This is a genomic window from Streptomyces canus 299MFChir4.1, from assembly GCF_000383615.1.
In the GTDB taxonomy this organism is placed as follows: Bacteria; Actinomycetota; Actinomycetes; order Streptomycetales; family Streptomycetaceae; genus Streptomyces; species Streptomyces canus_C.
In genome coordinates, this window is the sequence record NZ_KB911592.1 from 114,692 (window position 1) to 171,236 (window position 56,545).

The 56,545-nt window shown below is 71.0% G+C and carries 53 protein-coding genes and 1 pseudogene (1 of these 54 only partly in view); 18 read left to right on the forward strand and 36 right to left on the reverse strand.

From position 1 onward, the window contains the following. Positions 1-41: 41 nt before the first annotated feature. Entirely contained in the window at positions 42-605 is a 564-nt protein-coding gene (locus tag H293_RS0124105; RefSeq protein WP_020120407.1) for a cysteine hydrolase family protein, read from the forward strand. 64 nt (positions 606-669) lie between these two features. Here the strand turns inward: H293_RS0124105 and H293_RS0124110 are convergent, their stop codons facing one another. After that, positions 670-1,434, reverse strand: coding sequence for a TetR/AcrR family transcriptional regulator (locus tag H293_RS0124110; RefSeq protein WP_020120408.1), 765 nt, complete (start codon positions 1,432-1,434; stop codon positions 670-672). A gap of 93 nt (positions 1,435-1,527) precedes the next feature. Between H293_RS0124110 and H293_RS0124115 the strand changes: the two genes are divergently transcribed. From H293_RS0124115 to H293_RS0124140, 4 genes are all read left to right on the forward strand, one after another. Further along, positions 1,528-3,228, forward strand: coding sequence for a carboxylesterase/lipase family protein (locus H293_RS0124115; protein ID WP_078612656.1), 1,701 nt, complete (start codon positions 1,528-1,530; stop codon positions 3,226-3,228). 355 nt (positions 3,229-3,583) lie between these two features. Next, the gene (locus H293_RS0124120) at positions 3,584-4,552 is read left to right on the forward strand and encodes a ferritin-like domain-containing protein (RefSeq protein WP_259294522.1); all 969 of its coding nucleotides are present in this window, start codon (positions 3,584-3,586) and stop codon (positions 4,550-4,552) included. Between the two features lie 714 nt (positions 4,553-5,266). Beyond that, on the forward strand, positions 5,267-6,049 hold the full coding sequence (locus tag H293_RS0124135; protein WP_020120413.1) for an MEDS domain-containing protein: 783 nt from the start codon (positions 5,267-5,269) through the stop codon (positions 6,047-6,049). Further along, positions 5,995-7,005: a sensor histidine kinase gene (locus H293_RS0124140; protein ID WP_028808141.1), complete on the forward strand. Its 1,011-nt coding sequence runs from the start codon at positions 5,995-5,997 to the stop codon at positions 7,003-7,005. The genes H293_RS0124135 and H293_RS0124140 overlap by 55 nt, the downstream gene beginning before the upstream one ends. 11 nt (positions 7,006-7,016) lie before the next feature. Here H293_RS0124140 and H293_RS57385 read toward each other — a convergent pair whose 3' ends face one another. Further along, positions 7,017-7,214 (reverse strand): Rossmann-fold NAD(P)-binding domain-containing protein, encoded by a 198-nt coding sequence (locus H293_RS57385; protein WP_259294523.1) that lies wholly within the window; start codon positions 7,212-7,214, stop codon positions 7,017-7,019. 215 nt (positions 7,215-7,429) lie between these two features. Between H293_RS57385 and ligA the strand changes: the two genes are divergently transcribed. Then, positions 7,430-9,529 carry an NAD-dependent DNA ligase LigA gene (ligA, locus tag H293_RS0124150; protein ID WP_020120416.1) on the forward strand — a complete coding sequence of 700 codons (2,100 nt, stop codon included), beginning with the start codon at positions 7,430-7,432 and terminating at the stop codon, positions 9,527-9,529. Positions 9,530-10,108: 579 nt separating this feature from the next. Here ligA and H293_RS0124155 read toward each other — a convergent pair. Genes H293_RS0124155 through H293_RS0124170 form a run of 4 tightly spaced genes read right to left on the reverse strand, consistent with a single transcriptional unit; the run spans position 10,109 to position 14,829 of the window. Continuing rightward, on the reverse strand, positions 10,109-11,497 hold the full coding sequence (locus H293_RS0124155) for an acyl-CoA reductase (RefSeq protein WP_020120417.1): 1,389 nt from the start codon (positions 11,495-11,497) through the stop codon (positions 10,109-10,111). Continuing rightward, positions 11,497-12,837, reverse strand: a complete 1,341-nt coding sequence (locus H293_RS0124160) for a phenylacetate--CoA ligase family protein (RefSeq protein WP_020120418.1) — start codon at positions 12,835-12,837, stop codon at positions 11,497-11,499. Before H293_RS0124160 ends, H293_RS0124155 begins: the two co-directional genes overlap by 1 nt. A gap of 10 nt (positions 12,838-12,847) precedes the next feature. Continuing rightward, on the reverse strand, positions 12,848-13,573 hold the full coding sequence (locus H293_RS0124165) for an ABC transporter ATP-binding protein (RefSeq protein ID WP_020120419.1): 726 nt from the start codon (positions 13,571-13,573) through the stop codon (positions 12,848-12,850). Between the two features lie 11 nt (positions 13,574-13,584). Then, positions 13,585-14,829: an ABC transporter substrate-binding protein gene (locus H293_RS0124170; RefSeq protein ID WP_020120420.1), complete on the reverse strand. Its 1,245-nt coding sequence runs from the start codon at positions 14,827-14,829 to the stop codon at positions 13,585-13,587. 129 nt (positions 14,830-14,958) lie between these two features. Between H293_RS0124170 and H293_RS0124175 the strand changes: the two genes are divergently transcribed. Then, positions 14,959-17,655: an ABC transporter permease subunit gene (locus H293_RS0124175; protein WP_020120421.1), complete on the forward strand. Its 2,697-nt coding sequence runs from the start codon at positions 14,959-14,961 to the stop codon at positions 17,653-17,655. Between the two features lie 75 nt (positions 17,656-17,730). Here the strand turns inward: H293_RS0124175 and H293_RS0124180 are convergent, their stop codons facing one another. Genes H293_RS0124180 through fabG form a run of 5 tightly spaced genes read right to left on the reverse strand, consistent with a single transcriptional unit; the run spans position 17,731 to position 23,207 of the window. Next, positions 17,731-18,525: an SDR family NAD(P)-dependent oxidoreductase gene (locus H293_RS0124180; protein WP_020120422.1), complete on the reverse strand. Its 795-nt coding sequence runs from the start codon at positions 18,523-18,525 to the stop codon at positions 17,731-17,733. A gap of 15 nt (positions 18,526-18,540) precedes the next feature. Further along, complete coding sequence (locus tag H293_RS0124185) at positions 18,541-19,749, reverse strand: acetyl-CoA acetyltransferase (RefSeq protein ID WP_020120423.1); 1,209 nt, start codon at positions 19,747-19,749, stop codon at positions 18,541-18,543. Continuing rightward, the gene (locus H293_RS0124190; RefSeq protein ID WP_020120424.1) at positions 19,749-21,185 is read right to left on the reverse strand and encodes an OB-fold domain-containing protein; all 1,437 of its coding nucleotides are present in this window, start codon (positions 21,183-21,185) and stop codon (positions 19,749-19,751) included. The genes H293_RS0124185 and H293_RS0124190 overlap by 1 nt, the downstream gene beginning before the upstream one ends. A 1-nt stretch (position 21,186) precedes the next feature. Beyond that, positions 21,187-22,437, reverse strand: a complete 1,251-nt coding sequence (locus H293_RS0124195; RefSeq protein ID WP_020120425.1) for an acetyl-CoA C-acetyltransferase — start codon at positions 22,435-22,437, stop codon at positions 21,187-21,189. Between the two features lie 23 nt (positions 22,438-22,460). Continuing rightward, positions 22,461-23,207: a 3-oxoacyl-ACP reductase FabG gene (gene fabG / locus H293_RS0124200; protein ID WP_020120426.1), complete on the reverse strand. Its 747-nt coding sequence runs from the start codon at positions 23,205-23,207 to the stop codon at positions 22,461-22,463. Positions 23,208-23,328: 121 nt separating this feature from the next. Between fabG and H293_RS0124205 the strand changes: the two genes are divergently transcribed. The 3 genes from H293_RS0124205 (at position 23,329) to H293_RS0124215 (ending at position 26,987) form a co-directional block, all read left to right on the forward strand. After that, a complete protein-coding gene (locus tag H293_RS0124205; protein ID WP_028808142.1) occupies positions 23,329-24,555 on the forward strand; it encodes an acyl-CoA dehydrogenase family protein in 1,227 nt (408 codons plus the stop codon). A gap of 986 nt (positions 24,556-25,541) precedes the next feature. Then, the gene (locus H293_RS0124210) at positions 25,542-25,790 is read left to right on the forward strand and encodes a hypothetical protein (RefSeq protein ID WP_007386946.1); all 249 of its coding nucleotides are present in this window, start codon (positions 25,542-25,544) and stop codon (positions 25,788-25,790) included. Between the two features lie 9 nt (positions 25,791-25,799). Then, positions 25,800-26,987 (forward strand): SPFH domain-containing protein, encoded by a 1,188-nt coding sequence (locus tag H293_RS0124215; protein WP_020120428.1) that lies wholly within the window; start codon positions 25,800-25,802, stop codon positions 26,985-26,987. A gap of 98 nt (positions 26,988-27,085) precedes the next feature. Here H293_RS0124215 and H293_RS0124220 read toward each other — a convergent pair whose 3' ends face one another. Continuing rightward, on the reverse strand, positions 27,086-27,676 hold the full coding sequence (locus H293_RS0124220) for a DUF2889 domain-containing protein (RefSeq protein WP_020120429.1): 591 nt from the start codon (positions 27,674-27,676) through the stop codon (positions 27,086-27,088). Continuing rightward, the gene (locus H293_RS0124225) at positions 27,673-28,512 is read right to left on the reverse strand and encodes an enoyl-CoA hydratase-related protein (protein ID WP_020120430.1); all 840 of its coding nucleotides are present in this window, start codon (positions 28,510-28,512) and stop codon (positions 27,673-27,675) included. Before H293_RS0124225 ends, H293_RS0124220 begins: the two co-directional genes overlap by 4 nt. A gap of 189 nt (positions 28,513-28,701) precedes the next feature. On the opposite strand from H293_RS0124225, the gene H293_RS0124230 reads away from it, so the two are divergent. Next, the gene (locus H293_RS0124230; RefSeq protein ID WP_020120431.1) at positions 28,702-29,505 is read left to right on the forward strand and encodes a FadR/GntR family transcriptional regulator; all 804 of its coding nucleotides are present in this window, start codon (positions 28,702-28,704) and stop codon (positions 29,503-29,505) included. A gap of 111 nt (positions 29,506-29,616) precedes the next feature. After that, on the forward strand, positions 29,617-30,798 hold the full coding sequence (locus H293_RS0124235) for an amidohydrolase family protein (protein WP_020120432.1): 1,182 nt from the start codon (positions 29,617-29,619) through the stop codon (positions 30,796-30,798). 219 nt (positions 30,799-31,017) lie between these two features. On the opposite strand, the gene H293_RS0124240 is transcribed toward H293_RS0124235, so the two are convergent. From H293_RS0124240 to H293_RS0124265, 6 genes are read right to left on the reverse strand one after another with little or no spacing between them, the layout of a single operon-like run. Further along, positions 31,018-32,148 (reverse strand): serine hydrolase domain-containing protein, encoded by a 1,131-nt coding sequence (locus H293_RS0124240; RefSeq protein ID WP_020120433.1) that lies wholly within the window; start codon positions 32,146-32,148, stop codon positions 31,018-31,020. Continuing rightward, positions 32,138-33,631 (reverse strand): class I adenylate-forming enzyme family protein, encoded by a 1,494-nt coding sequence (locus H293_RS0124245; protein ID WP_020120434.1) that lies wholly within the window; start codon positions 33,629-33,631, stop codon positions 32,138-32,140. Before H293_RS0124245 ends, H293_RS0124240 begins: the two co-directional genes overlap by 11 nt. A gap of 4 nt (positions 33,632-33,635) precedes the next feature. Beyond that, a complete protein-coding gene (locus tag H293_RS0124250; protein ID WP_020120435.1) occupies positions 33,636-34,058 on the reverse strand; it encodes a MaoC family dehydratase in 423 nt (140 codons plus the stop codon). Beyond that, positions 34,055-34,507, reverse strand: a complete 453-nt coding sequence (locus H293_RS0124255; RefSeq protein ID WP_020120436.1) for an FAS1-like dehydratase domain-containing protein — start codon at positions 34,505-34,507, stop codon at positions 34,055-34,057. Before H293_RS0124255 ends, H293_RS0124250 begins: the two co-directional genes overlap by 4 nt. Before the next feature lie 23 nt (positions 34,508-34,530). Continuing rightward, on the reverse strand, positions 34,531-35,391 hold the full coding sequence (locus H293_RS0124260) for an enoyl-CoA hydratase-related protein (RefSeq protein ID WP_020120437.1): 861 nt from the start codon (positions 35,389-35,391) through the stop codon (positions 34,531-34,533). 4 nt (positions 35,392-35,395) lie between these two features. Beyond that, the gene (locus tag H293_RS0124265; protein ID WP_020120438.1) at positions 35,396-35,887 is read right to left on the reverse strand and encodes a PaaI family thioesterase; all 492 of its coding nucleotides are present in this window, start codon (positions 35,885-35,887) and stop codon (positions 35,396-35,398) included. Between the two features lie 145 nt (positions 35,888-36,032). Here H293_RS0124265 and H293_RS0124270 point away from each other — a divergent pair, with 145 nt between their 5' ends. Continuing rightward, entirely contained in the window at positions 36,033-37,244 is a 1,212-nt protein-coding gene (locus H293_RS0124270) for a CaiB/BaiF CoA transferase family protein (RefSeq protein ID WP_020120439.1), read from the forward strand. A gap of 5 nt (positions 37,245-37,249) precedes the next feature. On the opposite strand, the gene H293_RS0124275 is transcribed toward H293_RS0124270, so the two are convergent. The 4 genes from H293_RS0124275 to H293_RS0124290 are packed head-to-tail and all read right to left on the reverse strand — an operon-like array spanning position 37,250 to position 40,873. Continuing rightward, on the reverse strand, positions 37,250-38,005 hold the full coding sequence (locus tag H293_RS0124275; protein ID WP_020120440.1) for an SDR family NAD(P)-dependent oxidoreductase: 756 nt from the start codon (positions 38,003-38,005) through the stop codon (positions 37,250-37,252). Beyond that, positions 38,005-38,514, reverse strand: coding sequence for a nuclear transport factor 2 family protein (locus H293_RS0124280; protein WP_020120441.1), 510 nt, complete (start codon positions 38,512-38,514; stop codon positions 38,005-38,007). The genes H293_RS0124275 and H293_RS0124280 overlap by 1 nt, the downstream gene beginning before the upstream one ends. Then, positions 38,514-39,728: an acyl-CoA dehydrogenase family protein gene (locus H293_RS0124285; protein WP_020120442.1), complete on the reverse strand. Its 1,215-nt coding sequence runs from the start codon at positions 39,726-39,728 to the stop codon at positions 38,514-38,516. The genes H293_RS0124280 and H293_RS0124285 overlap by 1 nt, the downstream gene beginning before the upstream one ends. 20 nt (positions 39,729-39,748) lie before the next feature. Beyond that, positions 39,749-40,873: an acyl-CoA dehydrogenase family protein gene (locus H293_RS0124290; RefSeq protein WP_020120443.1), complete on the reverse strand. Its 1,125-nt coding sequence runs from the start codon at positions 40,871-40,873 to the stop codon at positions 39,749-39,751. A 109-nt stretch (positions 40,874-40,982) separates the two neighbouring features. On the opposite strand from H293_RS0124290, the gene H293_RS0124295 reads away from it, so the two are divergent. Both H293_RS0124295 and H293_RS0124300 read left to right on the forward strand, forming a co-directional pair. Beyond that, on the forward strand, positions 40,983-41,804 hold the full coding sequence (locus H293_RS0124295; protein ID WP_020120444.1) for an enoyl-CoA hydratase/isomerase family protein: 822 nt from the start codon (positions 40,983-40,985) through the stop codon (positions 41,802-41,804). A 27-nt stretch (positions 41,805-41,831) separates the two neighbouring features. Then, positions 41,832-42,332, forward strand: a complete 501-nt coding sequence (locus H293_RS0124300) for a MaoC/PaaZ C-terminal domain-containing protein (protein ID WP_020120445.1) — start codon at positions 41,832-41,834, stop codon at positions 42,330-42,332. A 139-nt stretch (positions 42,333-42,471) separates the two neighbouring features. On the opposite strand, the gene H293_RS0124305 is transcribed toward H293_RS0124300, so the two are convergent. From H293_RS0124305 to H293_RS0124315, 3 genes are all read right to left on the reverse strand, one after another. Beyond that, positions 42,472-43,887 (reverse strand): family 1 glycosylhydrolase, encoded by a 1,416-nt coding sequence (locus tag H293_RS0124305; protein ID WP_020120446.1) that lies wholly within the window; start codon positions 43,885-43,887, stop codon positions 42,472-42,474. Positions 43,888-44,001: 114 nt separating this feature from the next. Continuing rightward, entirely contained in the window at positions 44,002-45,603 is a 1,602-nt protein-coding gene (locus H293_RS0124310; protein ID WP_020120447.1) for a GMC family oxidoreductase, read from the reverse strand. Further along, a complete protein-coding gene (locus H293_RS0124315; protein ID WP_020120448.1) occupies positions 45,600-46,493 on the reverse strand; it encodes a crotonase/enoyl-CoA hydratase family protein in 894 nt (297 codons plus the stop codon). Before H293_RS0124315 ends, H293_RS0124310 begins: the two co-directional genes overlap by 4 nt. A gap of 100 nt (positions 46,494-46,593) precedes the next feature. Here H293_RS0124315 and H293_RS0124320 point away from each other — a divergent pair, with 100 nt between their 5' ends. Genes H293_RS0124320 through H293_RS0124330 form a run of 3 tightly spaced genes read left to right on the forward strand, consistent with a single transcriptional unit; the run spans position 46,594 to position 49,561 of the window. Further along, complete coding sequence (locus tag H293_RS0124320; protein WP_259294524.1) at positions 46,594-47,379, forward strand: enoyl-CoA hydratase/isomerase family protein; 786 nt, start codon at positions 46,594-46,596, stop codon at positions 47,377-47,379. Between the two features lie 20 nt (positions 47,380-47,399). Continuing rightward, a complete protein-coding gene (locus tag H293_RS0124325; RefSeq protein WP_020120450.1) occupies positions 47,400-48,542 on the forward strand; it encodes an acyl-CoA dehydrogenase family protein in 1,143 nt (380 codons plus the stop codon). Further along, positions 48,539-49,561: a TIGR03617 family F420-dependent LLM class oxidoreductase gene (locus H293_RS0124330; RefSeq protein ID WP_020120451.1), complete on the forward strand. Its 1,023-nt coding sequence runs from the start codon at positions 48,539-48,541 to the stop codon at positions 49,559-49,561. The genes H293_RS0124325 and H293_RS0124330 overlap by 4 nt, the downstream gene beginning before the upstream one ends. A gap of 7 nt (positions 49,562-49,568) precedes the next feature. Here the strand turns inward: H293_RS0124330 and H293_RS0124335 are convergent, their stop codons facing one another. The 10 genes and pseudogenes from H293_RS0124335 to H293_RS0124365 form a co-directional block, all read right to left on the reverse strand. After that, a complete protein-coding gene (locus H293_RS0124335; protein ID WP_199790192.1) occupies positions 49,569-50,360 on the reverse strand; it encodes a FadR/GntR family transcriptional regulator in 792 nt (263 codons plus the stop codon). 91 nt (positions 50,361-50,451) lie between these two features. Further along, positions 50,452-51,042: a GTP-binding protein gene (locus tag H293_RS0124340; protein ID WP_020120453.1), complete on the reverse strand. Its 591-nt coding sequence runs from the start codon at positions 51,040-51,042 to the stop codon at positions 50,452-50,454. Beyond that, the gene (locus H293_RS61690) at positions 51,023-51,163 is read right to left on the reverse strand and encodes a DUF742 domain-containing protein (protein WP_397895350.1); all 141 of its coding nucleotides are present in this window, start codon (positions 51,161-51,163) and stop codon (positions 51,023-51,025) included. The genes H293_RS0124340 and H293_RS61690 overlap by 20 nt, the downstream gene beginning before the upstream one ends. 76 nt (positions 51,164-51,239) lie before the next feature. Further along, positions 51,240-51,362: pseudogene (locus H293_RS61695) on the reverse strand (DUF742 domain-containing protein); the annotation flags it as partial. A gap of 8 nt (positions 51,363-51,370) precedes the next feature. Continuing rightward, a complete protein-coding gene (locus H293_RS0124345) occupies positions 51,371-51,799 on the reverse strand; it encodes a roadblock/LC7 domain-containing protein (RefSeq protein WP_020120454.1) in 429 nt (142 codons plus the stop codon). 8 nt (positions 51,800-51,807) lie between these two features. Next, the gene (locus H293_RS52850) at positions 51,808-53,727 is read right to left on the reverse strand and encodes a HAMP domain-containing sensor histidine kinase (protein ID WP_051138149.1); all 1,920 of its coding nucleotides are present in this window, start codon (positions 53,725-53,727) and stop codon (positions 51,808-51,810) included. 5 nt (positions 53,728-53,732) lie between these two features. Next, positions 53,733-54,161: a nitrate- and nitrite sensing domain-containing protein gene (locus H293_RS55130; protein WP_158694436.1), complete on the reverse strand. Its 429-nt coding sequence runs from the start codon at positions 54,159-54,161 to the stop codon at positions 53,733-53,735. 248 nt (positions 54,162-54,409) lie between these two features. Further along, complete coding sequence (locus H293_RS0124355; protein WP_020120455.1) at positions 54,410-54,805, reverse strand: Zn-ribbon domain-containing OB-fold protein; 396 nt, start codon at positions 54,803-54,805, stop codon at positions 54,410-54,412. Next, positions 54,802-55,953 carry a thiolase family protein gene (locus H293_RS0124360; RefSeq protein ID WP_020120456.1) on the reverse strand — a complete coding sequence of 384 codons (1,152 nt, stop codon included), beginning with the start codon at positions 55,951-55,953 and terminating at the stop codon, positions 54,802-54,804. Before H293_RS0124360 ends, H293_RS0124355 begins: the two co-directional genes overlap by 4 nt. A gap of 4 nt (positions 55,954-55,957) precedes the next feature. Then, positions 55,958-56,545: the 3' portion of an AMP-binding protein gene (locus H293_RS0124365; protein WP_259294525.1), read on the reverse strand. 1,017 nt of this gene lie beyond the right edge of the window; 588 of the gene's 1,605 nt are visible here — the last part of the coding sequence; its start codon lies off the right edge, out of view; it ends in the stop codon at positions 55,958-55,960.

Genomic DNA, 56,545 nt, shown 5'->3' on the forward strand with positions numbered 1-56,545 from the left:
CAGACTTGCTCCTGTTTCCCCACGGAGAAGGGACAGCAGGCATGGCGAACAGCGCACTTCTGGTGATGGACGTCCAACGGGACGTCGTGGCCATCGCCGATGACGGTTCCGGATATCTGCCGCGCTTGCGCCGGGCGATCGACGGCGCGCGGGCCGCAGGTATCACCGTGATCTACGTGGTGCTCGGGTTACGGCCGGGCGATCCAGAAGTCAGCCCCCGAAACAAGGTGATGACAAACGCCGTTCGGGCCGGCCTGTTCACCGAGGGTGCCCCTGGTACCGAGATCCATGACGATGTCGCTCCCCGGCAGGGCGACGTCGTGGTCACCAAGAGGCGGGGCAGCGCGTTCTCGGGCAGCGACCTCGACCTGGTGCTCAGAGCTCGCAATATCGACAGCCTTGTTCTCACCGGCATCGCCACCAGCGCTGTGGTGCTGTCCACCCTGTGGCACGCCATCGACCTGGACTTCGGCCTCACCGTCCTGGCGGATGCCTGCCTCGACACCGACCCCGAGGTGCACCGGATGCTCACCGAGAAGCTGTTCCCGCAGTGGGCGGATGTGGTCGACGTCGAGGGCTGGATCAAAGCCATCGCATCGCGATAGAGGCCGGCCCGTCCCTCGCCCGCGTCGCCAGCGCCAGCGCCAGCGGCCCGATGGTGCGGTGCGCTCACTCGTCCGTGTGCCGTGGCTGCCGCCCTTGTGTTCGTCGAGCGATCAGTACCTCGATACCGTCCAGGATCCGGGTCAGGCCGAAGTCCACGTCGTCGTCGCCGATGTCGTCGTCGTATTCGTTGTTCGTCATCATGGACGCCAGAATGGGATATCCGTGCTCGTGCAGAAGCGGTTGAAGGAACCGTGCCACGGCGGCGGACTGAACCGGCGCCGCACTGCTGTTGCGCACGTCGCGGCGGGCACTGGCGATGCGCCGCGCGTAGCCGTCGAGCAGGAGCGCACACCCTAGCGATTCGGCAGTGCTCAGCCCGGCGCCGGTGAGCGCTTCCAGCAGGACCTCTGTCCAGCGCAGCAGGTTCGGGGTCGCGGGCGCCCCGCGGATGGGCAGGTCGGGCAGCCATGGATGAGCTTCGCATCGCTCGATCATTGCCCTGGTCCAGGTGGCGGCCGCGGCTCGCCACTGGTCCGTACCGGTTTCCAGGTCCGGCGCCGGGCCCCACGCGGTCTCCGCGACGAGCACCAGCAGTTCGTCCCGCGAGCTGACGTACCGGTAGATCGCGTTGGCGGTGAGCCCCACCCGCTTGGCGATGTTCGGCATGGACAGAGCCGCGAAGCCGTCCGCGTCAGCCAGTGCGACTGCCGCTTCGACGATTCCCTCAACGCTCTGCGAGGGCTTCCGGCCCAGTCGCCCCGTCTTGACGGGCAGTCCCCATGCCAGGGCGAGGCCGGGCGGGAGCTGCTCATCGTCACTTGTCGGCATCGGTCATCTCCATGTCAGCCCAGGGGCATTGACTTCGTGCGCCCCTCACACTTTATATTAGTGTGACCCACACACGAACTACTGAGGATGCGAATGTCTGTGAATCCACTGGGCCAGGAACCCTCACCCACGACACGCAGGTCGCAGATCACGGTGCGGCCGCGCTTACGGACCCTGCTGACCGCTCTGCTCTGCGGCGCCATGATCAGCGGCGCAGCCGGATCGTCGGACGCGGCGCATCGCACCGACGGCGGCCAAGGCCGTCCTGCCACCGTGGTCAGGACGGACGCCGGCCTGGTCGAAGGCGGCCTCGGCACGGGCACCCGGATGTTCCAGGGCATCCCTTACGCCGCTCCGCCGGTCGGGCACCTGCGCTGGGCGTCGCCCCAGCCGGCCGCGTCCTGGGCAGGCGTACGGTCCGCCACCGAACCCGGCAACCGGTGTGCACAGGCAGCAGGGCTCATCGACCAGGCGAGCAGCACCGAGGACTGCCTCTACCTGAACGTCACCACGCCTGTGCGCAGCAGTGCCCGCGATCTGCCGGTGATGGTGTGGATCCACGGCAACGGCTTCATCAACGGCGCCGGGAGCCTCTACGACGCACAACGCCTGGCCCGTACGGGCAACGTGATCGTGGTCAGCTTCAACTACCGGCTCGGCGTCTTCGGATTCCTCGGCCATCCCGCGCTCGACCACGGTCCGGCCAAGCACCTGTCGGGCAACTTCGGCCTGGAGGACCAGCAGGCCGCGTTGCGGTGGGTGCAGCGCAACGCGGCGGCATTCGGCGGCGACCCGGCGAACGTCACGCTCTTCGGCGAGTCGGCCGGCGGTACCAGCGTCTGCGCACATCTCGTGGCGCCGGGGTCAGCGGGCCTCTTCCACAAGGCGATCCTGCAAAGCGCCCAGTGCACGGGACGCACATGGTCACCGGGTCCGGCGACCTGGTTCCCGCTGCCGCGCGCGGAGCGCGAGCGGCACGGGCTTGACGTGGCGGCCAAGGTCGGCTGCTCCGACCGTCGGACAGCAGCGGCCTGTCTGCGCGCCGAACCCGTGGAGGAACTCGTCAAATGGTCCGACTACGGACTCGGGTCCGGACCGACGGTCGGCGGTGGCGGTGGCGGTGGCGGTGGCGGCGTACTGCCCGTGAGTCCGGAACGGGCGTTCGCCACCGGTCACTTCCGCCGGGTCCCCATCATCCAGGGAACGACCCGGGACGAACATCGCCTGTTCACCGCGGCCGTCGAAGCCGTGACCGGCGAGACGACGACCGACGCCGGCTACCGGCAGGAGATCCAGACACTTTTCGCGCCCGCCGACGCGGCCCGCGTCCTGGCCCGCTACCCCGCCGACCGCTTCCGATCCCCGGGTGAGGCGCTGTCCACCGTCGTCACCGACTGGGCCTGGGGTTGCACGGTCCTCGACCGGGACCGGACCCTGGACCGACACGTGCCGACCTACGCCTACGAGTTCGACGACGACGAAGCTCCCTGGTTCAGCACCCTCAAGAAACCCAATTTCCCCACGGGGGCGTTCCACGGCAGCGAACTGCAGTACCTCTTCGACGACGAGCAGCTCCCCGGCCCGGCCACACCCGCTCAGCACCGACTCGCGGAGACGATGGTGCGTTACTGGGCCCGGTTCGCGTACACGGGCGACCCGAACGGCCACGGCGCGGCGCCCTGGCCCCGATTCGGAACCGGCCGGCACGTCCAGTCGCTGCAACCGGGCAAGACGGAACCGGCTGATCTCGCCCAGGAACACGACTGCGGTTTTTGGAAGACCATCGGCAGCTGACGGCCGCTACGGCGGCTGTCCTCGGTGGGCGGCGGATGGGTTTGCGACAGCTCCCTCTCAGCGAACTTGAAGTCGTCCTCGCACGTCATGGCTCTCATCTGGGGTGATGCCTGCTAGCTTCGCGAGCTGATCCGAGGACCCGTATGCCTTCGGCATGGCGGGGCCGTGACTGCGAGGCGAGGGTGATGGCGTGAGGGAAGACGTGGAGAGGCCGGCCGGGGCTGCGCTCAAGCGCCGGAGTTTCCTGGCCACTACAGCCGTGGCCGCCGGTGCGCCGGTTATCGCGGCGGCCGCACCGGCGTCGGCCACTGCGGGCCCCCACAGCGGACCACCTGAGCCGCCGCCGCTCGGTTGCGTGGCGCGACTGATGGCCGTCCCCGAGACCGGTCGCGGCGTCGACTGGCTCCGGTCGGCGCTTCAGGTCGCTGTGGAGCTGGAACTGTCCACCATCCCGCCGTACCTGTGCGGCTGGTGGTCCATCAAGGACCGCGGCTCGCAGGCCGCGCGACTGATCCGGCGCATCATCGACGACGAGATGTACCACCTGGGCGTGGTGTGCAACCTGCTCGTGGCCGTGGGCGGGCAGCCCCGGATCAGGGCGGCGGCGCCCAACTATCCCGGCCCGCTGCCCGGCGGCGTACGCGACGGCGTGACCGTGTACCTGTCGGGTCTCACCAAGTCCCTGGTGCACATGATGATGTCCATCGAGGCACCCGAGGAACCGCTCGCCCTCAGCGACAGTGCCACACATTCCGTCGGCGACTTCTACGGCGCCATGCTCGACGGTTTTCGGACCGTGGCCCCGCAGTTGTCGGCCCGCGGACAGCTGACCGCGCGCATCGGCTCCGACGATCTGCACCCGGTCGAGACCCTCCTCGACGTAGAGCGCTCCATCGACATCATCAGGGAGCAGGGCGAGGGCACGAGCAGTTCCCCGGCCGACTCCTTCACCAACGACCACCCGGCCCACTACTACGCCTTCGCCGAGATCTACCACGGACGGGAACTGCGCCAGACCGCCGATGGCTGGACGTTCACCGGAGCGCCCGTTCCCTTCCCGCACGCACGGCCCATGGCCCGGGTCCCGGCCGGCGGCTGGCCCCGGCCGTCGGCGCCGGTGCAGCGGCTCCTGGACAGGTTCGACAACACCTACACCACCGTGCTGAACTCCCTCGACGCGGCCTGGGCCGACGGCGGCCCCCGCGCCCTGGGCGCGGCCATCCACGCCATGCGTGCCCTGGAGGAGCCCGCGGTGCGGCTCATGGAGACCAAGATCCCCGGGACCCGGAGCACGTACGGCCCCCAGTTCCACCCGCGGTCCTAACAGTGCTTCGTTAGGTGTAGGCGTTTGTTCTCACTACGGCGGCGGACCACGTGGTCCGTCTACAAGCCCCGCTACGCGGCGTTCGAGTACATGCTCGACCAGCTCGGCGCCTCCCCCGAGGACTGGCCTGGGTGAACATCACCCCGGCCATCCGCGAGGCCTGGCCCGATGATCCGCACAGGGCGCCCCGCTGGGTCCACGCGTCCTCCGTGGGCGTGGACGTCCGCGGGGTCTACCCTCGATCGAACGAGTCTCGCCGGGTGTGGCCTCCCAGACACCCGTTTTGATCGTTTCCCCGCGAGCGGTGTCCTGGTCCCAGGTCTTGTCTTCAGGAGCGACATGCTCTGCCTTTCGTGGATGTGACAACGACGGATCAGGAGCGGACGTACCAGGGGCCACCGGTCCAATCGAAGTCGTTGGTGTGCTGACCGTCCTCCGTTGCCATGGGCGTCGTGACGACATGCCGATCACCGAAGGCGACCTGATCGGCAGCCTCGGCAAGCCCCGGATTCCGCTCCACCCCGCGCAGAGACACATGTGATCTGTCCGTTGAGAGCACGACCCCAAGGCCCCTCTTCAGGCTGGACCTGTCCCACTCGCACGCACTCTTGGGCCTGCGGTGCAGATGCGCGCGCGTCCCGTGCCGAGGCTGCCCGCCCCGACACTGAGAGGGGTAAGTCAGTAGGGTGAGCGCACCAAAGCGAGGGAGGATCGGTGAGAGCGGCGCGCACCCTGGCCACACTCGACGAGGCCGGCACCGGTGATCACGTCTGTCAGCTGATGGGGCCGGCGGACGACCTCATGGACCGCAGCCGGGCCTTCGTGGCGGACGGGGCCCTGTTCGGCGACAAGGTGATGATCGTCGGCCCGGCCATGGAGACGGCCGGCCAGTTCGCCCAGACCGTGCTCGACCCGGCCCGGCTCGACGGCCCCCTGATCACCGCGGTGCGCCGCGAAGCGGAGGCCGCCGGAAGGGAGGGGTACCGGTCGTTGCGCGTGCTGCACCACGTGACCCCCGGCGTCTGGCCCGAGGGCCCTGAGGAGCTGCTGCGCAGTGAGCTGGACCTGGAGGAGTTCGCCGCCGACAGCGGCGCCCTGGTGGTCTGCGCCTACCGCGGTGCCGAGTGGGGCGCTTCTGCACTGGAGGAAATCAGGTGTGTGCACCCCCACCACCTGGGCAGCCGTCCGGCATCGCCCGCATTCCAGGTGTACCGGACAGGAAAGGAAGGCTGGACGGTGAACGGGGTCATCGACGCCGAAGGCGCCGACGCTTTCGGTGCGGTCCTGTGCACGCTGCTCGCACAGAGCGCGACCGTGCGCCTGCTCTGCCACGCCCTGGAATTCTTCGACGCGGCCGCGATGGGCACTCTGGCCGACGCCTCCCGGCACCTTCCCGATCGCAAAGTCGTCCTGGAAGGCACGAACGACACGGTCCGGCTGGCATGGGAACTGTCCGGCTTCGCCGTCCCCTCGATTCCGGTGGTGATGGCGTCGTGACCCTCCCTTCGCATTCCGACACTCCCACGTCGGCACAGGCCGGGTACCGGCACGAGCTGTACCCGTACGCGGGCCGCGACGAGTTCCTGCAGGGCACCGTCGGCTTCATCCAGGAAGCCCTTGACGACGGTGAGGCGGTCGTGGTGGCCGTCCCCGAGGACAAGGCGTCCCTGCTGCGCTCCGAGGTGCCCGAAGACGGCACCGTCCGCTACGTCGACACCAGCGCCGTGGCGCACCACCCGGGCCGGCTCATCGGAGCCTGGCAGGACTGGATCAAGGAGCATGCCGCAGGGGGCCGGCCCGTGCGCGGAATCGGCGAGTCCCCCTGGGACGAGGTACGCAGCCCGGCGCAGGCGGAACAGCTGCGCTATCACGAGTGGCTGCTGAACAAGGCCTTCGCCGACGGCCCCGCCTGGTGGCTGCTGTGCCCCTACGACACCGCCGGTGACAACGCCGGCCTGGAGCAGCTGAGCCGCTGCCACCCCCAGATCCGCTCGGGCGGGCGCAGCACACCGTGCAAGGACTACGACCCGCAGGCTCCGTTCGACTTCGTTCAGCTGAGCCACCCGTGCGACCCCTACGAGGAATTCATCTACGCCAGCGGCGACCTGCCCGCCCTGCGGGAGAAGATCTCGGCCTGCGCCGAACAGCTCGGGCTCGCCGACCGCCGGCTGCGCGAGCTGCACCTGGCCGCCACCGAGATCGCCACCAACAGCATCCGCCACGGTGGCGGACACGGCACGCTGCGCACCTGGAGCGAGGACCAGCGGCTCGTGTGCGAGTTCCGCGACGCCGGCTACATCGCAAACCCCCTGGCGGGACGGCACAGGCCGACCAGCACCCAGGCCGGCGGCCGGGGCCTGTGGCTCGCCCACCAACTCTGCGACCTCGTCGAAATCCGCTCCACCCCCGACACCGGCACCACGATCCGCCTCCACACCAGCCTCACCGGCTGACCAGGGCAGGTTCACCAAGGCAGGTTCCCGGATCGGTCGATGAACTGTCCCGTCGGCCCGTCCGGGCCGATCGTCGCCAGGGTCACGACGGACTCGGCGCCGTCGGCGACGCTGTGTCCGAGGCCGCCGGTGAAGTCGGTCGCGGTCTGCCCGGGGTCCACGGCCCAGCGCGGGCATCCCGTGCACGGGCGCGCATCGACCTCACCCACGTCCTCAACTTCCGCGCGACGGCGTACGCCGCGATCGCGTACTGCCCGAGGGCGGCCGGGACGGAGTCCTGATCGGATCAAACTGCGGCGTAGCCCCCAAGGTCGGGGGGCAGGTCCTGGGCGGCGCCCATGGTCGGCCACACCACCCAGGTCCGGCTGCTCCCCCAGAGGCGTCGACGGGAGGCATTGTCAGTGGTGCCCGTCAGGATGGCGGCATGACGACACCCGTTGCGCAGATCGTGGATGCCGCTGCCTACGCCCAGGCGGTCGAGGACGCGGTCCAGGCCGCCACCGCCTACTACGAGGGCGGCACCTCTCCCCTGGATGACGACGCCTACGACCGGCTGGTGCGCGGCCTCGCCGTATGGGAGGCCGCACATCCGGACCAGGTGCTGCCGCACTCCCCCACGGGCAAGGTCGCCGGCGGCGCGGTCGAGGGCGATGTGCCGCACACGGTGGCGATGCTGAGTCTGGACAACGTGTTCTCGCCGGAGGAGTTCACGGCCTGGACCGACTCGCTGGCCCGCAGGGTGGGCCACGACCTCGCCCGGTTCAGTGTCGAGCCGAAGCTCGACGGGCTCGCCGTCGCGGCCCGATACACCCGCGGCCGGCTGACGCGGCTGATCACCCGCGGCGACGGACTCGCCGGGGAGGACGTCTCGCACGCGATCGGCACCCTCGAAGGGCTGCCGGAGAAGCTGGACCAGCCGGTCACCGTGGAGGTGCGCGGCGAAGTCCTCATGACGACGGCCCAGTTCGAGCACGCCAACGAGGTGCGCACCGCGCACGGCGGGCAGCCCTTCGCCAATCCGCGCGGCGCGTCCGCGGGCACGCTGCGGGCCAAGGACCGCGCGTACACGGTGGCGATGACGTTCTTCGGCTATGGCCTGCTGCCCCTGGCCGACACCGGCGCCGAGCTCGCCGAGCGGCTGCACGGACTCGCGCACAGCGAGCTGATGGTCCTGGCCGCACGACTGGGGGTGCACACTCCTGCCGCCACCGCGGTCCCCGGGATCGTCGCCACGTCCGTGGAGGAGGTCTTGGAAAGGGTGCGGGAGATCGCCGCGCTACGCGCCGAGCTGCCCTTCGGGATCGACGGCATCGTCATCAAGGCCGACCTGGCCGCCGACCAGCAGGCCGCGGGATCCGGATCGCGTGCGCCCCGCTGGGCGATCGCCTACAAGCTTCCCGCCGTGGAGAAGATCACCCGCCTGGTCGAGGTGGAGTGGAACGTGGGGCGCACCGGGATCATCGCGCCTCGCGGCGTCCTGGAGCCGGTGGAGATCGGGGGCGCCACCATCACCTACGCCACCTTGCACAACCCGGCCGACATCACCCGCCGCGACCTGCGCCTGGGCGACCATGTCATGGTCCATCGCGCCGGCGACGTCATCCCGCGCATCGAGGCACCGGTCGCCCACCTGCGCACCGGCGACGAGCAGCCGATCGTGTTCCCCGAGGTGTGCCCCCGGTGCGGCTCCGCCATCGACACCAGCCAGGAGCGCTGGCGGTGCGAGCAGGGCCGTAACTGCCATCTGGTCGCCTCCCTGTCCTACGCCGCCGGCCGCGACCAGCTCGACATCGAGGGCCTGGGCGCCACCCGCATCGTGCAGCTCGTCGAGGCCGGCCTGGTGGCCGATCTCGCCGACCTTTTCACCCTCACCCGCGACCAACTCCTGGCGCTGGAGCGGATGGGCGCGACCAGCACCGACAATCTGCTCGCAGCGATCACCGCGGCCAAGGACCGTCCGCTGTCGCGGGTGCTGTGCGCGCTCGGGGTCCGCGGCACCGGCCGTTCCATGTCCCGCCGCATCGCCCGCCATTTCGCCACCATGGACAACGTCCGCTCCGCCGACGCCGAAACGATGCAGCAGGTCGAGGGCATCGGCCCCGAGAAGGCCCCTTCGATCGTCGCCGAACTCACCGAACTCGCCCCGCTCATCGACAAACTCACGGCGGCAGGGGTGAACATGACCGAACCCGGCGCGACCCCGCCGCCGCCCGCGGCGGGCGACACCGACGCCGCTGCCGCTGCCGCTGCCGGCGGCACGGATGCGGCGGCCGGGCCGCTGGCCGGGATGACGGTTGTGGTCACCGGCGCGATGACCGGCGCACTGGAGAAACTCAGCCGCAACCAGATGAACGAACTGATCGAACGCGCCGGCGGCCGCTCCTCCTCCAGCGTCTCCAAGAAGACCACCCTGGTCGTGGCCGGGGAGGGCGCGGGATCCAAGCGGGCCAAGGCCGAAGACCTCGGCATCCGCCTGGCCACCCCGGAGGAATTCGCCGCCCTGGTCGCCGACTTCACGAACTGACCAGTACGACGGGTGTGCCGCAGCTCACCGCGACGAAGACAGTGAGCGGGAACACCGCACCACGGTGGACCGTTCATGTGTATGTGGCTGGTGGAGGGGACAGTGTCCCCGGGCCTCACCTTCCGCCCATGGGGACGATCGTTCGGCTGAAGCCCCATGGAGCACCCCGCCGAGAGGCGACCGCCCTCCGCACGCCACCGCCCTACGGCCCCGGCTGGTCTCCCCCGTCCAGCCGGGGCCTTCACGCGCCGGCCGCCGGCGTGGGCGGCCGGCTGTCATCCCTGGTGCTGCGAGACCGACTTGACGGGACGGCGGCCGCAGGGTGCGACGGGCGGCAGTGGCCGATTCACAGACCCGGGGCACGACTCGCGCTGCGCCCGCACCTCGGGACGGCCCCGACGAAGCTTCTTCTCACCGAGTCCAGCGCCTTTCGCTACCCAGCATCGAGACGGCGCGCTGGGGCTCCTGGGTCAGGAGACGATGCCCTCCCGGTCCGCGCCGGTGTCCGCGGTCCTCCGGGTGGCCGGTCACTCCGTCCGGGCGCAACACGGGGAGACGAGCCCGCCGCAGGCGGAGCCGTCACTCGTCGTTCACCCACCGCATGAGCCGTTGCAGCGGGTAGAAGCCGTCGTGGGAGAGGCCCGGTGGCATGCCGCCCGCCCTGCCGAGGGAGACCACGCGTTGTACGCCGGCGCAGGCGAGGACGTCGCGCAGTTCCGCCGTGCGGGTGTCGGGGTACACGCCGACCGTCTGGGTGGCGACCCCGGCATGGGTGACGGCGTCGGACAGGGCGGCGACCGGGACGACGTCCACGATCTTCCCGTCGGGGTGGAAGTCCACGGGTTCCGGTGAGCGGATGACCAGGCCCTGGCCGTCGTAGCCGCCCCACACCCGGTACTCGGGTTCCATGGACCGCAGGACGTCGATCTCCTCGCGCAGTTCCGCGACGACCCGTGGGCCGCCGGCCGAGCTGAACTCCCGCGCCACGCCCAGGCGTTCGCACAGCAGGGCGGCATAGCGGTCGGCGTCGTCCCAGGAGCCCTCGACGAACTGGAAGCGGCTGGCCACGCAGGCCTGCTGGTTGAAGAAGGTGGCGTCGGCGGCGCCCGCGTCCGCCGCCCGGGCAAGGCTCTCCTCGGACGCGAAGGCCTCGCGGCCGATCATCGAGATGGAGGTCTTGGGGTCGAAGGAGACGAGCTCGAAGCCCGGGCCGACGTACTTCAGCGCGCTGCGGATGGTGGACTCGCCGCCCCAGGCGACCAGCTTGTCGAAGAACTGCGGGCGGAACAGCACGCTCTCCACCGCCTCGTCGCCGCCGCGCCAGTACACCGCGGAGAACGACCGCACCACCGGGTGCCCGGGGGCGACCGCGGCCATGGTGCGCAGGATCGCGGTCGCGGTGAACAGGTCGTTCGAGGGCAGTTTCAGGAGGTTGACGCCCTTGGTGAGCGCGCCGCGCACGACGGACATCGCCGCGACTCCGGGTGCGTTGCCCGCGATGATGTGCACCAGGCGGGGCGGGAACGCGCGGGTGGCCGCGATCCGGTCGTCGGGCAGGCGTACCTCGCGCCAGCCGTCGAGGACGTCCGCACCGCCGAGTTCGTGGTCGATCTGGGCGTACAGGCCGGGGCGTTGGAAGCTGCGCCACAGCACGGCGTAGGCGCGCTCCAGCACCTCCGCGGGCAGTGGGCTGACCGGGACCATCCGCTCCAGGGCCTCGGCGAGCAGGCCTGCGCGGTCCGCCTTGAGCGCCTCGCCGGTCTCCACCAGCAGGTCGACGATCTCCGCCACGGGCACGTCGAAAGCGGGGCCGGGTTCGGTGCGCGGCCACACGAGGCGGTCCAGGTCGAGGGCCGGCGCGGTGAACCGGACGAGGTCGACGGGGGTGCTCCGGTCGGCCTCGCCCCGGACCAGGTGGACGACGGTCACGGGGGCGGCCGCGGTGCCGTCGAGTGTCGTACCGCTCATCAGTGGATCATCCCCCGCACATAGGAGTCGAGTGTCGCGGCGCAGGTGATCTTGTCGTCGCCGCCGAGGTCGCCGTAGCGCCGGATGTCGGGCAGGACCGCCGGTCCCGGGCGGCCGCAGGCGCACGGCGAGAAGTCCACGAAGACCCGGTCGCCGCTGATCAGTCCGCCCCAGCGGCCTTCGAGGGAGATGTCGAGGAAGGCGAACCGTCCCTCGACTACGCCGTGTTCGGGATTGAGCAGCTTTTCGCCGGGCTCGTCGAGCACCAAGGGGGTCACCCAGGGCGGCACGTGGTAGTTGCCCTGCTCACAGGCGAGGCAGGAGCCCTGGAGCTCGGTCATGCCGTAGCTGCGGACGCGGCGGACACCGTCGTAGAAGGCGGTGAGTTGCTGCTGGTAGTCGTCGGGCAGGGCGCGGCCCTTGTTGCCGCCGCCGCTGAGCACCAGCGTGTCCGGGTGCAGGCTGCCGTCGGGCACGCCGCGGGCGCGCAGGGCCTGGATGAGGGTGAACTGCTGGTTGTTCATGCCGGCGATCAGCAGGGGTTCGTCGCGGTGGGCGGCGATGTCGTCGACGATCTGGGCCATGGCCGCGCCGAGTTCCCCCTCGCGGGACTCGGAGACGGTCTCGAAGGAGCTGATCTCCTGTGGAGTGGCGGCACCCTCGGCGATCCGGCGGCGCAGCAGGGCGCTGCTCATCAGTTCGGACACCCGCATCGGGTCCTCGGTGAGCAGCCGGGTCTCACCGGGCTGCGCGAAGACCTCGGCGTGCCAGCGGAAGCCGTCGATGGAGCGCATCGGGCCGCTCGCCGGTGCGAGCAGATAGCCGCGGCGGGTGGGTTTGGCCGGCAGGGGGTCGGGCCAGCAGGTGAGGTGCTCCAGGATGTCGTGCAGGAAACTCAGGTCACTGGCGTCGCAGTTGAGGAAGGAGACCTTCCCGGAGGTGCCGCTGGTGATGTACGGGCGGTGGCCGACGGCGGTGATGCGGTCGGTCCACTCGTCGATGTCACGGACGCCGTCCATGTCGACGTCGCCGGGTTCGACCGCGGACACGGTGGTGTACCAGCGCAGGAGCCGGTCCCAGCGGCCCGCGGTGATGAGGGAGACGGGGTAGGACTTGTAGCTGGTGTGCGAGAAGAGCAGCGGCACCAGGTCGTCGAGGCCGGTGACCTCGTCGACGCCGGTCTCCGCCGCCCGGGTGCGTAGCAGTGGAACCCGCTCGCGGTGGGCGGTGAAGGTCTCCCGGGCGGCCTCCAGCTGCAACTCCCTCAGTTCGTCGGCCGGTTGGTCGAAGGTGTCGCCGGAAAGGACGCGGGATCGGATCTGCTCGCGTGCGCCTGGCACAGCGTTCACCTCAATCGGTTGCGTACGTGGTCTTTTCCGCTGTGGCTTGCGCGAGGTACGACGACTCGATCGCGTCGAGGTTGCCGCGCAGTTCTGCCGGGGTGCCGGTCATGGTGACGCGGCCGCGGTGCAGGACGTACACGCGGTCGGCGACGTCCAGGACCTTGCGCACGTGCTGTTCGACCAGCAGTGCGCCGAGGCCGCGGTCGGCCGCCTCGCGCACCGCGCGCAGGAGGCGGTCGACCACCAACGGGGCGAGGCCGAGGGAGAGTTCGTCCGCGAGGAGCAGCTTGGGCGCGCGGCACAGGGCGCGGGCCAGCGACAGCATCTGCTGCTCGCCGCCGGACAGCATGCCCGCGCCGGTGCCGAGGCGCTTTTCGAGCTCCGGGAAGAGTTCCAGCGCCTGTTGGGACCTCACCCGGCCGACCCGCAGGTTGTCCGCGGTGTCGAGCCGGGTGAAGACTGCCCGCTCACCGACGTACGCCAGGCCCTGGCGGGCGCGGCGGTGCGGCGGTGTCCGGCCGGGTTCGCCCAGCCAGCGCACCTCGCCGCCCATCGGAGCGAGGCTGCCGGAGAGCGCCCGGAGGATCGTGGTCTTGCCCGCGCCGTTGGGGCCGAGCAGGGCGACGACCTCGCCGGGCCCGACCTCCAGGTCGAGGTCGCGGACGACGGGCCGGCTGCCGTATCCGGCGGACAGGGAGCGTGCTTCGATCAAGGGTGCGTCGGTGTCCGGCACGGGCCTGCTCCTCAGCTGGACGGCAGGGCCGTCAGGACCTTGCGGACGTCGACGAAGGTCGATCCGGGCTTGGCCCACTCGATCTTCGCGTCGCGGATGGTCAGTTCGGTGGCGGTGGTGTTGTGGATGCGGTCGAGGCCCTTGATCGGCAGGGCCGTGGACGCCTTCCAGCTGAGCGGCGGGGTCAGTCCGCCGGTGTCGATGCCCGGGCTGGTGTCGAGCTCCTGCACGAGGGCCTTCGCGGTGATCGTCGGGAGCTTCTTGGCGGCCTCGGTGAAGACCTTGAAGGCCACCCAGGTCGTCTCGTTGGCGCCGTTGCTGGTGTCGATGTCCTTGTCGCCCTTGGTGGCCGCGAGGAAGTCCTTCCAGGCTGCGTCGGAGGTCGGCGGGAAGTAGCCGGTGATCGCGGCGCCCTCCAGCGGGCCGCCGGCTCCGCCGGTGCTCTCGGCGAGCTGCGGGGTCAGGTTGCCGACGACGCTGCCGAGCTTCGTCTTTGCGCCCGACTGCACGTAGGACTTCACGAACAGGCCCGAGGCTGTGCCCATGATGACGCTCACGCAGTCGCTTCCCTTGGTCGCGGCGGCGACCTGCGGGGCGAGGTCGGTGGCGGTGAGCGGCACCTTGATGTCCTTGGGCGCCGCGCCTCCGGCGGAGAGCGCTCCGACGGTGAGGAACTGCGAGACGACGGCGGCGGCGGCCACGTCGTAGCGCACGCCGGAGATCTTCTTGCAGCCGTTCTGCACCAGTTGCCGGCCGTGGGCCGCGAAGACCACCGGGGTGCCGCCGTTGACCGGGAACGACAGCGGGTTGGAGAACTCGGCCGCCGAGACTCCGGTGCCGCCGAGGTACGGGATGCCGGCCTTCTGCAGGATGGGCATGTAGCGATCACCGGCGAGGCTGTAGGAGCCCACCACCGCGACCACCTTCTCGGCGACCGCCTGCTGGGCGCACTTCTCGGCCTCGTCGGGGTTGTTCTTCTCGTTGCAGGTGAGCACCTTCAGCGGGGCGCCCTTGATCCCGCCGTTGGCGTTGATCCACTTCTCGTAGGCCTGGGCGGTGAGCCGGACTCCGGGCTGGGCGCTGCCCTGGGTTTCCTCCGGCGTCCAGACCATCACCTTGACCGGTGTGCCCTTCAGGGCGGAGGTCTCCTCCTTGGAACTGCCGGCCGCCTCTCCCCCGCAGCCGGCGGCGAGCAGGGCTCCGGTCACCGCGAGGGCGCTCGCTGCGGCGGTTCTGCGTCGGCGTGAGTGGTACATGGTTCCTCCGCTGTGCTCGTCGTCGAGATGCCGAACAGCATGGGGTGCGTTTTGTGGTTAGTGAAGTACTCTCGGCACAATTATTTAAATGAATGTGCTGTCTCGCTCCTGCCCTCGGGAGGTTCCTCGATGGACGACGTCCTGCGTTTCGCCCTGCTCGGCCTCGGTCTCGGCGCCCTCTACGCGCTCACCGCGCACGGCATCGTGCTGGTCTACCGGGGCTCCGGCGTCCTGAACTTCGCGCACGGCGCGATCGGAATGGCCGGGGCCTATGTCCAGTGGGAGCTCGCGACCCAGCATGGCGTGCCGTACTGGCCCGCCACCGCGTGCGGCGTGCTCACCTCGGCGGTCCTTGGCGTGCTCACCCACCTGCTGGTGCTCCGCCCGCTGCGCAAAGCGTCCTCGCTGGCCCGCCTGGTCGGCACCCTGGCGGTCTTCATCGTGGTCACCGCGATCGCCGTCAAGCGCTACGGCGACAGCCTGGAGCTGGTGCCGGGCAAGCTGCCCACCAAGCTGCTGACGATCGCCGGGGCGACGGTCTCCGAGGACCGCGTCTGGCTGATCGGCATCGCGGTCGCCGTGACCGTGCTCCTCCATCTCCTCTACAAGCGCACCCTGTTCGGCCTGGGCACCAGCGCGGTCGCGGAGAACGAGGGCGCGGCCGCCTCGCTCGGCTGGTCCCCGGACCTGATCGCCACCGGCAACTGGGCGCTGGGGTCGGCGCTCGCGGGGCTGACGGGCATCCTGATCGTCCCGGTCATCGGTCTGTCCGTGACCGGGCTGACCACCCTCCTGCTCAGCGCCCTGGCCGCCGCCCTGGTCGGCAGGTTCTCCTCGTTCCCCGTCACACTGGCCGGTGGCCTGGTCATCGGCGTCGTGCAGTCCGAACTGACCCGCTTCGGCTCCGACGTCACCGGGCTCGCCGCCTCGGTCCCCTTCCTCTTCATCGCGCTGGTGCTGGTCGCACGCGGCCGTGCGCTGCCACTGCGCGGCACGGTCCTGGACCGGCTGCCCGGTCTGGGCACCGGGAGGGTGCGCCCCCTGCCCTTGGCGCTCGCCGTCGTGGCCGGGCTGGCGCTGGTCAGCCTGGCGACACCGCTGTGGGCCGACGCGATCACCACCACTCTGGTGCTGTCGCTGATCATCCTGTCGATCGTCGTGGTCACCGGATACGCGGGACAGGTCTCCCTCGCGGCCTACGCACTGGCCGGGACCGGCGCCTTCCTCGCCGGGCACGCGGCGGCCGACTGGGGTTGGCCGTTCGAACTCGCCCTGCTGGCCGGGGTGTTGGGTACCGTGCCGATCGGCTTGCTCTTCGCACTCCCGGCCGTCCGCACCCGCGGCGTCAATCTCGCGATCATCACCCTCGGCCTCGGCACCACCCTGGAGGCGATGGTCTTCCAGAACACCGACCTGTCGACGACCCCGGGCAGCGACGGCATCGCGGTCGGCAAGCAGACACTCTTCGGGATCAGCATCTCCGGCGTCGACCATCCGCAGCGGTACGCCGCCGTGGTGCTCGTGCTGTTCGTCGCCGCCACGCTCGTGGTCGCCAACGTGCGGCGCGGCCGGACCGGCCGCCGGCTGATCGCCGTACGGGCGAACGAGCGGGCCGCCGCCGCCCTCGGCATCGACGTCCGCGCCGCCAAGCTCTACGCCTTCGGCCTGTCCGCGGCCATCGCCGCGCTCGCCGGAGTGCTCACCGGCTTCCGCTCGACCTCGGTCGTCCTGTCCGACTTCGCGAGCTTCGGCTCCATCACCGCGCTCGGCCTCGCGGTCATCGGCGGGGTCGGCTTCCTCGCCGGTCCGCTGTTCGGCGCGACCTTCGCCGCGGGCACGGTGGGCGCCCGGTTCGGGGACCTCGTGCTGCCCGGGCTCAGCGCGTGGATGCCGCTGATCGGCGGGATCATCCTGGTGCTGACGCTGGTGGGCAACCAGGACGGCATCGGCAAGGGCCTCGGCACACGGGCGGCGGGGAGCCGACTCAAGCTGCCTTCGAAGCGCCCTGCGACCGTCCCCAAGGACGAGCCGCCGGCCTCCCCGACCGTGACCCGTGCCGCCCCGCTCCACCTCCAGGTACGGGACCTCACCGTCCGCTACGGCGGTGTCGTCGCCGTCGACGGGCTCTCCCTGGACGTCGGACCGGGCCAGGTCGTGGGGCTCATCGGTCCCAACGGCGCCGGCAAGACCTCCGCCATCGACGCGGTCACCGGCTTCACCCGGGCCGCGTCGGGCAGTGTGCGCCTCGGCGACCGGGACGCGACCCGGCTGCCGGTCCACCGGCGGGCCGCCGCCGGTCTGAGCCGGTCCTTCCAGTCCCTGGAACTGTTCGAGGACATGACCGTCCTGGACAACCTGTACGCGGCCTGCGACCGGCCCGGCCGCTGGGCGTACCTCACGGACCTGATCCGTCCCGGCAGCCGCCCGCTGCCCGCCCATGTGCTCGTCGCGGTACGGGAGTTCGGGCTCCAGGACAGTCTGGACCAGCCGGTGGACGACCTGTCGTACGGAGAGCGCCGACTGCTGGCCATCGCTCGCGCGGTGGCGGCCTCGCCGTCCGTACTGCTCCTCGACGAACCGGCGGCGGGCCTCTCGGACGACGAGACCAGGGAACTGGCCCACCTGGTACGGCGGCTCGCCGAGGACTGGGGCATGGGCGTGCTGCTCGTCGAGCACGACGTCGACATGGTGATGAGCGTCTGCGACCAGGTCGTGGTCCTGGACTTCGGCCGCCGGATCTGCGCGGGTACGCCGGAGGAGGTACGGCGCGATCCGGCGGTGCGGGCGGCCTACCTGGGCGACCTGGAGCCGGAGACGCTGGTCTGAGCGCCCCGTCCCGGGCGACGCCGAGAACCGGAGGCGCTGATCTCAGCGCCTCCGGTGGCAGCAGCAGGGGCCGTGTCAGGCGTCGCGCAGATCCGCGACGTACGGCTGATGGGACAGCAGGCCGCCGTCCACGCGAAGAGTGTGCCCGGTGATGAAGACCGACTCGTCGGAGGCGAGGAAGACGACCGCCGACGCGACGTCCTCCGGGCGTCCCAGGCGCGGCGTGAGGTGATGGCGCAGCATCGCCTCGCGGATCGCCCCGTGCGCCGAACCGGAGCTGGCCGGCGTGACGATGAAGCCGGGCGCGATGGCGTTGCAGCGCACGCCCTGCTTGCCGTACTGGGTGGCGACGTACTGCGTGAGGTTGATGAGGGCGGCCTTGGAGGCGCCGTACGCCGGGTTGCGCAGGTCGCCCGAAAGCCCGGCCCCTGACGAGGTGTTGATGATGGAGCCGCCGCCGCGCGCGATCATGTGCGGGACGGCGGCCTGGACGGCGACCATGGTCCCGCGCAGGTTGATGCGCATCGTGTCGTCCCAGACCGCCGGGTCGGCCTCCGCGACGGCGAGGTCCTGACGTGCGGCCAGGTGGGTGGCCGCCGCGTTGTTGTGCAGGACGTCGAGACCGCCGTACGTCTCGACCGCGGCGGCCACCATGGCCCGTGCGCTCTCGATGTCGCCGAGATCGACCGGGACGGCCGTCGCGGAGCCGCCGGCGGCGCGGATCTCCTCCGTCACCGCCTTGGCGCCGTCGAGGTTCAGGTCGGCGACCACCGTGTGCGCGCCCTCGGCAGCCAGGCGGCGAGCAGTGGCCGCGCCGATGCCGGACGCGGCCCCGGTGACTACGGCGATCTTGTCCTGGAGTCGCGTCATCGCGAACCGCCCGTTCTACTCGGTGAGTTGACTGCCGACGACCGACACGAACGAGACGCACTCGCCGGGTCCGCCGCCGAGGTTGTGGGTCAGGGCGAGCGAGCGCCCTTCGGCCACGGACTTCACCGTCCGCTCGGCCGGTGCCTCGCCGCGCAGCTGGAGCCAGGCCTCGAACATCATGCGCAGTCCTGAGGCGCCGATGGGGTGGCCGAAGGCCTTCAGGCCGCCGTCCGGGTTGACCGGCAGCGAGCCGTCCAGGTCGAACGCCCCGCTGGCCACGTCCTTCCACCCCTGACCGCGCGCGGAGAAGCCCAGGTCCTCCATCAGCACCAACTCCGTGGGCGTGAAGCAGTCGTGGACCTCGGCGAGCGCGAGCTCGGAGCGCGGGTCGGTGATGCCCGCCTGCCGGTAGGCCTCCTGTGCGGAGGCGACGACCTCGGGGAAGGTGGTGAAGTCGTACTCCGGGTCGAGGAGCCCGTCCGCCGGACCGGCGACGAAGGACAGCGCCTTCACGAAGATCGGCTTGTCGGTGTACTTGTAGGCGTCCTCGGCGCGCACCACGATCGCCGCCGCCGAACCGTCCGAGACGCCCGAGCAGTCGAACACGCCCAGCATGCCCGCGACGATCGGGGCCGACCGGATGCGCTCCAGCGGCACCTCCTTGCGGAACTGCGCGCGCGGGTTGCGGGCCCCGTTGACGTGGTTCTTCCAGGCGATGCGGGTGATGACGTCCTTCATCTCCTCCCCTGCCAGGCCGTACTTGGCGGCGTAGGCGGGGGCCAGGAGGGAGAAGTTGGCCGGGGCGGTGATCTCCCCGCGGCTGTCGTCGCCCGCGCCCGGGATGGCCGTACCGGACAGTCCGGACATGCCCGAGTCCTTGAGCTTCTCCACGCCGACGGCCATCGCCACGTCGTACGCCCCCGAAGCGACGGCGTAGCAGGCGTTGCGCAGGGCCTCGGAGCCGGTCGCGCACATGTTCTCGACGCGGGTGACCGGCTTGTGGGGCAGGTGGAGCGCCCGGCTCAGGGTCAGCCCGGACACGCCGGACGCCTGGGTGCCGAACCAGTAGGCGTCGATGTCGTCGAGGGTGATACCGGCCGAGGTGACGGCCTCGCCGACGGCGTCGATCAGCAGGTCGTCCGCCGAGCGGGTCCAGTGCTCGCCGAAGGGCGTGCAGCCCATGCCGACGATCGCGACCCGGTCCCGTATTCCGTGCGAGCCCATCAGTGTGTCCCCTCGGTCTCGCCCGTGCGCACCGGCCGGGCCTTCCAGAAGTAGTTGTGGACGCCGGACGCCGTGACGGTGCGCCGGAACGTCATCTCGATCCTGGCCCCGATGGCGGCGTCGGCCTCGGTGGCGTCGGTCAGCTGGCAGCGGAACCGGCCGCCGCCGTCGTAGTCGACGACCACGACGAGCATCGGCGGACTCGGCGTGGCCGCCAGGCGGTCGACGGTGAACGTGGCGACCGTGCCGCGCACGTCCGCCATCGGCTCGTCGGTCATGGCGTCGACGCTCCGGCAGGAGGTGCACACCCGGTCCGGTGGCAGATGCCGGGTGGCGCACTTCTCGCAACGGGACGCCACGAAGCCGTACTTCCAGCCGGTACGGCGGTGTGCGGGCGGCGCGTACGGCGGCTCGGGGTCCGGCCGGCGGGGCGGTTCGCGGTCGAGCAGGCCGCGCCAGGACAGGTAGGTGGCGTACGGCATCGGTGCGCTGCCTGCGGCGATCTGGGCGGCGACCGGGCGGGCCGCGCGGTGGGCGGGGAGCGCGTCGGTGGTGCGCAGCAGGAGGACTCCGGCGCCGTCGCCGAGCACGGCGAGGGCGATGGTCTCGCCGGGCCGGGCCCGGTCCAGGACGTCGGCGAGGAGCAGTCCGGGCTGCGCGGTGCCGGCGTTGCCGATCGCCCCGGTGAGGTCCGGGGTCACCGCCTCGGGACGGACACCGGCTGTGCGCCGGACCGCCGCGCACGCACGCGCGTGCAGACCGGCGACCACGAAGTGGTCGATCGCGCCGATGTCGAGCGCCGCGTGGTCGAGGGCCGCGGTGAGCGCCTTGTCCGCGAGGGACACGTAGATCTCCTCGGCGAAGCGCTCCTCCCAGACCCGGGAGACGGGCGCGCCGGGCAGCCGCCAGCGGTCGAGGAGTTCGTCGCTGACCGTGTCGTGGGCGAGCAACTCCGCGATGACGGGGGCCCCGTTGCGGTGTCCGCCGAAGACGAACGCCGCCGCGCCGTCGCCGCCCGCGACCTCGTCGGTGCCGCCGGGCAAACCGGTACGCAGGTCCGACAGGACCGTCACGGTCGGCACCGGGGACCGGGCGGCGGTGACCAGGGCGCCGAGGCCGGAGCGCACGGAGCCGGCCATGTCGGCGGCGAGCACGTGCGGGTCGAGGCCGAGTGCGGCGTGCACGGCGGCCGCGTTGGTCTTGTCGAGGTAGGCGGGCGCGGCGGTGGCGAGGAAGAGCTGGCTGACGCGGGCACGCAGGCCGTCACGGGCCAGGGCACCGCGGGCCGCTTCGACGGCCATGGACGTGGTGTCCTCGTCGTAGCCCGCGACCGCACGGGTTCCCTTGCCTCCCTTGCCGCCCAGGGCGGCTGCGACATCCGTCCTCGCGAGGCGGTGGTACGGCACGTAGGCGCCGTACGCGATCAGTCCGGCCATGTCAGCGTCCTCCATGAGCGTGGGTTGCGTGGGTCGGCCGTTCGAAGACCGCGGCCAGGCCCTGGCCCCCGCCGAGGCACATGGTCTCCAGGCCGTAGCGGGCCTGGCGGCGGTCGAGTTCGCGCAGCAGGGTGGCGAGGATGCGGCCGCCGGTGGCGCCGACGGGGTGGCCCAGCGAGATGCCGGAGCCGTTGACGTTGAACCGCTCGAAGTCGGTCTCGGTCAGGCCCCATTCACGCGTGCAGGCCAGTACCTGGGCGGCGAAGGCCTCGTTGAGTTCGATCAGGTCGATGTCGGCGAGCTTCAGTCCGGCTCGCTCCAGGGCCCGCGCGGTGGCGGGTACCGGGCCGATGCCCATCGTCTCGGGTGGCACGCCGACGACGGCCCAGGAGACCAGACGGCCGAGCGGGCGCAGTCCGAGTTCGGCGGCGCGCTCGGGGTGGGTCACGACGCACAGCGCGGCGCCATCGTTCTGGCCGCTGGCGTTGCCCGCGGTGACGGTGGCCTCCGGGTCCTGGCGGCCGAGCACGGGACGCAGCGTCGCGAGCTTCTCCAACGAGGAGTCGGGGCGCGGGTGTTCGTCGGTGTCGACGACCGTCACACCCTTCCGGGACCGTACGGCGACGGGCACGATCTCGTCGGCGAACCGGCCCTCCCGCTGGGCCGCGACGGCCTTCTCGTGGGAGCGCAGGGCCAGTTGGTCCTGTTCCTCGCGAGGGATGGCGTACTCGCGGCGAAGGTTCTCGGCGGTCTCCAACATGCCCCCGGGGACGGGGTGGTTGACCCCTCCTGACGTGACGCGCCCACGCGCCAGCCGGTCGTGCAGGGTGGTGCCGGCCCCGCGCACACCCCAGCGCACACCGGTCGTGTAGAACTCGGCCTGGCTCATGGACTCGACGCCCCCGGCCAGCACGAGGTCGCTCGCACCGGTCTGCACCTGCATCGCCGCGGTGATGATCGCCTGCAGTCCGGAGCCGCAGCGGCGGTCGATCTGCAGTCCCGGCACCTCCACGGGCAGACCGGCGTCCAGGGCGGCCACGCGGCCGATGGCCGGGGCCTCGCCGTTGGGGTAGCACTGCCCGAGCAGGACGTCGTCCACGGCCGCGGGCCGTATGGCGGTGCGTTCCAGTACGGCGCGTACGACCGTGGCGGCGAGCTCGGCCGCCGTCACGTCGCGGAGAGCGCCGCCGTAGCCGCCGACGGGGGTACGCACGGGTTCGCAGATCACCGCGTCACGCAGGAGGGCGGGCATCAGCTCTTGCCTTTCATGAGGGGTCACATGTACCGGCCGCCGGTGACCTCGACCACGGCTCCGGTGACGTAGCTCGCCAGGTCGGAGGCGAGGAACAGGACGACCTGGGCCACCTCGGCGGGCTCTCCGGCACGTCCCATGGGGATCTCGGCGAGCTTCGCGTCCCAGGCGGCCTCGGGCATCGCCTCGGTCATGGCGGTACGGATCAGGCCCGGCTGGACGGCGTTGACGCGGATGCCCGCTTTCGCGAGTTCCTTGGCGGAGGCCTTGGTGAGGCCGACGAGTCCCGCCTTGGCCGCGCTGTAGTTGGTCTGGCCGAAGTTGCCGACCTTGCCGGCAATGGAGGAGATGTTGACGATGCTGCCGCCCCGGCCGTGCGCGCGCATCGCCTCCGCGGCGTACCGGGTGCCGTTCCAGGCACCGGTCAGATGCACGTCGACCACGGCGCGGAAGTCGGCGAGAGCCATCTTGCGCAGGGTCGCGTCCCGGGTGATCCCGGCGTTGTTGACCATCACGCCGACCGGTCCGAAACTGTCGGCGCAGTGGGCGACGAGGGCGGCGACCTCGTCCTCGTCGGTGACGTCACAGCGCAGCGAGGTGGCTGCCACACCGTTCTTGGCCAGGCGTTCGGCGGCCTCCGCCGCCGCGTCCTCGTTGATGTCCCCCAGGACGACGGACGCCCCCTCTGCACCGAGGACCCCGGCGATCTCGAACCCGATGCCCTGTGCGCCGCCGGTGATCACCGCGTTCCGGCCGTCCAGCAGTCCCATGTCAGCCCGCCCTGGCTCGACGCTATTCCTCTTAAATAGATAACCTATTATGCTGAAACAATCAATACAGCGACGGAGCGACGGAGCTGTGCGCCCGGGACCGGACGAGGAGAGTACGCAGGTGGACATCAGCTATCCCCCCGAGACCGAGGCGTTCCGCACCGAGGTCAGGGCGTTCCTCGCCGAGACTCTGCCGCCGGGCTGGAACGGGATCGGCGCCCTCGACGAGGAGGCGGCCTGGGCCTTCGCCCGGGACTGGCGCCGGCTGCTCGCGGAGCGCCGCTACCTCTCGCTGACCTGGCCCGAACAGTGCGACGGCCGGGGCCTGACCAAGCTCCACCAGGTGGTGCTGATGGAGGAACTCGCGCTGGCCGGTGTGCCGTTCGGGCTGCCGCAGGACACCTTCGGCGTGAAGATGCTGGCCAACACGCTGCTGCGCTGGGGCACGGACGAGCAGAAGGCCCACTTCCTCCCTCGCATCCTCAGCGGCGAGGACACCTGGTGCCAGGGGTACTCGGAGCCGGACGCGGGCTCGGACCTCGCCTCCCTGCGGACACGCGCGGTGCGCGACGGCGAGGAACGGGTGATCGACGGCCAGAAGGTGTGGACCTCCGGCGCCCATCACAGCGACTGGATCTTCGTCCTGGCCCGCACGAACCCGGACGCCCCCAAGCACCGCGGCATCTCCTTCCTCCTCGTCCCGCTCGACCAGCCCGGCGTGGAGGTGCGGCCGTTCCGCATGATGAGCGGGCAGCTGCACTTCAACGAGGTCTTCTTCCAGGGCGCCCGCACGCGCGCGGATCTGATCGTCGGCGGCGTCGACAACGGCTGGACGGTCGCCCAGAGCCTGCTCGGCGTGGAGCGCGGCGAGGAGGCCGCGACCAACCCGATCCTCTTCAAGGCGGAGGTGGAACGCCTCGTCGAGCTGGCCCGGCTGTACGGCAAGGACCAGGACCCGGTGATCCGGCAGCGCATCGCCTGGTGCTGGTCCAAGGTCGAGATCATGCGCTACCTCGGCTACCGGATCCTCACCGGTTGGCTCAAGGGCGCCGAGCCGGGCCCCGAGTCGTCGATCGCCAAGCTGTACTGGAGCGAGTACCACACCAAGGTCACCGATCTCGCGATGGACATCATGGGCCTGCACGGCCAGGTGCCGGTCGGCCGCCCGCCCCTGCGCACCTACCGCACCGACGACCCCGGCGCCGCGAACTCCTCGGCGTCCTGGTCGACGACCTACCTCATCGCCCGCTCGGGCACCCTCTACGCGGGGACCTCCCAGGTGCAGCGGAACATCCTGGCGGAGAAGGTGCTGGGACTACCGCGGGAGCCGAGGGCGGCGGCGGGTTAGCACGCGGTCGGGGGCTGTGCCGGTTGCTGCGGCGGACCGCGTCGGGGGCGGGGCAGGCGGGGTCTGATGGGGCGCGTCGCAGGCGGGCAAGCGGCGCCCGGTGGGCACGCCGCAGCCGGGACGAGCGGGGCCTGATGGGGCGCGTCACGGGCGCGGCAAGCGGCGCCCGGTGCGCCACCGCGGCCGGGACGAGCGGGGCCTGATGGGTCACGCCACGGGCGCGGCAAACGGCACCCAGTGAGCCACGCCGCAGCCGGGACCACCGGAGCCCGATGGGCCACGCGCGACAGGCGCGGCAAACGGCACCCAGCGGGCCACACCGCAGACGAGGCAACGACGCCCGCTGGGGCACACCGCAAGCGTGACGACGACACCCTGTGGACCACGCCGCAGCCGGGACCAGCGGGGCCTGATGGGGCGCGCCGCGGGCGCGGCAAGCGGCGCCTGGTGGGCCACATCGCGGGCCGGGACGAACGGGGTCTGATGGGCCACGCCACGGGCACGGCAAACGGCAGGTGAGCCACACCGCAGACGGGACCACCGGAGCCCGATGGGGCGCGCCGCGGGCATGGCAAACGGCGCCCAGTGAGCCACACCGCAGACGGGACGAGCGGAACCTGATGGGCCACGCCACGGGCGCAGCAAACGGCGCCCAGTGGGCTACGCCGCAGCGGGGGCAACAACGCACACTGGGGCACATCGCAAGCGCGCGACGACCCCTGGTGGACCACGCCGCGGGCGGGACCACCAACACCCGGTCGGCCACATCGCAGACCGGACAACCGACACCCGCAGCGCCACCTCACAGACGCGCCAACCAACACCCGCACGGCCACCTCACAGACGCGCCAACCAACACCCCCAGGGCCGCATCGCAGCCGGGACAAGCGGAGTCCGGCGGGTCGGATCGTCATGCCCGTTGGGCCCCCGGCCGCAGTGGGTCTATCGTCGGGATCCTGGGGCCAGGCGATGAAGGGCGGCCGGGAATGCCGCAGGACGAGGCCGTGATCGGCTGCACGGGGAAACTCCTCATCGGAACCCGCGGATCCGCGGGCCCCGGCGAGATCCTCGTGCGCGTCAGGGGCGGCTCGGAGACCTTTCTCGCCTGGTCCGAGGATCCCCTGCCCACCGGAGCGACCGTGCTCGTGATCGAGTCGCGTGGATGCCGCGCGGTCGGCGTCATCGAGTGGGCGGATCCATTGGACGCGCTCGGCGATCCCGCCGGCGCCGGCTGAGGAGTAACGATGTTCGGATACCGCGTTCCCGCTCCCGACGAGGCGATGTTGATCTCGGGCGGACGGCGGGGACTGGGGGGCGCGCCGTTCCGAGTGGTGACGGGGCACGGCAAGTTCGTGCTCCCGATCTTCCGCAAGACCCGGTTCCTCACCCTGTCGATGTGCGAGTCCGAGGTCACCGAGACCTGTGTGACCCGGCAGGGCATCGCGCTGCACGTCCGCGCGGTCATCGCCTTCAAGGTCGGCAACGACCACGAGAGCATCATCAACGCCGGCCAGCGGTTCCTCTCCGACCAGGACCAGATGTCGGTGCTCACCGGCCGGATCTTCGCCGGTCACCTGCGGGCCATCATCGGCTCGATGACCGTCGAGGAGATCGTCACCGAGCGGCAGAAGCTCGCCGCGGAGGTCCTGGACACCTCGAAGACCGAGATGGCGAAGATCGGCCTGATCGTGGACTCGCTGCAGATCCAGTCGATCGACGACGGCGACACCGGCTACATCGACGCGATGTCCGCACCGCACAAGGCGGCCATCCAGCGGCAGGCGCAGATCGCCCAGGCCCAGGCCACCCAGGCCTCGGTCGAGGCGGAGCAGGTGGCGGCCCGCAACCAGGCCGAGTACGCCCGTCAGACCGCCGTGGTCAAGGCGGAGTACTCGGCCGAGGTGGACCGTGCCCAGGCGCGGGCCGCGCAGGCCGGCCCGCTGGCGCAGGCCCACGCCCAGCAGGAGGTTCTCGACGCGCAGACCGAACTGGCCCTGCGGCAGGCGAAACTGCGCCAGCAGCAGCTGGTGGCCGAGATCGTGAAGCCCGCCGAGGCCGAGGCCGAACGGATCAGGGTGCTCGCCGCCGCCGAGGCGCAGCGCATGAAGATCCAGGCGGAGGCGGCGGCCTCCTACGACCGGGTCGCGCTCGACCGGATGCTCATCGACCAGCTCCCGCAGATCGTGAAGGAAGCGGCGGGCGGCCTCGCAGGCGCCAACGTCAACGTCCTCAACGGCGCCGACGGGCTCGGTGAGATCGCCGCCGGTCTGGTGTCGCAGGGCCTGACGATCCTCGACTCGGTCCGGCAGAACCTGGGCGGCCCGGACTCCTCCGACGACCGCCGTCGACCGGAGGGCAGCGACAACGGTCTGCTCCAGCTGCACTCACGCAAGGACGACAAGGCGGACGACGGCCCGGTCAACGTCGACTGACGGTTCCCTGTCGGGGGCACGGCGATGAGGCGGGGCGTATCGACCAATGCGCCCCGCCTCATCGCCCCCCCCTCGCTCGGCCCCCGGGCCTCTCCGAGTCAGCCGCCGGACACCCCCGGTCCCCGTTGCTCGAAAGTCCTGAGCGGCGGCACCGGACGCGGCCCGGTCCCCGGGACCCAGCCCATGTCCAGTTTGCGCAGTCCCACGCCGTCCGGCGCCCAGATGTGGCAGCTGTTCAGCACCCCCGCCGTGGAGCGCGGGCCCTGGGACCGCTCACCGGCGTACCGCAGGCCCGCGTTCGCCGAGATGGCCGCCTGCACCACCGCGGGGCCCAGGGCGCGGGCCAGCTCGTGCAGGTGCGAGCAGCCGGACACCCCGCGGAACCGCTCCTGGATGGCCCGGTTGTATCCGGCGGCGACACTGAGCCCGATCAGCGCGTCGAACACCGGGGTGATCAAGGGGCACTCGGCGTGCGGGAAGGTCCGCATGTCCGCGTCGGCGTGCACGACGACCATGTCGGCCAGGCGTACCCGCACGGCGAGCGCCATCCGGTGGACGACGCCGGCCGACGGCTCCGCCCAGGGGCGCACGTCGCTCAGTTCCGCCTCGACCGAGATCTCGTCGCCGCCTTCCGCGTACGCGGTGACGGTGATCGTGCGGCGGTGCAGCGGGAGTTCGGACCGGGTCACGACGACGCCTCCTGCGCGATCGCCGGGGCCACGGCCGGGGTCTCCCCCAGCCCCGCGAACTCCGGCGGCCGGCGCTCGATGAAGCTGCGTACGCCCTCTCGGTAGTCCGGGGCGCGTTTCGCCGTGGCGAGCAGGGCGGCAGCGTGGTCGCGGCTCTCCGTGAAGGTCCTCGCCTGGTCGTCGGCGAGCTGGCGCTTGATGAGGGACATCGCGTACGGGCTGGCCGAGCGGGCCAGTTCACTCGCGTAGGCGAGTGCCGCCGGGAGCAGGCCCTGCGGCTCGACCAGGCGGTTGACGAGGCCCATGGCCAGGGCTTCCGTCCCGTTGATCCGGCGCGAGGACAGCAGCAGGTCGGCGGCGTTGCCGTAGCCGACCAGCCGGGGCAGGATCCAGGACACGCCGTCCTCGGCCACCAGCCCGCGGGCGCTGAAGGCGGCCGCGAACTTGGCGTGCGGCACGGCGAACCGGACGTCGCACATCAGCGCCTGGTTGAACCCGATGCCGGCGCAGGCGCCGTTGACGGCCGCCACCACGGGCTTCGGGAAGGACATGGGCCGGGTGCGCGGGGGCAGCTGACCCGTCGGCCAGGGGCGGGCGCCCGAGGAGGCGGCGTCGAGGACGCTCATGTCCATGCCCGGGCAGAAGCTGCGCCCGGCGCCGGTGAGCACCACGGCCCGCACCCGTGGATCGTGCTCCGCCCGGTCGAACAGTTCGTTGTAGAGCAGCTCCATCTCCAGCGTCCAGGCGTTGTGCCGCTCGGGCCGGTTCAGGGTCAGCAGCATGACCCCGTCGTCGGTGAGATCGGTGAGGATCTCCGGGGCCGGGTTCTCGGTCATCGAGGTCACTCCCGCGGTATCCGTCGGCTGGACCGGCTTGGATCTGGCTTTATAGCTAGATGAATCATCTATATACCCAAGGACGTCCAGGGCGCCAGATCAGATCGTGCACGGAGAAGATCACCGGGGGCTTGACCTGGTACCCTCGATGCACTAAGACGATTCATTTAGCTATACGAGGAGCCCACCGTGGCCGAGGCAGCCCGCACCGCAGAATCGGCGACCGTCCCGGTCCCCGCCCGCAGTCGCGTCGGACGTCAGGTGCGGGTGCCGAAGACCGCCGAGCTGGTCGCCGCCCACCTGCGTCGCCAGATCGTACGGGGCGAGCTGAAGCCCGGCGACGCGCTGCCCCCGGAGTCGGGCCTGATGGAGCAGTTCGGCATCTCGCGGCCCACGCTGCGCGAGGCGTTCCGGGTGCTGGAGTCGGAGTCCCTGATCACGGTGCGCCGCGGCGCCCACGGCGGTGCCCGGGTGAGCGCTCCGGACTCGGACGTCGCCGCTCGCTTCGCCGGCCTGATCCTCGAGTACCGCGGCGCCACCCTCGGCGACATCTACCGCGCCGCGGCCCTCATCGAGCCGCCCTGCGCCCGCCAGCTCGCCACCAAGCACACGGACGACGACATCAAGCGGCTGCGTGACGCGGTGGCGGCCGAGAAGGCCGTCCTGGACGATCCGCTCGCCCTGGTCGACGCGCAGGACGCCTTCCACGCCCTGCTGGTCGAACTCACCGGCAACCAGACCCTGATCCTGCTGTGCGGCATGCTGCGCAACATCATCGACCGGGCCAACGCCTCGTACACGGCGGGCGCGGCCGACGCCGAAGCCCAGAAGACGCAGGCCCTCAAGGGACACCGGGCCCATGTGCGGATGGTCGGCCTGATCGAGTCCGGCAAGGCGGACGAGGCCGAAAAGCTGTGGCAGCGGCACATCTCCAGCGCGGACGACATCGTGAACTCCGCGGGACCCAAGACGGTGCTCGAACTCCTCGACTGACCGGCCCCACCCCCGCGGCGGACCCGCCTCCGTTCCCCCCTTGCGCTCTCTAATCAGTTAGATAATTATAGAAGGCGTACTGAATAGTTCCTGGGGCCCGGAGGCGACGCCATGGCCGAACAGCGCAAGCCCATCTTCGACTGCGACCAGCACATGTACGAGGAGCGGGACTCCTTCACCCGCTACCTTCCCAAGGAGTTCCTCGGTGCGGCCGTCGCCCCGGTGACCCTGCCGGACGGGCGGGAGGTGATCCTCGCCGGGGACCGCATCGTCGTATGCCTGGAACCGGAGTTCGGGCAGGTCTACCGTCCCGGTTCGCTCAAGGAGATGCTCAAGGCGATGGCCTCGGGCAACCCCGAGGAGACGTACCAGTTCGAGCCGATGCACGAGTCGTACCAGAACCGCGAGGCCCGGCTGCGGGTCATGGACGAGCAGGGTCTGGACCAGACGATCATCTACCCGGGCGGCTGGGCGCTGGTCGCCGAGGAATACGTGAAGGGCGTGGAGCCGCTCTATGCCAACTACCACTCCTTCAACCGGTACATGAACGAGGTCTGGGGCTTCAACCACCAGGGCCGCATCTACGCCCCCGCGCTGCTGTCACTGCGCGATCTGCCCAGCGCCGTCAAGGAGTTGGAGTACGTCCTCAACCAGGGCGCCCGCTTCATCCTGCTGCCCACCGGCCCCGTGTACGGCCGCTCGCCGGGCGACCCGTACTTCGACCCGTTCTGGAAGCTGGTCAACGAGGCCAAGGCGAGCGTCTGCTACCACATCAGCGAGTTCTACTACAACTCGCAGGTGGCACCCTCCTGGGGCTACGACCCGAACCCCATCCACTTCCAGATGTCGGCCTGGCAGTGGCAGAACACCTACGGCCAGCGGCCCGTCGAGGAGACGCTGTCCGCGCTGATCTTCGACAACCTCTTCGGCCGGTTCCCCGACATCAACGTCCTGGTGTCCGAGTTCGGCTCCGAGTGGGTGCCGCACTTCGTGCGCCACATGGACAAGAGCCGTGGCATGGGCCGCAACGGCCCCTGGATCGGCGGGCAGTTGGACGAGCGCCCCAGCCAGGTCTTCCGCAAGCACGTCCGCGTGGTGCCCTATCCGGAGGACGACATCGTGAACGTCGTCAAGCGCCTCGGCTACCACGAGTCCATCGTCATGGGCTCCGACTTCCCGCACGCGGAGGGCCTGGCCAATCCGGCGGACTTCCGCAAGCTCATCGCGGAACTCGACGAGTCGGCGCAGGACGACATCATGTTCAACAACGCCCAGCAGCTGATCAGCCGCTGAGCGACATGGTCGAGCGGGGAGCCCGGTACCGGAGTTGGGTACCGGGCTCAAGCCTGTCCGGGGTAGCGGCGCACCGCCTTTCCAGGCGTCGGCCGAGCCACATCGCACCCGCCCCTCCACGGACCGCCGCGGTCGGGCGATGTGTTACGCGCTCGGCCTTCTCGACGGCATCGCGTTCATCCCGGTGGTGGGGCCGCGACCATGGCACGCACCCCCGCCTTACGGGTCCGTGAGATCCGCCGCGAGATTCGCGATGTTGGTGAGCAGTGCCGTGCCGCGCCGGGAGTGGTCGTAGCCGGCGAGGGGGTAGCCGTTGCTCAGGCAGGCGAAGGACAGACCGGTCTCCGGGTCCATGAAGCCGAGTTGGTAGGCGGCTCCGGCGCTGCCGAAGAGGGCGGCCGAACCGGTGGACGGCAGGTTGCTGCCCGCGTCCGGTCCGGCCACGGTGACGAACAGGCCCATACTGGTACGGCGGTTGGAGCCGCCCCCGTAGATCTGCTCCCCGTGCGGGCGGTCCGTCAGCCGGATCCGGGTGCCCTCCGCCACGGCCTCCGGCTTCCACAGTCCCGAGTGTTCCAGCGCCTGGAAGTACAGGGCGACGTCGGCGGCCGTGGCGACCAGCGCGTGGCTGGGCTCCCCGCCCGCCAGCACCCGCGGGTCGGACAGGTACCACGGACCCCAGGGGTCGGGCTCCTGCTCGTCGCTCGTACGGTCAGTGACGGTCATCGGGGCTACGGTGGCGGGCTGCCGATCCACCGGTACGCCGAGTTCGAGCGAGGACAGGCCGAGCGGTACGGCGATCCGGTCGCGCAGGTAGTCGGCGAAGGCCAGTCCCGTACGCCGTTCCACGATCTCGGCGATCAGCCAGGCCGCCGAGGTGAGGTGGAACTGGAAGCGGCTGCCCGGCGGACAGTCGAGCCGCCAGCGGCCGAAGGCGGCGAGACGCTGCTCGCGGTCGAGCATCTTCGGGTAGCCGAGCGGTGCGAAGGGGAAGCCGGCGGTGTGGGTGAGCACCTGCTCGACCGTCACCTCCTCCTTCCCGTTCGTCGCGAACTCCGGGATGATCGCGGCGACTTGCTCGGCCACGTCCAGCTGGCCGTCGCCGATCAGCTTCCAGACCGCGCCCGCGACGATCGACCGCCCGACGGACTGCAGGACGTATCGCGTGGACGGTTCGGCCTCTCCCCAGGTCTCGAAGGCGACCAGCCTTCCGCCCCGCGCCACGGCGACCTGGGCGGACGGCAACCGTCCGTGCTCGACCTCCAGGCGGATCCGGCGCAGGAGCAGGTCCAGCCGGTGCGGGTCGACGCCGACGGCTTCCGGGACGACGACCGAGTGGTCAAGCGTCACGTGGTTCTCCTTCGAGCGGGGTGAATTCCCCTTCGAGCGCGGTGGGTTCCCGAAGGCTTCGGCGTATGACCTTGCCGTTCGCGTTGCGCGGCAGGTCGTCCACGAACCACCAGCGGACGGGGACCTTGAACCCGGACAGCCGGGCGCGGGTGTGACGGGTGAGTGCCGCGGGCTGCGGTGGGGCGTCGGGATCGGCGGGGACGACGAAGGCGACGACGGTCTGACCGAGCCGCTCGTCCGGAACGCCGGTGACCGCGACGTCCGCCACCCCGGGGTGCGCGGACAGCACCGTCTCCACCTCCAGCGGGTGGACGTTCTCGCCACCACGGATGATCATGTCGGTGCGTCGGCCGAGCAGGTAGAGATACCCGTCCTCCGCCACGCGGCCCAGGTCGCCGCTGTGCAGCCAGCCCTCGGCGTCGATCCTGAAGAGGTGGTCGGCGCGGGCGTGGATCTCTCCGACGCCTTCCGGCCCGGGGTCGTGGACCCTGATCTCGACACCGGGTGCGGGCCGCCCCACCGATCGCAGCAGCTCGGTGCGCCCGGCCACCGCCTCCCGGTGGTCCTCCGGGGTGAGCACACTGATCGGGGAGCCCTCGGTCTGGCCGAACATGTTGAGCATGCGGACGCCGGGCATCGCCTGGTACGTCCGCCGCAGCGTGCCGGGGCGGACGGGCGCACCGCCGTACTGGAGGGTCCGCAGCCTTTCGTGGCGGGCCTGTCCGGCCGCAAGCAGGGTCTCCAGCATCGCGGGGACCATGCTGGTGTGGGTGGTGCCGAGGTCCCGCAGCAGGGTCCAGCCCTCGACGGTGAAGCGGGGCAGACCGGTGATCAGGGCGCCGGCGGCGAGGGCGACGGCGATGTTGCCGAGGCCCGCGATGTGGTGGAAGGGCGCGCTGCCGCCGTAGAAGCTGTCGGGGTCGAGCCCGCACAGCCGCCCGTTCACGCGGGCCCGGGCGGCCAGGCGCCGTTGGCTCATGGGGACGGGCTTGGGCAGGCCCGTCGTTCCGGAGGTGTGCAGGACGGCGGCGAGGTCGTCGGGTCCGGCAGTCAACCGCCGTGCGCCGGGCGGCAGTTCGGGCACGATGGCGATCCGCCGGCCGGACAGTTCGGCGGCCTGCCTGCCGAGGTCGGCGAACTCGGGCTGGGCCAGCAGGACGTGAGCCCGCGTTTCCTTGACCACGGCGGCGATCTCGTAGGCCGTCATGCGGACGCCGAGCGGTGCGAGCGGGTGGCCGGATCCGGCGCCGCCGATCACCAGCGCGAGGGCGTCGGCGGAGGTGGCGACCAGTGCGGGCACCGGTTCGCCGGGTTCCAGGCCGAGGGTGTCGAGCAAGTCGGCCGCGCCGGCCGCTCGGTCGAGGAGTTCGCGTCCGGTCCAGGTCAGGTCGCCGAACCGGACGGCGGGGCGGGCGTGGTCGTAAGCGCGGCTCACCAGGGCGGTCCAGGTGGCCGCCTGCATCCCTTCCTGCGCGGCGGCCATCGGGTCAGGGCTCCAGGCGGGCCGCCGCGGTGCCGGTGACCACCTCGGCGCCGTCCTGGTTGACGGTGCGCAGGGTGAAGTGGACGACCGGGCCGCTCGGCGTGTCCTCGATCGACTCGACGGTGACCGTGGCGGTGAGGGTGTCGCCGGGCCAGACCTGGGCCTTGAAGCGCACGCCGTAGCGCAGCAGTGCCTCGGTGCCCACCCAGTCCGTCAGGACCCGGCCGGTCATGCCCATCGTCAGCATGCCGTGGGCGAACACGCGGGGATAGCCCGCGGCCTCGACGGCGAACCGCTCGTCGGTGTGCAGGGGGTTGAAGTCGCCGGAGGCACCCGCGTACTGCACGATCCGGGTGCGCTTGAGGTCGTCGACGAGGATGCTCTCGCGGGTCTCGCCGACCTTGATGTCGTCCGGGCTCAGGCTCATCGGGCGTCCTTCGGGGTCGCCGGGCCCTCGGGGACGACGGCCACGGTCACGGCGCTGACGACCGGTTCGCCGTCGGCGTCCCGGTACTCGGTGATGCGCTCGCTGAAGAGCAGGCGGCCGGTGCGGCCCTGCTTCTCCCAGCTGCGGCCGGTGCTGTTGTGCGCGTAGAGGGTCTCGCCGGCGCGCACCGGGCGGTGGTACTCGAAGTGCTGCTCGGCGTGGAGCCCGCCACCGCCCTCGGCCATGACGCCGGCGTCACGCCCCGACCCGAACCACTCCTCGTCCGGCTTGGGACGCAGGTGGTAGCCGGGGTCGTAGTGGGCGCTCGCCATGGTGAAGGTGGGCGGTGCGAGCGCCGACTCGCCCGTGTAGGCCGGGTTCTCGTCACCGATGGCACGGGCGAACATCATGATGTGCCCGGCCTCGACGGGGAAGGGTTGCCCTGTCATCTGCGTGTGCTCCTCGCATCGGTTCAGTACGGCAGAAACGCGTCGCGCGTGGCCTCGTCCGGGTCGAAGTCCGGGGGCAGCCCATCGAACTTGGGCTCCCGCTTCTCCATGAAGCTCGACACGCCCTCGCGGAAGTCGGGCGAGCCCGCGAAGTACTCCATGGCGGAGTAGGAGCGGGCGAGGGCGTCGGTGAAGGTGCGGTCCAGGTCGCCGTACACCTGGTGCCGCAGGACGGCCATGGCCCGCGGTGAGCAGTTGCGGGCGATGTCCCGGGCGTAGGCGCGGGCCGCGTCGAGCAGATCCGCGGGTTCCACGACGCGGCTGACCAGGCCGAGGCTCTTCGCCTCGTCGGCGTCGAAGACGCGGCCGGACAGCAGCAGGTCGAGGGCGTTCTCCAGGCCGATGACGCGCGGCAGCACGTAGGGCAGGTTGTACTCGCCGGCCAGGCCGCGGCGGGTGAACGCGGTGGTGAAGCGGGCCCCTCGAGCGGCGAAGCGGACGTCGCAGATGAGCGCCTGGACCAGGCCGATGCCCGCGCAGGCGCCGTTGACGGCGGCGATCAGCGGCTTCGGCATGTTCCGCCTGCTGTACATGGGGACGCGGGCCTGGAGGTTGAGGGACTCCCCCGGTTGCGAGTTCTGCTCCAGGCGCTGCATGTCCATCCCCGGGCAGAAGGCCCTGCCCGCACCGGTGATGATCACGACTCTGACGGTGGGGTCCTGCGCGGCCTGGTCGAGGAGCGCGAAGAAGCGGCGCTCCATCGGCAGACTCCACGCGTTCTTGCGCTCCGGCCGGTTGAGGGTGACGGTGGCGACGCCGTCCTCGTCCACCTCGTACAGGACCAGGTCCAGGTCCTCGGGGGCCACCACGGTTTCCTCGGGCATCACGTCACTCCTCGTCCAGCGGTTCGATCGGGTCGCCGACGCCGGGCCGTTCCCCGGAGATGGTCACCACCACCTGTCCGCGGGCGCAGAGGCGTCCGTCGGCCCTGACGTCGACGTCGGCGAAGTGCACCCGGCCGCCCCGCCGCACACAGCGCGCGTACGCGACCGCCTCACGGCCGCGGGCCGGTGCGAGGTACTGCACGGACATCGACACGGTGCTGAGCCGGCTGCCCTTGGTGAAGTCGTGCCCGGCGATCACGGCTCCGGCGCCGGCGGTGTCGATGAGCGCGGAGATGACGCCGCCGTGGAAGACGTCCTCGTGGGCCGAGAGGGACTCGGCGTAGGGGAGCACGATCTCGACCCCGTCCGCGTCCCAGCGCGTGACCCGGATGCGGCAGCGCCGGTTGAAGGCGACCCCGCGCTCCCAGCGGACCCGGAACCAGGCCCGGCGTTCGCGCTGTTCCTGATCGGTGAGGGTCCTCGCCGCGACGGTCATCAGCCCGCCCTCCGGTCCCGGCCTGACGGCCGATCCATATAGTTACATGAATTGAATAGATGAGGCAATCGCCCGAGCCGCAGCCGGACGCTAGATGTATTATTTATATAACTGATTCGTCGTCTGTGAACAGAGGGAGGCCCAGATGCCGTCGACCGCACTGGCCGGGATCCGCGTGCTCGATCTGTCCCGCATCCTCGCCGCGCCGCTGGCGACCCAGATGCTCGCCGATCTGGGCGCCGAGGTGATCAAGGTCGAGCGGCCCGGATCGGGGGACGACTCCCGGACGTACGGTCCTCCCTTCGCCCCCGGGCCCGCGGGCGACCGGACCGACACCGCCGCCTTCTACCTCTCCTGCAACCGCAACAAGCGGTCGGTCACCGTCAACCACGCCTCCCCCGAGGGACAGGAACTGATCCGCGCCCTCGCCGCGCGGTCGGACGTGCTGGTCGAGAACTTCCGGACGGGCACGCTGGCGAAGTACGGCCTGGACCACGAGAGCCTGCGCGCACTCAACCCGCGCCTCGTCTACCTCTCGGTCACCGGCTTCGGCCAGACCGGCCCGTACGCCGACCGACCCGGCTACGACGGCATCTTCCAGGCCATGTCCGGGATGATGAGCGTCTCCGGGCACCCCGAGGAGCCGATGAAGGTCGGCGTCAGCATGATCGACATCCTCACGGGGCTCTACGCCTCCACGGCCGTCCTCGCGGCACTGCGCCACCGGGACCTCACCGGCGAGGGCCAGTTCATCGACCTGTCCCTACTGGACTGCGGCCTGGCCTCGCTGTCCCACTTCGCGATGAACTACCTGGTCTCCGGCGAGGTTCCGCGGCGGCGCGGCAACGGCGGCTACGGCGGAATCCCCTCGCAGGCCTTCCCCTGCAAGGACCGGCCGATCTTCCTGGTCGCGGGCAACGACAAGCAGTTCGCCGCGTTCTGCGCGGCGGCCGACCGCACCGACCTCCTCCAGGACGAACGGTTCGCCACGACCCCCGCCCGGATCGCCCACCGCGAGGAGATCCTGCCGGTGCTGGCGGCGATCCTGCGCACCCGCACCCAGGACGAGTGGCTGACCGTACTCGACGCACACGACGTCCCCGCTGGCCCGTACAACGAGATGCCCGAGGTCTTCGCCGACCCGCAGATACAGCACCGGGGGATGCTGATCGAGGTCGAGGACCCGGCCTCCGGGCCCCTGCCGATGCTCGCCAACCCCATCCGGTTCGCGGCAACCCCTGTCGAGGGGTACGCCCCGCCTCCGGCGCTGGGTGAGCACACCGACGAAGTACTCACCGCTCTCGCGGGGGTGACGGAGAGTCAACTGGCAGCGCTGCGGGGCCGGGGTGTCGTGTAGCGGCGTCACCCGATCAGGGTCCGGCCGCCCTCCAGCATCAGCGTCGCGCCGGTCAGATATGCCATGTCGTCGCTGACGAGCGCGGCCACCGCCCTGCCGATGTCGGCCTCCGGGTCCCCCAGCCGGCCCAGCGGGATCTGCCGGGCCAGTTCCTCCGCCTTGTGCGGGTGCGCGGCCAGGTAGTCCTCCGCCGCCGGGCTGAGCGCGGCCGGACAGATGACGTTCACGCGGATCCCGTACGCGCCCCACTCCCGCGCGGCGACCCGGCTCAGGCCGCGGATCGCCTCCTTGGCCATCGTGTACGCCGCGAAGGTCGCCTCGCCCTGCACGGCGGCCGACGAACCGAGGTTCACGACACTGCCGCGGCTCTCCTTGAGGTGGGGCAGGGCGGCCCGCATCGCGTGAAAGGCGGCCAACGGCCCGCTGTGATAGGCGAGTTCGACATCCTCGTACGACGTCTCCGCCAGCCGGCGCTGCACCGAGGACTGCGCGTTGTTGACGAGCACGTCGAGACCGCCGAACTCCCGTACCGTCTCGGCCACCATGCGGTCGACGTCCTCCCGCTCCCCCACGTCCCCGACCACTGTGTACGCCCGTCCCCCGCGCTCGGCGATCTCCCCGGCCGTGTGCTTCAGCTTGGCTTCGGTGCGGCCGGTGATCACCACGGCCGCCCCTTCGACGGCCAGCGCGAGCGCGATGCCGCGGCCCACGCCCTGCCCGCCGCCGGTGACCAGCGCCGTCTTCCCCGAAAGCCGTGCCATCACGTCTCCTTCCAGAAGGCCGGCCAGGCGGGGAAGGCCTCGGGCAGCGTCGGCTCCCCGGCTCCCTCCCAGCCCTTGAAACCCACGGCCTGGGGGCGCTCGGTCACGTCCGCCGCGTACCAGTGCCGCTCGCGGCGGCGGGAGAAGTACCACTCGCCGTCCACGCGCGCGTAGTCGTCCCAGTAGCAGATCGCCATCACGATCCACCGCTCCCCCACCTCGTGCTCGGCCCGGCAGTACACCGCGCCGGTCGCCGTGTCGCGGCCGGTGAACTCGACGCGGTGGCCGCAGATCTGGTGGACCGACCGGTGGAAGCCGCGCACCTGGGGTTCGATGTGCTGCCGCAGGACAGCCCGCCCGCGGCCGTGGCGCCCCATGTCCACGTCGGGCCGGAAGCAGCCGACCCAGGCGTCCAGGTCGCGGCCGTCCACGGCGAGCGCGTAGCGGATGGGCAGCTGCTGGATGGCGAGCTGCGACTCGACGCGGTCGAGACGGTCCTCGACCGGCATCACGGGCGCGGCTCCTTAGGCAGACCCAGGACCTGCTCACCGATGATGTTGCGCTGGATCTCGCTCGACCCGCCGTAGATCGTCTCGGCGAGGGAGAGCAGGAAGGAGCGCTGGCGGCGGTCCAGGGCGTAGTCCTCGCCGACGATCTGTCCGGCCGGGCCCGCCAACTCCGTGGCCAGCTGGCCGAGTTGCTGGTGGCGGGTGGAGGCGTACAGCTTCGCGGTGGTGGCCTGTGCTCCCGGCGTGCGGCCGGCGGTCAGTTCGGCGATGGTGCGCAGGTTGGTGGTGCGCATGATGCGTACGGAGATCCAGGCGTCGACGATACGGCGGCGCAGCATCGGATCGTCGAGCGCGCCCCGCTCCCGGGCCAGGTCGATCAGTGCCTCGGCCTCCCGCTCGAAGGTGAGCTGCTGGGGAAGGAGCGTGGTGCCGCGTTCGATGCCGAGCGTGGCCATCGCGGTGCGCCAGCCCTGACCGACCTCGCCGACGACCATGTCGGCGCTCGTGCGGGCGTCGGAGAGGAAGACCTCGGCGAACTCGTCCTGCCCGGCGAGGTTGCGGATGGGGCGGATCTCCACGCCGGGCTGGTCGGTGGGCACCAGCAGCAGGCTCAGGCCCTTGTGCCGCACGGACCGCGGGTCGGTGCGGGTGAGGACGTAGAGCCAGTCGGCGTGCACTCCGAACGAGGTCCACACCTTCTGTCCGCTGACCACCCATTCTCCCCCACTCTCGGCTCCGCTCGAGCGGGAGGTGCCCCCATCGTCCCGCTCCGCCCGGGTGCGCACGGACGCCAGGTCGGAGCCGGCGCCCGGCTCGCTGAAGCCCTGGCCCCACAGCTCCTCGACGCCGAGGATCGGCGGCAGGAAACGCTTCTTCTGCGCCTCGCTGCCCATCTTGAGGAGCATCGGGCCGAGCAGATCGAGGGCGTTGACGGTGGCCCGGTACGGGGCGTTCACGCGGGCGTATTCGTACTCGAAGACGATCTCCTCAAGCAGCCCGAGCCCGCGTCCGCCGTACTCCCGGGGCCAGCCGACGCCCAGCCAGCCCCCGGCGGACAGTTCACGGTCCCAGGCGAGGCGGACCTCCCAGGCCGCTCCGTCGGTGGGGCCGCCCATGCCCCGGTGCTCGGCGAACTCCCCCACCAGGTGGTCCGCCAGCCAGTCCCGTACCTCGTCGCGGAAGTCGCGTACGTCGGGCCCGAAGTCCAGCTCCATGTCAACTTCTCCCTGAGGTCTCAGATGCCGAGCCGGGTGGCGAGCAGTTCCCGGTGGTACGACGGTGTGCCGAGCAGTGCCTCGGAGCTCTTGGCGCGCTTGAAGTACAGGTGTGCGGGGTGCTCCCAGGTGAAGCCGATGCCGCCGTGGACCTGGATGTTGTCGGCGGCGACCTTGGTGAACGCCTCCGAGCAGTAGGCCTGGGCGAGGGCGGCGGCGATCGCGATCTCCGTCCTGTCGCCCGTGTCCAGCGCCCACAGTCCGCCGTACGCGGCCGAGCGGGCGGACTCGATCTCCATGAGCATGTCGGCGCACTTGTGCTTGATCCCCTGGAAGGAGCCGATGGGCCGGCCGTACTGCTCGCGGATCTTGGCGTATTCGACGGCGGCGTCCAGGGCGGCCGCGGCTCCTCCGACCTGTTCGGCGGACAGGAGTACGGCGGCGGTGGCGAGGGTGCGCTCCAGGGCGGGCCATGCCGTGCCCTCGGGGCCCAGGAGGCGGGCGGGGGTGTCCGTGAACTCGATCCGGGCCTGTTTGCGGGTCTGGTCGAGGGTGGGGAGGGGGGTGCGGGCGAGGCCGGGTGCGTCGGTGGTCTCGACGGCCAGGAGGCTGATGCCCGAGGGGGTGCGGGCGGCGACCAGGAGCAGGTCGGCGAGGTGTCCGTCGGGGACGTACGTCTTCACGCCGGTCAGTCGCCAGCCGCCCCTTTCGTCGTGGGCGGCGGTGAGCCCGATGCCCTGCTCGTCCCAGCGGCCAATGTCCTCCGTGAGCGCCAGAGTGGCCACCGTCTCGCCGGAGGCGACGCCCGGCAGGAAGTCGTGCCGGGCCTGCTCGTCGGCGCAGCGCCGCAGCGCCTCGGCGGCAAGGGCCACGGTGGCGAAGTACGGCCCGCCGAGCAGCGCGCGGCCCGCCTCCTCGAAGACGATGCCGAGGTCGACGTAGCCGAAGCCCGAGCCGCCGTACTCCTCCGGGACGGCGAGCCCCTGGAGGCCGAGTTCACCGGCCATCCGCCCCCAGACGACGGGGTCGTGACCCTGAGGGTCGGCGGCCAGGCGGCGCACGGTCGCCTCGTCGGAGTGTTTGGCGAGGAACGAGCGGACGACCTTGCGCAGTTCGTCCTGTTCCTCGCTGAAGGTGAGATCCATACCGACCTTCCCGTCCTCCGTGCAACGTCACGTGCGGCCTGCTTGCCGCCCACCCCTCGATACAGTTAGATAATTATAGTATCCACACTGAATACACCAGGAGCGCGACGTGACCGATCCCTACGCCCCGTTCACGAGCCTGACCTTCGAGCGGCCCGCGCCCGGCGTGCTGCGGATCGTGCTCGACGCCCCGAACCTCAACGCCGTGGATCCGCGGATGCACGGTGAACTCGCCGACGTCTGGTCCGTCGTGGACCGGGACGAGGAGACCCGCGCGGTGCTCGTCCAGGGGGCGGGCCGGGCGTTCTCGGCGGGTGGGACCTTCGACTCCATCGAGGCCATGACCGAGGACTACGCGGTGCGCGCCCGGGTGATGCGGGAGGCGCGGGACATGGTCTACGGCGTGCTCAACTGCTCCAGGCCGGTGGTCTCCGCGATCCACGGCCCGGCGGTCGGGGCGGGTCTGGTCATCGGCATGCTGGCGGACATCTCCGTCGTCGCCCGCACGGCGAAGATCGTCGACGGGCACACGCGGCTCGGTGTCGCGGCCGGTGACCATGCCGCCATCTGCTGGCCGTTGCTGTGCGGCATGGCCAAGGCCAAGTACTACCTGCTGACCTGCGAGACGCTCACCGGCGAGGAGGCCGAGCGGATCGGGCTGGTGTCGAAGTGCGTGGACGACGCCGACGTACACACCGAGGCCCTGCGGGTGGCGACCGCCCTGGCCGCCGGACCGGCCAGCGCCATCAGCTGGACCAAGCGGTCCCTCAACCACTGGTACCGCACCGCCCAGCCGATCTTCGAGGCCTCGCTGGGGCTGGAGTTCTTCGGGTTCGGCGGCCACGAGGTCGTCGAGGGACTCGCCGCGCACCGCGAGAAGCGGGCCGCGGACTTCGAGGGCGTCGGCGGCAAGCACCCGCTCGACCTGTGACCACCGTACGAGAGGAACCGATCGATCATGGCACCGCAGCGGACCAGCACCGAAGTCCCCCTTCTGGTGAAGGGTCTGACCTTCGAGGAGATGCCGGTCGGGCAGGTCTTCCGGACCGCCCGCCGCACCATCACGGAGACCGACCTGGTCAACTTCGTCACCTGGGGCGGCTTCACCGAGCCCCTCTTCTGGGATGCCTCGCACGCCGCGGACGGCGGCTACACGGGGCGACTCGTCCCGGGAGGACTGACCTACTGCATCGCCGAAGGCCTCGTGCTCCAGACGAACGTGCTGCACGGCACCGGCCTCGCCTTCCTGCACATGGAGCTCGACGTACTGGGTCCCGTGTATGTGGGCGACACCGTGTACGCCGTCGTGGAAACCACCGGCTCCCGGCCCTCCAGCAAGCCCGGCCGGGGCGTGGTGACGAGTCGGATCACGGTGCGCAACCAGCGGGACGAGGACGTCCTCGTCTACACGCCGGTGCGGCTGATCCGCGGCAGGGACTACGAGGCTCCGGCTTCCTGACCCGGAGGCACGGAGCGGCTACGGGGCCTCCGGCAATCCTGAGCCGGAGGCACTTACCGGCTACGCGGCCTTCGGCACGCCTGAGCCGCGGGCCACGGACCGGCTACGCGGCCTACGACGAATCTGAGCCCGGGGCCGGCTACGAGGTCGCGCCGTCCTTGGCCCGGGGCGGAGCCGGCACCAGACTCAGACCGGTGTGCCGCCCCGCTTCCGGTACGGCGGCGTCGGCGAAGGCGCCGTGGTGCAGCCAGTCGGAGGGGATCGAGGGACGCGGCGGGGCCTCGTGGTCCGGGACCGCCATCGCGTACAGCCGGGTGTAGCGGAACTTGGCCTCCAGGTTGTCCAGGACCGACCAGTACTCGTAGCCGCACACCCGCACACCGGCCGCGGTGAGTCCGGCCAGCCAGGAGAGCCGGGCGCGCAGCAGGGCCCGGCGCCGGTCGTCGTCGCTGTGGCCCGTGGCGTCGACGAGGTCCAGGTCGCCCATGCCGTTGTCGATGACGGACAGCGGCGGCAGCGCGTCGCCGTAGAGCTCGTAGAGGCCGGCGACGGCGTCGGCGAGCCCTTCGGGGATGATCGGCCAGCCGTAGGCGGTGGTCTCCACGTCGTCGAACGGGACGATCGCGAAGCCCAGGCCCACGAGTAGGCGGTTCACCTCGTTGAGGGCGCTCTGGCAGGTTCTCGTCGGCAGCACGCGGGGCAGGTTCTCCGGCGCGGTGACGCGGAACGGAGTGTGCCAGGACAGGCCCAGCAGGTCCTGCTCGGCGGTGATGGTCTCCAGGTCGCCGGGGCGTACGCAGCCGGTGTCCTCGACCGGTGAGTCGCCGTCCTCGGTCACCATGTGCTCGCCGAGCAGCAGGGGGTCGAGGAAGAGTCGGTTGGTCCAGCTCTCCAGGCGTTCCAGGGCGAGACGGTCGTAGGGGTCGTCGGTGGCCGGGTAGCCGCCCACGAGGGTGACCGTGGTGCCGATCCGGCCTCGCGCGCCGGTGGCACTCAGGGCCTGGGTGGCGAGCCCGTTGGCCAGCAGGATGTGGTGGACCGCGGGCAGTCCGGCCCGGCCCGCGCCCCGGCTCGGGGGGTACATTCCGGCCACGTGGTCGGCGAGCGTGGGGCCTGCGAGGTCGGTGGAGGTGATCCAGCGTTCCACGCGGTCGCCGAAACGGCGGCCCAGCTCGGCCGCGTAGGCGGCGAAGTGCTCGGCGGTGTCGCGGGCGAGCCAGCCGCCTGCCACGTCCAGCCACGGCGGCAGTGAGCGGTCGAGCAGCGTGAGAGCGGGCCGGGTCCCCTGCGCGAGCAGTGCGTCGAGCGCGCGGTCACAGCGGTCCAGGGCGTCCCGGTCCCAGTTGCCGGGGCCGTCGGGCTGGAGCTGCGGCCATCCGGCGACCATGCGGTGGGTGTCCGCGACGACACCGGTCAGCTGCTTGAGGTCGTCGGTCCACTGCCGGAAGTGCCCGCCGCGTTCCGGCAGGGGCGGCAAGGGTGCCGCGATGGTGTCCGCCGTGGCGACCCCCCAGTCGACACGGCGAAGGGATTCATGCAGGAAACCATCGCTCATGGTTACCGTCCAGGCGGTGAATGGTTTAGCGCATTCAACTGAATGTCCGCCGACCGGACGTTAACAGGTCAAACAAACTACGACAATGTTTCGGCCAGATCTCCCGATACGGGATCAGACCGCACTCAGGATGAGGTCGGCCGCCCGCCAGGCCATGGCCATGATCGGTGCGTTCAGATTGCCGGACACCATGGTCGGCATGACCGAGCAGTCGACGACCCGCAGACCCTCGATGCCGCGTACCCGCAGCCGGCCGTCGACGACGTCGTCCTCGGCCGGGCCCATGGCGCAGGTGCCGATGGCGTGGTAGCCGCAGCGTCCCTGGTCGAGACCGGCGTCGATGATGTCCTGGTCGTCGCGGACGCCGGGGCCCGGCAGCGTCTCGGCCGTGATCCGGCCGGCGATCGGCTCGGTCTCGAAGAGTTCCCGCATGCGCCGGAAGAGGGCGGTACCCACCGTGCGGTCATGGTCGGAGCCGTAGTAGTTCGGCGTGATGGTGAGTGGGGCGTCGGGGTCGGCGGACACGATGTGCAGGCCGCCCTCGGCGGTGGGGCGCAGGACGTAGCCGAGGCCCATCACTCCGGGCTCGCGTTCCACGCCGGTCTCCTTGCCGGGGACGTCGGGCAGCAGGGACACCGGCGCGATCAGCAACTGGGCGTCCGGTCGGGCGAGTTCGGGCCGGGACTTGAAGAAGGCGATGACGTCGAAGGCGGGCGCGGCCAACGGTCCACGGCGGGTGGCCAGGTATCTCGCCCCCGACAGGGCCTGTCGCAGCGGGGTGCTCAGCGACTTGTTGTAGCCGAGGTCGTCCTTCAGCCGGTACTGGACCACGAAACACCGGTGCTCGCGCATCCGGCCGCCCACGTGCGGGCTGTCGACGAGGACGTCGACGCCTGCCGATTTCAGCGTCTCGGCCGGGCCGATGCCGGACAGTTGGAGGATCTTGGGCGTAGCGATGCTGCCGGCGGAGAGGATCACCTCGCGCCGGGCCCGGACGTCGGCCTCCAGGCCCCTGCTGCGGGTGTGCACGCCGACGGCTCTGCGGTGCTCGGCGAGGACGCGTGTCACGACGGTGTCCACCGAGACGGTCAGGTTCCGGCGGTCCCCGACGGGGTGCAGGAAGGCGCGGGCGGCGCTGAAGCGTTGCCCGTTCTTGATGGTGGCCATGGCGTAGCCGATGCGTTCGTCGTCGCTCGCGTTCAGGTCGTCGGTGCGGCGCCAGCCGAGTCCGGTCCCGGCGGCGATCGCCTCCTCGCAGAGCGGCTCCGGCCGCGGTGCGGTGGAGACATGCAGCGGGCCGCCCGCTCCCCGGGCCGGGGAGGCGCCGAGTGCGTTGTCCTCGATCCGCCGGAAGACCGGCAGCATGGTGTCCCAGCCCCAGCCGGGGTTGCCGAGCCGCTCCAGCTCGTCGTAGTCGGCGCGGTCACCGCGGTTGTAGACCATGCCGTTGACCGAGCTGGATCCGCCGAGCGTCCGGCCGCGGACCCAGTGCTCGACGCGGCGGCTCGGGCCCACCGGCTCGACCGGGTAGTGCCAGGCGAACCGGGGATCACCCAGCAGCTTGCCGAATCCCTTGGGCATCCTGATCAGCGGGGTGGCGTCCCGGCCGCCCGCCTCGATCAGCAGTACGGACGTCTTCGGGTCTCCGGAGAGACGGTTCGCGAGCACGCAGCCCGCGGACCCCGCACCCACCACGATGTAGTCGAACGTCGTCATCCCTGACCCTCCGACGCCGGCGCCCGCTCCTCCAGGGGGCGGAACTCCTCCTCCTGCCACCAGGGATAGAGGGGTGGCATGTCCTTGCTGACCCGGCCCGGGAAAGCGGGCGGCCGTTTGGCGAGGAACGACTGGACGCCCTCCACCGGGTCCGGGCCGCCGCCGATCTGGCTCATGATCCGGGAGTCGAGCCGGTGGGCGGCCATCGGGTGGGGTTCGCCCAGCATCCGCCACATCATCTGGCGGGACAGGGCGACGGAGATCGCGGAGGTGTTGTCGGCGATCTCCCGGGCGAGTGCGTACGCCGCCGGCAGCAGCTCCTCCGGCGGGTGCACGGAGCGGACCAGCCCGGCCGCGAGTGCCTCGTCAGGGCCGAAGACGCGGCCCGTGGTCACCCATTCCATGGCCTTCTGCATGCCGACGGCCCGGGGCAGGAACCAGCTCGCCGCCGATTCCGGCACGATGCCGCGGCGGGCGAAGACGAAGCCGAACTTCGCCGAGGTCGACGCCAGGCGGATGTCCATGGGCAGGGTCATGCTGGCCCCGACGCCCGCGGCCGGGCCGTTGACCGCCGCGATCACCGGCTTGGTGCTGGAGAAGAGCCGCAGCGCGACCCGGCCGCCGGTGTCCCGGTGCCATGCGCCCGCCTTGCGGTGGTCGAAGGAAGAGCCGCCGGAGCTGACGTCGGCGCCGGCACAGAAGCCGCGCCCGGCGCCGGTCACCACGATCACGCGTACGTCGTCGTCGGCATCGGCCGCGTCCAGGGCGTCGAGCAGGTCGGCCATCATCCGCGGGTTGAAGGCGTTGAGCTTCTCGGGCCGGTCGAGGGTGACGGTGAGGATCCGGTCCGCCACCTCGGCCCGCACGGTCTCGTACTCCTGCTCCGGCATACGCGTCCTCCGTCACTCCAGCGAGCCGTTTCCAGAAAGCTTAATTAGTTATAGCATTCAACTCTACTGACTCGTTCGTTCATGACTGATGGCGGTGGAGATGACGGACCTCTTGGTGACGGCCGTCGGGCCGGTCCGGCTCGTCGAGCTGAACCGACCGGACCAGCTCAACGCGATGAGCGAGGAGCTGCACGCGGGTCTCGCGTCGCTGTGGGACTCGCTCGCCGAGGACCCGGAGGCCCAGGTGGTCGTCCTCACCGGGCGCGGCCGGGCGTTCAGCGCCGGGGGCAACTTCGACATCATGACCCGGGTCCAGCGCGACCGCGCCTTCCGGGAGCGGAACGTCGACGAGGCCCGGCGGATCATCACCGGGATGGTGCGCTGTCCGCTGCCGGTGATCGCGGCGGTCAACGGGCCCGCGGTGGGCCTGGGATGCAGCCTGGCCCTGCTGAGCGACCTCGTCCTCATCGCCGACGACGCCTATGTCGCGGACCCGCATGTACAGGTCGGACTGGTGGCGGGCGACGGCGGTGCACTCGTCCTCCCTCTGCTCGTCGGACTGACCCGCGCGAAGGAACTGCTGTTCCTCGGCGACCGGGTGAGCGCCGAGGAGGCGGTCCGCCTGGGCATCGCCAACCGGGCCGTACCCAAGGACAAGCTCCTGGACGAGGCCATGGACCTCGCCGGACGGCTGGCCGCCCTGCCCGCGCAGGCGCTGCGCGAGACCAAGCGCGCGGTGAACCTGCACCTGGAGCAGGCGCTCGCCACCGTGCTCGAACCCGCCCTGCTCGCCGAGCAGGAAACCATGCGCTCGCCGGACCACATCGCCGTCGTCGAGAAGATCATCGCGTCCCGCGCCCGTCGCCGGACCGCCGGAGAGGGCTGAGACCCGGAGAGGGCTGAGACATGGACTTCGCGTTCAGCGAGGAGCAGGAGGAACTGGGGCGCACCGTAAGGGCGTTCCTGGCCGACACCTCGCCCGAGACCGAGACGCGTCGCCTGATGGAGACACCCGAGGGCTTCGACCGGGCGCTGTGGCTCCGGATGGGGACGGAGCTAGGGCTGCAGGGCCTCGCGGTCCCCGAGGAGTACGGCGGTGCCGGGTGCGGGCCGGTCGAAGTGGGCGTGGTGATGGAGGAGATGGGCCGCGCGTTGGTGTGCGCGCCGTTCCTGTCCTCGGCCGTGCTGGCGACGACCACGCTGCTGCGCTGCGCCGACGAGGACGCCCGCAAGCGCCTGTTGCCGGGCCTTGCCTCCGGTGAACTCGTCGGGACACTCGCCCTGACCGAGGACTCCGCCCGCTGGGACGCGGCCGGGGTCCGGCTCACCGCCCGTGAGAGCCAAGGGAGTTGGCTGCTCACCGGGCACAAGATGTTCGTCCTTGACGGTGCCACCGCCGATGTCGTCCTCACCGTCGCCCGCACCGCCGACGGCATCGGGGTGTTCTGCGTGGAGGGCGACGCGGCCGGCCTGACCCGTGCGCCGCTGCCCACGATGGACCCGACCCGCCGCCAGGCCCGCCTCGACTACCAGGACGTACCGGCGACCCGGCTGCGTACGCACGGCGACGGCTGGGACCTGGTCTCGGAGGTGCTCGACCGGGCCGCGGTGTCGCTGGCCGCCGAGCAGGTCGGGGTGGCCTCCCGCGCGCTCGACATGGCGGTGGAGTACGCCAAGCTGCGCCACCAGTTCGGACGGCCCATCGGTTCCTTCCAGGCCGTGAAGCACCTGCTGGCCGACGTCCTCCTGGAGGTGGAGTCGGCGCGCGCCGCCGCCAACTACGCCCTGCTCGCCTCGGAGAACGAGGACCCGGAGCTGCCCGCCGTGGCGAGTCTGGCCAAGGCGTTCTGTTCCGACGCGTGCGTACAGGCGACGCAGGAGAACATCCAGGTGCACGGCGGCATCGGCTTCACCTGGGAGCACCCGGCCCACCTCTATCTGAAGCGGGCCAAGACGTCACAGCTGCTGTTCGGTGATCCGGCGTACCACCGGGAGCTGCTCGCACGGCGCATCGGCATGGAAATGCAAAAGGACAAGGGAGCGGCATGAAGGTCGACGGCAAGCTCAACGTGTGGGGCACCACGGAGGTCGTGGAGGAGGCCCGGCACCACGAGAAGGCCGGCTACGACGGTCTGTGGGCGTCGGAGTCCAAGCACGATCCCTTCCTGCCGCTGGTGCTGGCGGCCGAGCACACCGACCGCCTTGAGGTCGGCACGGCCATCGCGGTCGCCTTCGCCCGCTCCCCCATGCAGCTCGCGTACACCGCGCACGACCTGCAGACCTACGCCGGCGGACGGTTCTCGCTCGGTCTCGGCAGCCAGATCAAGCCGCACATCGAGCGGCGCTTCGACATGCCGTGGAGCCGGCCCGCGGCCCGGATGCGGGAGTACGTGAGCGCGCTGCACGCGATCTGGGCCGCCTGGAACGAGGGCGAGAAGCTGAACTTCCGCGGCGACTTCTACTCGCACACCCTGATGTCGCCCTTCTTCTCTCCCCCGCCCGCTCCCGGCGGCGCGCCCAAGGTGTTCGTGGCCGCGGTCGGCCAGGCGATGACCAAAGTGGCGGGCGAGGTCGCCGACGGGCTCCTCGCGCACGGCTTCACCACCGAGCGGTACCTGCGGGAGGTGACCCTGCCGACCGTGGAGGCGGGTCTGGCCGCGTCCGGCCGTACGCGTGCCGACTTCGCCGTCTCCCATCTGCTGCTGACCGCGACCGGCCGCACGGAGGAGGAGATGACCCGCGCGATCGACGGCACCCGCGCGCAGATCGCCTTCTACGGCAGCACACCCGCCTACCGCGGGGTGCTGGAGCTGCACGGCTGGGGTGAACTCGGCGACGAGCTGCACGCGTTGTCGACGTCCCGGCGCGAGGACAAGTGGGAGGCGATGAGCGGTCTCGTCGACGACGAGGTGCTGCACACCTTCGCGGTCGTGGCGGAACCGGAGCGGGTCGCGGGCGAGATCCGGCGCCGGTACGGGGCGCTGGTCGACCGGGTGTCCTTCTACACGGCGTACGAGATCGACGCCGAGGTGTGGGAGCCCATCGTCGAGGAACTCCACGGCACGTGACGTCGCGTCAGCCGAGCAGGTCCAGGACGGTGGTCATGGACCTGTTCTGCAGCAGGTAGTCCTCGGCCTCCTGGAGATGCAGGCGCCACAGCTCCTCGGCGGCCTCGGCCCGGCGCTGGGCGACCAGTTCGACGAGCGCGCCGTGGGCGCGGAAGCCCCGGCGGTTGGCCCGTACGTTCTCGGGGCTGCCGGCGTCCAGGTCGACGTGGGACCAGTTCGCCTGGTCGATGATGTGCCGGACCATGCCGTTGAGGACGCTCAGCGTCTCGTTGCCCGCCAGTTCGACGACCAGGGCGTGGAACTCCATGTGGGCACGGATGAAGGCCGACGGGTCGTCCATCAGCGCCTCGGCCTCGGCGACGGCTGCCCGCAGCCGCTCCAGGTCCTCGTCCGTGCGCCCCTCGGCCAGCAGCCCGGCGCACGGTGCCTCGATCACCGTACGGGCGTCGTAGACGTCCTTGAGGGTCGTGCCGCGGTATTCGAGGACCACCCCGGCGTACCGGGCCGCGACCGTGCCTTCCGGAATCTGCACCCGTGCCCCGCCCCGGGCGCCCCGGCGCACGCTGATCAGCGACTCCGACTCCAGCACCCGGAACGCCTCGCGCAGCGTGGGCCGGGACACGGCGAACTCCGCCATCAGCGCCGACTCGGCCGGCAGCGCCTCGCCCTCGGCCAGCTCCCCGCGCACGATCTTGCGGCGCAGCTGTGCCGCCACGAGCTCGGCCATCTTGGGGACGCGGACCTTGACACCGTTCACGCCCCCACCGCCACCGCCCTGCCGTCCCGACACACTCGTCACCGGGGCCCACCTCCGTCCGACCCACAGGTGCGGGACAGGGCCCGAGCACCGGGTAGACGGTTCACTCTACTAGATAACTGATTAAACTAGGTTATCGAGTTCCGGCAATGAGATGTTCCGCCAGCGCGAGGAGCAGGTCGCGGCCGACCGACCGCTGCCGCATGTCCCCCATCACCAGGGGGACTTCCGGGTCGAGGTCGAGCGCTTCGCGGATCTCCCGCTCGCCGCGTTCCTGGCGGCCGTGGAAGCAGTTGACGCCGATCACGAAGGGGATGCCGCGGCTCTCGAAGAAGTCGATGGACGCGAAGCTGGACTCCAGCCGCCGGGTGTCGGCGATGACCACCGCACCGAGCGCGCCGTGCACGAGGTCGTTCCACATGAACCAGAAGCGCTCCTGGCCGGGTGTCCCGAAGAGGTAGACCACCAGCCGGGGGTTGACCATGATGCGGCCGAAGTCCATGGCCACCGTCGAGGTGGCCTTCCGCTCGACTCCCTCGACGTCGTCGACGCCCACGCTCGTGACGGTCAGGTACTCCTCGGTGCGCAGCGGTGCCACCTCGCTCACCGCCCCGACCAGGGTCGTCTTGCCCACACCGAAGCCACCGGCCACAAGGATCTTGACCGCCGCGGATGCCGAGCCGCCGTAGACCCGGCCCGCGGGGTCAGAGTCTGCGAAGGCCATCCCTCACCGCCCGAAGAAGCGTCATGTCCATTGAGTTCCCTGCTGCTACAGCGATCGGCGGGCGGGTTGTCGCCCTGCCCAGTGCGACCAGGTCGTCGATGAGGATCTTCGTCACCGCCACGGGCAGGTCCAGTTCCCTGGAGGATCAAGCGGTGCTCGGGTTCCAGGCCTCGCAGACCGGCCCGGCCCGGTGCCGGTTCGACGGTCGTCACGAGGGTGATCAGAGTGAGGTCGTCACGCGTGGGGTCCGTCCGCCCGTGGGTGATCGTGTAAGGCCTGACCGACAGCTCTTGAGCGTCCCCGTCCTCCAGGCCGTCCATCCAGTGGCTCACTCACGTACACCGCGCTCGTCGGCAGGCGCCCCGAAGCGCGTCTCGGTGCTCATGCGCCGTCCCACCTGCTGCATCAGGGTGTGCATGGCCACGGTCATCAACTCGGCGTCCACTTCCTGGGATGCCACGACGGCCAGATGCGTGCCGCGGCCCGCGGCGGAGATGAACAGCCACAGGTCGGTCAGCTCGACGATGACCTGGTGCACCGAGCCACCACCGAACAGCTGCCCCACCCCGCGGGCCAGACTCTGCTGGCCGGTGGCGATGGCGGCGAGGCGCTCGGCGTCGCCGCGGGCGATGGTGCGGGACTGGCTGACCACCAGCCCGTCGTCGGACAGCACGGTGGCGTGGTGCGTGCCGGGAACCTGTTCGACCAGGCCGTCCAGCAACCAGTCGAGGTCCGGATGGGTGGCGGTCGTTCGCATTGTCATGGTCAGTCTTCCGTCGGGATCCGTCTACGCTGCGGCAGCACGTCGAGGGGTTCGTGGTCGGTCGGGGGAACGTCGCGCCGGACCATCCGGGACTGGCGTTGGAAGGCACCGATCGTCGCGCCGGAGCGGGCGGGTGCAGGCCGCCGGACCGACGTCTGCTCGTCGGTCGGCTGGGCACCCGGACCGGCGCTCGGGTCCCGCAGTTCGTCGGCGAGACTGGCCAGGCGTACCCGTTTGGGCAGCGGTTGCACGTCCGGCGCGGCGTCCACGCGCAGTGTGCCGTTCCCCCGGGGTGCGCCGGCCGTCTGCGCCACCGGGTGGGGACGTGGCGGCCGGGTCCACACATCACTCATGGGGGCCGCGGCTTCGGGCGGGCCGATGCGGCCGGTCACCAGGGTGTCCACGTCCGGGGATGAACCGTGCTCCACACCGGGCACGTCCGCGACGGCCGCCTCGGGAGGCGGCGGCCAGGCGGCGGCTGCTTCGGGTGTCGGCCCGGTCCGCCCGGGCGCCTCGACGACGAGTTCGTCGGGGATGAGGACGACCACCCGGGTGCCGCCGAACGAAGAGGGCCGCAGTTCCACCTGGATGTCGAGGGCACGCGCCAGCCGGGCCACCACATAGAGGCCGAGCCTGACGTCGTCCGCCCGCGACATGACGTCCATGCGGGGCGGCTCGGTCATCAGCCGGTTGGCCGCGTCGTACTGCCCGGGGTCCATGCCCACGCCGCGGTCCTCGATCTCCACCGCGAGACCGCGTCCCACCCGGGCGGCGTACACCTCCACAGGCGTCGGTGGCCTGGAGAAGCCCACCGCGTTCTCCATGAGTTCGGCCAGCACGTGGATCACCAGGCCGACGGCGCGCTCGGCCAGCCACACCCGGTCCTCGACGTCGATCTGGATCCGCCGGTAGTCCTGCACCTCGCTCTGCGCGGAACGCAGCACGTCCAGCAGCAGGACGGGCTTGCGCCAGCGTCGCTGCGGCTGGCCGCCTCCGAGGATCACCAGGTTCTCCTCGTAGCGCCGCAGCCTGGCGGTCAGATGGTCGAGGTCGAACAGGCCCTCCAGGACCTCGGGATCCTCGTGCCGACGCTCCAGCTCACTGAGCTTCTTCATCTGCAGACCGATCAGCAGCTGGGTACGCCGGGCGATGCGCTGGAGCAGCTTCTCGAAGCCGCGGAACTGCGAGACCTGAGCCATCGTCGTGTCCAGCGCACTGTGGCGCGCCAGGTTCAACGCCTGGCCCAGTTGGCCGAGTTCGTCGTCGCCGTGCTGGATCGCGGGGAGTTCGGCGTCCAGGTCGACGACGTCTCCGCTGCGCAGGCGTTCGACCACGGCAGGCATGCGGGTCTGCAGGTCCAGGGCGGCGACGCGCAGCGCGGAGATCCGGCGGCGCAGCGTCCGGGTCAGGAGCGCGCTGATCAGGACGACCACGAGCACCGCCACCGCGCCCATCACGCTGGTGACGATCAACCGCCGCACCATCGCGTTCAGTTCCGTCTCGGTCGCCGCCGTCAGTGTTACGGAGTAGGCGGTGTTGAGCTGCTGGAGCTGGGCGGCGACCGGTCCGACGCTTTCGCTCCACGTCGTGCCGGGGTTCTTGGAGAACCTGTCCGCGTCGGCCCCGGAGCCGGGTGCGGACAGGACCTTCTGCTCGGCCGTGGCCTTGTGCTTCCACGCACCGCCCGCCATCAACTTCCGGTAGAGCGCGGCCTGGTCGTCCGGGACGAGCGGCACGACCTTGTTGTCGTAGAGGAAGTGCTGGGAGCCGATCCAACCGGCGAGCTGCCCGCGTTCGGTGCCGGAGAGCCGCCCGGTCACCGAGCCGCGGGCGAAGAGCGCGTTCTCCCGCGAGATCATCTCCATGCCCCAGACCGAGTCGATGGCCGGCCGGGCGAGGTAGTCGATGTTGGGCAGACCCACATGGCTCAGAGTGGGAACAGGTTCAACTGGCCGGAGATGAGGCTCGTGTAGCGGTCGAAGGTCTGCTGCTGCGAGGCGGTCCGCTGGTCCACCCCCGACCGGTAGTCGGCCAGTTTCCGCAGGTTCCTGCCCACCTGGACGACGTTGGCGCGGATGTCGTCCGGGGCGCGCCAGCCGCTGTCGGGCAGTCCCTGGACGTTCGTGACGTCGGCGTCGGTGCGGACGCGCTGTGCGCGCAACGCCTTCCGGTAGCCCTCGGGATCGGCCAACTCCGCGCCACTGAGCCGCCGTTCCTCCTGGAGGTCGAAGAAGGCGGCCATGATCGGACGTGCCGCCGCGTTGGAGGCGGCGTTGCGGTCCTTCTGCGTCTGCCAGTCCGTGTAGAGCTGCGCGGAACTCGCCAGCCACAGGGCCACCAGGGTCACACTGGGCACCAGAGCCAGGATGAGCAGGAACGTCCGGAGTGACGGCTGGCGCCGGGCTCCGGCGCCTCCGCTGTCCCTTGGTCCTTGTCTCTTCGACGCACGCGCGTGCACTGCCACTGAGGTCCCCAGCGATGCTCCAAGTGACAGGCCGCTCCGATGGGCCCGCACGATGACGCGCCGATGCTATCCCTGGATACCGCTATCTAAATACACTTAGCGCACTAAACTATCACCATCATCTGTTTCAACTGATGCGGTCAGGGCTCCGGTTCGAAACAGGGCAGCGTGATCTCGTCCGTGAGGCGCCGGAAGTCGACGCGCACGCGCATGCCGATGGCGACAGTCTCCGGATCGCCGGCGTCCACGTGGGAGAGCAGGGTGCCGCCGTCGTCGAGGTCGATCACGGCGAGCGCGAAGGGCGTGTCGAAGCCGGGGCCGGGTGCGCGGTGCACCACGGTCACCGAGTAGACGGTCCCCCGGCCGGCACTCGGCGCGTAGCGCCAGTCCGGGCCCAGGCACCCGGGGCAGGCGGGCTCGGGCACGAAGAAGCGCAGGTCGCAGCTCGGGCAGTAGGGGACGACCAGGTCGCCGCGGCGGGCCGCTTCCCAGAAGGGTTCGGACAGTTCGGTGGGGACGGGTACGGGCCGGCTCATCGCGCTCTCCCCAGCAGGCTCATCTCGTAGTGCTGCGCGCCGGACCCGGCGTTCCCGACGGCGGCGAGCTCGGCGCCCTCGACCTGGTGCACGGCGGTGCCGCGCAACTGCCGTACCGCCTCGACGACTTTGAGCGTCATCTGCTGCGTCCCGTTCCAGGCGTACGACAGACAGCCCCCGTCGGGATTGACGGGATGCTTGCCACCCACAGCGATGGCACCGCTGGCCGCCAGCGGTCCGCCCTCGCCCTCCCCGCACAGGCCAAGTGCCTCCAACTGCCGGATGATCTCGAAGGAGTTGGGGTCGTACAGGGAGAAGACGTCCACGTCGTGCGGGCCGACGCCGGCCATGGCGTAGGCGCGGGTCGCCGCGTCCCGGCCGAGCTGGCCGACTTCCCGGTACAGCGCCGGGTTGGCGTACGCGGCCTGGTGGTACTCCATGCCGCCGCCGAGGACGGCCATGGCCGGGTGCGGCAGATCGCGGGCCCGTTCGGCGGTGGTGACCACGAGTGCGGCGCCCCCCTCGCCGACGATGCAGCAGTCCAGCAGGTGGAAGGGCGTGGCCACCATCCGGGAGGCGAGCACGTCGTCGGCGGTGTAGGGCCCGCGGCCGTACATCATCGCCTCCGGGTTGGTGCTGCCGTTGTTGCGGATCGTGGCGGCGACCTCGGCGAGCTGGCGGGAGGTCGTGCCGTACTCGTGCATGTGCCGTGCCGCCACCAGCGCGAACTGGGCGACGACATAGCTGCCCCACACATCGGCGAACTCCAGGGGCACCCCGGCCCCCACAGGGCCGGCTCCGCGCGAGACCAGCTTGCAGCCGCCGACGACGACGGTGTCCGCGTATCCGGCGCTGATGGCGGCGGCCGCCTTCAGCAGGCCCCGTGAGCCGGCGTTGTCGAGCATCGAGTCGCTGGTCCAGCGCAGGTCCCGGCCGAGCATCCGCGCCCAGGAGCTGCCCTCGCCGGGCACGCCGCCGGGACCGGGCCAGTCGACCTGGGCCCCGTCGACGTCGGCCGGGGTCAGTCCGGCGTCCGCGATCGCACCGCGTACCGCTTCGAGGGCGAGGTCCATCGCGTCGCGGTCGGGCAGCGTCAGCGCCTGTTCGGTGGCGTGGACGCCGACGACCACGGGTTGGCGGCCGTTCACGAGGTCACCGTCCCGCGCCGAGTGTGTCGCCGCCGGGATAGCCGCCCCCGCCGAAGCGCTCGTCGAGCACCTCGTAGTCCTTGGCGTAGTCCTTGGTGCGCGGCAGGGCGTCGACGAACTCGACCGTCTTCGGCTTCTTGTACGAGGCGATCCGCGCCCGGCAGTGCTCGATGACGTCCGCCGCGGTGACCGGCTCGGCGCCCGGCAGGAGCACCACGACGGCCTTGACGTCCTGCGCCCAGCGCTCGTTGGGCACGCCGATCACGGCCGCCTCCCTGACCGCGGGGTGGGACTCGATGCAGTTCTCCACCTCGGCCGGGAAGATGTTCTCCGCGGCCGACTTGAGCATGCGGGTCGTCGTCCCGAGGAAGCTGATCGTGCCGTCGGGCTCGCGCCGGCCGAGGTCGGTGGTGTGCCACCAGCCGAACCGGAAGCGTTCCTCGTTGATCTCGGGCCGGTTCCAGTAGCCGAGGTGCACGAGGTCGCCGCGGACACAGATCTCGCCGGCCTCGCCGACCGCGCACTCCCGGCCGGTGTCGTCCAGGAGGCGTACGGCGGTGAAGGGGCCGGGGCGTCCCGCGTTGCCGGTGCC

Coding starts and splice junctions, on each gene's coding strand:
- H293_RS0124105 (WP_020120407.1), top strand. CDS start 42: ATGGCGAACAGCGCACTTCTGGTGATGGACGTCCAACGGGACGTCGTG.
- H293_RS0124110 (WP_020120408.1), bottom strand. CDS start 1,434: ATGCCGACAAGTGACGATGAGCAGCTCCCGCCCGGCCTCGCCCTGGCA.
- H293_RS0124115 (WP_078612656.1), top strand. CDS start 1,528: ATGTCTGTGAATCCACTGGGCCAGGAACCCTCACCCACGACACGCAGG.
- H293_RS0124140 (WP_028808141.1), top strand. CDS start 5,995: ATGGGAACTGTCCGGCTTCGCCGTCCCCTCGATTCCGGTGGTGATGGC.
- ligA (WP_020120416.1), top strand. CDS start 7,430: ATGACGACACCCGTTGCGCAGATCGTGGATGCCGCTGCCTACGCCCAG.
- H293_RS0124155 (WP_020120417.1), bottom strand. CDS start 11,497: ATGAGCGGTACGACACTCGACGGCACCGCGGCCGCCCCCGTGACCGTC.
- H293_RS0124170 (WP_020120420.1), bottom strand. CDS start 14,829: ATGTACCACTCACGCCGACGCAGAACCGCCGCAGCGAGCGCCCTCGCG.
- H293_RS0124175 (WP_020120421.1), top strand. CDS start 14,959: ATGGACGACGTCCTGCGTTTCGCCCTGCTCGGCCTCGGTCTCGGCGCC.
- H293_RS0124180 (WP_020120422.1), bottom strand. CDS start 18,525: ATGACGCGACTCCAGGACAAGATCGCCGTAGTCACCGGGGCCGCGTCC.
- H293_RS0124185 (WP_020120423.1), bottom strand. CDS start 19,749: ATGGGCTCGCACGGAATACGGGACCGGGTCGCGATCGTCGGCATGGGC.
- H293_RS0124190 (WP_020120424.1), bottom strand. CDS start 21,185: ATGGCCGGACTGATCGCGTACGGCGCCTACGTGCCGTACCACCGCCTC.
- H293_RS0124195 (WP_020120425.1), bottom strand. CDS start 22,437: ATGCCCGCCCTCCTGCGTGACGCGGTGATCTGCGAACCCGTGCGTACC.
- fabG (WP_020120426.1), bottom strand. CDS start 23,207: ATGGGACTGCTGGACGGCCGGAACGCGGTGATCACCGGCGGCGCACAG.
- H293_RS0124210 (WP_007386946.1), top strand. CDS start 25,542: ATGCCGCAGGACGAGGCCGTGATCGGCTGCACGGGGAAACTCCTCATC.
- H293_RS0124215 (WP_020120428.1), top strand. CDS start 25,800: ATGTTCGGATACCGCGTTCCCGCTCCCGACGAGGCGATGTTGATCTCG.
- H293_RS0124225 (WP_020120430.1), bottom strand. CDS start 28,512: ATGACCGAGAACCCGGCCCCGGAGATCCTCACCGATCTCACCGACGAC.
- H293_RS0124235 (WP_020120432.1), top strand. CDS start 29,617: ATGGCCGAACAGCGCAAGCCCATCTTCGACTGCGACCAGCACATGTAC.
- H293_RS0124245 (WP_020120434.1), bottom strand. CDS start 33,631: ATGGCCGCCGCGCAGGAAGGGATGCAGGCGGCCACCTGGACCGCCCTG.
- H293_RS0124250 (WP_020120435.1), bottom strand. CDS start 34,058: ATGAGCCTGAGCCCGGACGACATCAAGGTCGGCGAGACCCGCGAGAGC.
- H293_RS0124255 (WP_020120436.1), bottom strand. CDS start 34,507: ATGACAGGGCAACCCTTCCCCGTCGAGGCCGGGCACATCATGATGTTC.
- H293_RS0124260 (WP_020120437.1), bottom strand. CDS start 35,391: ATGCCCGAGGAAACCGTGGTGGCCCCCGAGGACCTGGACCTGGTCCTG.
- H293_RS0124265 (WP_020120438.1), bottom strand. CDS start 35,887: ATGACCGTCGCGGCGAGGACCCTCACCGATCAGGAACAGCGCGAACGC.
- H293_RS0124270 (WP_020120439.1), top strand. CDS start 36,033: ATGCCGTCGACCGCACTGGCCGGGATCCGCGTGCTCGATCTGTCCCGC.
- H293_RS0124275 (WP_020120440.1), bottom strand. CDS start 38,005: ATGGCACGGCTTTCGGGGAAGACGGCGCTGGTCACCGGCGGCGGGCAG.
- H293_RS0124280 (WP_020120441.1), bottom strand. CDS start 38,514: ATGCCGGTCGAGGACCGTCTCGACCGCGTCGAGTCGCAGCTCGCCATC.
- H293_RS0124285 (WP_020120442.1), bottom strand. CDS start 39,728: ATGGAGCTGGACTTCGGGCCCGACGTACGCGACTTCCGCGACGAGGTA.
- H293_RS0124290 (WP_020120443.1), bottom strand. CDS start 40,873: ATGGATCTCACCTTCAGCGAGGAACAGGACGAACTGCGCAAGGTCGTC.
- H293_RS0124300 (WP_020120445.1), top strand. CDS start 41,832: ATGGCACCGCAGCGGACCAGCACCGAAGTCCCCCTTCTGGTGAAGGGT.
- H293_RS0124305 (WP_020120446.1), bottom strand. CDS start 43,887: ATGAGCGATGGTTTCCTGCATGAATCCCTTCGCCGTGTCGACTGGGGG.
- H293_RS0124310 (WP_020120447.1), bottom strand. CDS start 45,603: ATGACGACGTTCGACTACATCGTGGTGGGTGCGGGGTCCGCGGGCTGC.
- H293_RS0124315 (WP_020120448.1), bottom strand. CDS start 46,493: ATGCCGGAGCAGGAGTACGAGACCGTGCGGGCCGAGGTGGCGGACCGG.
- H293_RS0124320 (WP_259294524.1), top strand. CDS start 46,594: ATGACGGACCTCTTGGTGACGGCCGTCGGGCCGGTCCGGCTCGTCGAG.
- H293_RS0124325 (WP_020120450.1), top strand. CDS start 47,400: ATGGACTTCGCGTTCAGCGAGGAGCAGGAGGAACTGGGGCGCACCGTA.
- H293_RS0124330 (WP_020120451.1), top strand. CDS start 48,539: ATGAAGGTCGACGGCAAGCTCAACGTGTGGGGCACCACGGAGGTCGTG.
- H293_RS0124340 (WP_020120453.1), bottom strand. CDS start 51,042: ATGGCCTTCGCAGACTCTGACCCCGCGGGCCGGGTCTACGGCGGCTCG.
- H293_RS0124345 (WP_020120454.1), bottom strand. CDS start 51,799: ATGCGAACGACCGCCACCCATCCGGACCTCGACTGGTTGCTGGACGGC.
- H293_RS0124355 (WP_020120455.1), bottom strand. CDS start 54,805: ATGAGCCGGCCCGTACCCGTCCCCACCGAACTGTCCGAACCCTTCTGG.